46 protein-coding genes, 1 tRNA gene and 1 pseudogene are annotated in these 57671 nt (G+C 44.0%); 27 read left to right on the top strand and 21 right to left on the bottom strand.

Features of this window, described 5'->3' with window-relative positions; all coding sequences use genetic code 11:
* Window positions 1-105: 105 nt before the first annotated feature.
* From OPS28_RS14840 to nth, 8 genes are all read left to right on the top strand, one after another.
* Window positions 106-182, top strand: a tRNA-Asn gene (locus OPS28_RS14840).
* Window positions 183-422: 240 nt separating this feature from the next.
* Window positions 423-1004, top strand: coding sequence for an electron transport complex subunit RsxA (rsxA, locus tag OPS28_RS14845; RefSeq protein ID WP_265610247.1), 582 nt, complete (start codon window positions 423-425; stop codon window positions 1002-1004).
* Window positions 1004-1573 (top strand): electron transport complex subunit RsxB, encoded by a 570-nt coding sequence (rsxB, locus tag OPS28_RS14850; RefSeq protein WP_265610248.1) that lies wholly within the window; start codon window positions 1004-1006, stop codon window positions 1571-1573. The genes rsxA and rsxB overlap by 1 nt, the downstream gene beginning before the upstream one ends.
* Window positions 1574-1578: 5 nt before the next feature.
* Complete coding sequence (rsxC, locus tag OPS28_RS14855; RefSeq protein ID WP_265610249.1) at window positions 1579-3828, top strand: electron transport complex subunit RsxC; 2250 nt, start codon at window positions 1579-1581, stop codon at window positions 3826-3828.
* On the top strand, window positions 3829-4911 hold the full coding sequence (rsxD, locus tag OPS28_RS14860; protein WP_265610250.1) for an electron transport complex subunit RsxD: 1083 nt from the start codon (window positions 3829-3831) through the stop codon (window positions 4909-4911). It begins immediately after the preceding gene.
* Window positions 4912-4914: 3 nt separating this feature from the next.
* Window positions 4915-5550 (top strand): electron transport complex subunit RsxG, encoded by a 636-nt coding sequence (gene rsxG / locus OPS28_RS14865; RefSeq protein ID WP_265610317.1) that lies wholly within the window; start codon window positions 4915-4917, stop codon window positions 5548-5550.
* A gap of 5 nt (window positions 5551-5555) precedes the next feature.
* Complete coding sequence (locus tag OPS28_RS14870) at window positions 5556-6248, top strand: electron transport complex subunit E (protein ID WP_265610251.1); 693 nt, start codon at window positions 5556-5558, stop codon at window positions 6246-6248.
* Between the two features lie 18 nt (window positions 6249-6266).
* A complete protein-coding gene (gene nth / locus OPS28_RS14875) occupies window positions 6267-6899 on the top strand; it encodes an endonuclease III (RefSeq protein ID WP_265610252.1) in 633 nt (210 codons plus the stop codon).
* A 283-nt stretch (window positions 6900-7182) separates the two neighbouring features.
* Here the strand turns inward: nth and OPS28_RS14880 are convergent, their stop codons facing one another.
* The gene (locus OPS28_RS14880) at window positions 7183-10320 is read right to left on the bottom strand and encodes a PAS domain-containing protein (RefSeq protein ID WP_265610253.1); all 3138 of its coding nucleotides are present in this window, start codon (window positions 10318-10320) and stop codon (window positions 7183-7185) included.
* Window positions 10321-11576: 1256 nt separating this feature from the next.
* Between OPS28_RS14880 and OPS28_RS14885 the strand changes: the two genes are divergently transcribed.
* From OPS28_RS14885 to OPS28_RS14895, 4 genes and pseudogenes are all read left to right on the top strand, one after another.
* Entirely contained in the window at window positions 11577-12800 is a 1224-nt protein-coding gene (locus tag OPS28_RS14885; RefSeq protein WP_265610254.1) for an FG-GAP repeat protein, read from the top strand.
* A gap of 166 nt (window positions 12801-12966) precedes the next feature.
* Window positions 12967-13061: pseudogene (locus tag OPS28_RS17200) on the top strand (endonuclease III); the annotation flags it as partial.
* Between the two features lie 605 nt (window positions 13062-13666).
* Window positions 13667-14092, top strand: coding sequence for a hypothetical protein (locus tag OPS28_RS14890; protein WP_265610255.1), 426 nt, complete (start codon window positions 13667-13669; stop codon window positions 14090-14092).
* Window positions 14093-14566: 474 nt separating this feature from the next.
* Complete coding sequence (locus OPS28_RS14895) at window positions 14567-15157, top strand: hypothetical protein (protein WP_265610256.1); 591 nt, start codon at window positions 14567-14569, stop codon at window positions 15155-15157.
* A gap of 185 nt (window positions 15158-15342) precedes the next feature.
* Here the strand turns inward: OPS28_RS14895 and OPS28_RS14900 are convergent, their stop codons facing one another.
* The 3 genes from OPS28_RS14900 to OPS28_RS14910 form a co-directional block, all read right to left on the bottom strand.
* On the bottom strand, window positions 15343-16155 hold the full coding sequence (locus OPS28_RS14900; RefSeq protein ID WP_265610257.1) for an alpha/beta fold hydrolase: 813 nt from the start codon (window positions 16153-16155) through the stop codon (window positions 15343-15345).
* A gap of 111 nt (window positions 16156-16266) precedes the next feature.
* On the bottom strand, window positions 16267-17055 hold the full coding sequence (locus OPS28_RS14905) for a trypsin-like serine protease (protein ID WP_265610258.1): 789 nt from the start codon (window positions 17053-17055) through the stop codon (window positions 16267-16269).
* Window positions 17056-17143: 88 nt separating this feature from the next.
* On the bottom strand, window positions 17144-17563 hold the full coding sequence (locus OPS28_RS14910) for a GFA family protein (RefSeq protein ID WP_265610259.1): 420 nt from the start codon (window positions 17561-17563) through the stop codon (window positions 17144-17146).
* Between the two features lie 306 nt (window positions 17564-17869).
* On the opposite strand from OPS28_RS14910, the gene OPS28_RS17205 reads away from it, so the two are divergent.
* A complete protein-coding gene (locus OPS28_RS17205; protein ID WP_442864011.1) occupies window positions 17870-18100 on the top strand; it encodes a phage integrase N-terminal SAM-like domain-containing protein in 231 nt (76 codons plus the stop codon).
* A 670-nt stretch (window positions 18101-18770) separates the two neighbouring features.
* Here the strand turns inward: OPS28_RS17205 and OPS28_RS14915 are convergent.
* The 3 genes from OPS28_RS14915 to OPS28_RS14925 all read right to left on the bottom strand — a co-directional run bounded on the left by OPS28_RS14915 (window position 18771) and on the right by OPS28_RS14925 (window position 23333).
* The gene (locus OPS28_RS14915; protein WP_265610260.1) at window positions 18771-19931 is read right to left on the bottom strand and encodes an alpha/beta hydrolase family protein; all 1161 of its coding nucleotides are present in this window, start codon (window positions 19929-19931) and stop codon (window positions 18771-18773) included.
* Between the two features lie 129 nt (window positions 19932-20060).
* A complete protein-coding gene (locus OPS28_RS14920) occupies window positions 20061-21437 on the bottom strand; it encodes an amidohydrolase family protein (RefSeq protein WP_265610261.1) in 1377 nt (458 codons plus the stop codon).
* Between the two features lie 846 nt (window positions 21438-22283).
* Complete coding sequence (locus tag OPS28_RS14925) at window positions 22284-23333, bottom strand: acyltransferase family protein (RefSeq protein ID WP_265610262.1); 1050 nt, start codon at window positions 23331-23333, stop codon at window positions 22284-22286.
* Between the two features lie 792 nt (window positions 23334-24125).
* Between OPS28_RS14925 and OPS28_RS14930 the strand changes: the two genes are divergently transcribed.
* The 3 genes from OPS28_RS14930 to gloA all read left to right on the top strand — a co-directional run bounded on the left by OPS28_RS14930 (window position 24126) and on the right by gloA (window position 26755).
* The gene (locus tag OPS28_RS14930) at window positions 24126-25427 is read left to right on the top strand and encodes an amidohydrolase family protein (protein ID WP_265610263.1); all 1302 of its coding nucleotides are present in this window, start codon (window positions 24126-24128) and stop codon (window positions 25425-25427) included.
* Window positions 25428-25570: 143 nt separating this feature from the next.
* A complete protein-coding gene (locus OPS28_RS14935) occupies window positions 25571-26152 on the top strand; it encodes a DUF4136 domain-containing protein (protein WP_265610264.1) in 582 nt (193 codons plus the stop codon).
* Window positions 26153-26227: 75 nt separating this feature from the next.
* Entirely contained in the window at window positions 26228-26755 is a 528-nt protein-coding gene (gloA, locus tag OPS28_RS14940; RefSeq protein ID WP_265610265.1) for a lactoylglutathione lyase, read from the top strand.
* Window positions 26756-27060: 305 nt separating this feature from the next.
* Here gloA and OPS28_RS14945 read toward each other — a convergent pair whose 3' ends face one another.
* A complete protein-coding gene (locus OPS28_RS14945; RefSeq protein WP_265610266.1) occupies window positions 27061-28047 on the bottom strand; it encodes a zinc-dependent alcohol dehydrogenase family protein in 987 nt (328 codons plus the stop codon).
* Window positions 28048-28159: 112 nt separating this feature from the next.
* Here OPS28_RS14945 and OPS28_RS14950 point away from each other — a divergent pair, with 112 nt between their 5' ends.
* Window positions 28160-29077: a LysR family transcriptional regulator gene (locus tag OPS28_RS14950; protein ID WP_265610267.1), complete on the top strand. Its 918-nt coding sequence runs from the start codon at window positions 28160-28162 to the stop codon at window positions 29075-29077.
* Between the two features lie 100 nt (window positions 29078-29177).
* A complete protein-coding gene (glpQ, locus tag OPS28_RS14955) occupies window positions 29178-30152 on the top strand; it encodes a glycerophosphodiester phosphodiesterase (protein WP_265610268.1) in 975 nt (324 codons plus the stop codon).
* A gap of 47 nt (window positions 30153-30199) precedes the next feature.
* On the opposite strand, the gene OPS28_RS14960 is transcribed toward glpQ, so the two are convergent.
* Entirely contained in the window at window positions 30200-31036 is an 837-nt protein-coding gene (locus tag OPS28_RS14960) for a flagellar protein MotY (RefSeq protein ID WP_265610269.1), read from the bottom strand.
* Between the two features lie 214 nt (window positions 31037-31250).
* Here OPS28_RS14960 and rnt point away from each other — a divergent pair, with 214 nt between their 5' ends.
* A complete protein-coding gene (gene rnt, locus OPS28_RS14965; RefSeq protein WP_265610318.1) occupies window positions 31251-31901 on the top strand; it encodes a ribonuclease T in 651 nt (216 codons plus the stop codon).
* A 347-nt stretch (window positions 31902-32248) separates the two neighbouring features.
* Here rnt and OPS28_RS14970 read toward each other — a convergent pair whose 3' ends face one another.
* Window positions 32249-32854: a peroxiredoxin gene (locus OPS28_RS14970; protein WP_265610270.1), complete on the bottom strand. Its 606-nt coding sequence runs from the start codon at window positions 32852-32854 to the stop codon at window positions 32249-32251.
* 597 nt (window positions 32855-33451) lie between these two features.
* Between OPS28_RS14970 and OPS28_RS14975 the strand changes: the two genes are divergently transcribed.
* Window positions 33452-34063, top strand: a complete 612-nt coding sequence (locus OPS28_RS14975; protein WP_265610271.1) for a PEP-CTERM sorting domain-containing protein — start codon at window positions 33452-33454, stop codon at window positions 34061-34063.
* 17 nt (window positions 34064-34080) lie between these two features.
* On the opposite strand, the gene OPS28_RS14980 is transcribed toward OPS28_RS14975, so the two are convergent.
* Entirely contained in the window at window positions 34081-34227 is a 147-nt protein-coding gene (locus tag OPS28_RS14980) for a hypothetical protein (protein ID WP_265610272.1), read from the bottom strand.
* A 756-nt stretch (window positions 34228-34983) separates the two neighbouring features.
* Here OPS28_RS14980 and OPS28_RS14985 point away from each other — a divergent pair.
* The gene (locus OPS28_RS14985) at window positions 34984-35178 is read left to right on the top strand and encodes a (2Fe-2S)-binding protein (RefSeq protein ID WP_265610273.1); all 195 of its coding nucleotides are present in this window, start codon (window positions 34984-34986) and stop codon (window positions 35176-35178) included.
* 8 nt (window positions 35179-35186) lie between these two features.
* Here the strand turns inward: OPS28_RS14985 and OPS28_RS14990 are convergent, their stop codons facing one another.
* The 6 genes from OPS28_RS14990 to OPS28_RS15015 form a co-directional block, all read right to left on the bottom strand.
* The gene (locus tag OPS28_RS14990; RefSeq protein WP_269468716.1) at window positions 35187-37790 is read right to left on the bottom strand and encodes a TonB-dependent receptor domain-containing protein; all 2604 of its coding nucleotides are present in this window, start codon (window positions 37788-37790) and stop codon (window positions 35187-35189) included.
* Window positions 37791-38281: 491 nt separating this feature from the next.
* Window positions 38282-39349, bottom strand: coding sequence for a FecR family protein (locus OPS28_RS14995; RefSeq protein WP_265610275.1), 1068 nt, complete (start codon window positions 39347-39349; stop codon window positions 38282-38284).
* A gap of 7 nt (window positions 39350-39356) precedes the next feature.
* Window positions 39357-39911 (bottom strand): RNA polymerase sigma factor, encoded by a 555-nt coding sequence (locus tag OPS28_RS15000; RefSeq protein ID WP_265610276.1) that lies wholly within the window; start codon window positions 39909-39911, stop codon window positions 39357-39359.
* 158 nt (window positions 39912-40069) lie between these two features.
* Window positions 40070-42658, bottom strand: a complete 2589-nt coding sequence (locus OPS28_RS15005) for a TonB-dependent receptor plug domain-containing protein (protein ID WP_265610277.1) — start codon at window positions 42656-42658, stop codon at window positions 40070-40072.
* Window positions 42659-43019: 361 nt separating this feature from the next.
* Window positions 43020-44245 (bottom strand): IS3 family transposase gene (locus tag OPS28_RS15010; RefSeq protein WP_442864008.1). Its coding sequence is split into 2 segments (ribosomal slippage): window positions 43020-43858 and window positions 43858-44245, totalling 1227 coding nucleotides; the frame shifts between segments, so codons are not numbered across the junction.
* Between the two features lie 105 nt (window positions 44246-44350).
* Window positions 44351-44704: a Grx4 family monothiol glutaredoxin gene (locus tag OPS28_RS15015; protein ID WP_265610278.1), complete on the bottom strand. Its 354-nt coding sequence runs from the start codon at window positions 44702-44704 to the stop codon at window positions 44351-44353.
* Window positions 44705-45051: 347 nt separating this feature from the next.
* On the opposite strand from OPS28_RS15015, the gene OPS28_RS15020 reads away from it, so the two are divergent.
* The 4 genes from OPS28_RS15020 to OPS28_RS15035 all read left to right on the top strand — a co-directional run bounded on the left by OPS28_RS15020 (window position 45052) and on the right by OPS28_RS15035 (window position 50661).
* Entirely contained in the window at window positions 45052-45636 is a 585-nt protein-coding gene (locus tag OPS28_RS15020; protein ID WP_265610279.1) for a Fe-Mn family superoxide dismutase, read from the top strand.
* A 195-nt stretch (window positions 45637-45831) separates the two neighbouring features.
* Window positions 45832-47754 (top strand): PrkA family serine protein kinase, encoded by a 1923-nt coding sequence (locus OPS28_RS15025; protein WP_265610280.1) that lies wholly within the window; start codon window positions 45832-45834, stop codon window positions 47752-47754.
* 92 nt (window positions 47755-47846) lie between these two features.
* Window positions 47847-49139 (top strand): YeaH/YhbH family protein, encoded by a 1293-nt coding sequence (locus tag OPS28_RS15030; RefSeq protein WP_265610281.1) that lies wholly within the window; start codon window positions 47847-47849, stop codon window positions 49137-49139.
* Window positions 49120-50661, top strand: coding sequence for a SpoVR family protein (locus OPS28_RS15035; protein WP_265610282.1), 1542 nt, complete (start codon window positions 49120-49122; stop codon window positions 50659-50661). Before OPS28_RS15030 ends, OPS28_RS15035 begins: the two co-directional genes overlap by 20 nt.
* Window positions 50662-50674: 13 nt before the next feature.
* Here the strand turns inward: OPS28_RS15035 and OPS28_RS15040 are convergent, their stop codons facing one another.
* The 4 genes from OPS28_RS15040 to prmB all read right to left on the bottom strand — a co-directional run bounded on the left by OPS28_RS15040 (window position 50675) and on the right by prmB (window position 54909).
* A complete protein-coding gene (locus tag OPS28_RS15040) occupies window positions 50675-51619 on the bottom strand; it encodes a hypothetical protein (RefSeq protein WP_265610283.1) in 945 nt (314 codons plus the stop codon).
* Between the two features lie 43 nt (window positions 51620-51662).
* A complete protein-coding gene (locus OPS28_RS15045; protein ID WP_265610284.1) occupies window positions 51663-52790 on the bottom strand; it encodes an MFS transporter in 1128 nt (375 codons plus the stop codon).
* A 72-nt stretch (window positions 52791-52862) separates the two neighbouring features.
* On the bottom strand, window positions 52863-53966 hold the full coding sequence (gene aroC, locus OPS28_RS15050; protein ID WP_265610285.1) for a chorismate synthase: 1104 nt from the start codon (window positions 53964-53966) through the stop codon (window positions 52863-52865).
* 4 nt (window positions 53967-53970) lie between these two features.
* Entirely contained in the window at window positions 53971-54909 is a 939-nt protein-coding gene (gene prmB / locus OPS28_RS15055) for a 50S ribosomal protein L3 N(5)-glutamine methyltransferase (protein ID WP_265610286.1), read from the bottom strand.
* A 78-nt stretch (window positions 54910-54987) separates the two neighbouring features.
* Between prmB and smrB the strand changes: the two genes are divergently transcribed.
* Together smrB and OPS28_RS15065 are read left to right on the top strand one after the other, a co-directional pair.
* A complete protein-coding gene (smrB, locus tag OPS28_RS15060; protein WP_265610287.1) occupies window positions 54988-55605 on the top strand; it encodes an endonuclease SmrB in 618 nt (205 codons plus the stop codon).
* Between the two features lie 77 nt (window positions 55606-55682).
* Window positions 55683-57320 (top strand): acyl-CoA dehydrogenase family protein, encoded by a 1638-nt coding sequence (locus OPS28_RS15065; protein WP_265610288.1) that lies wholly within the window; start codon window positions 55683-55685, stop codon window positions 57318-57320.
* Window positions 57321-57671: the final 351 nt, after the last annotated feature.

Below are 57671 nucleotides of genomic sequence, written 5' to 3' on the forward strand. Positions count from 1 at the left end.
GGCCCCCTTAGCTCAGTTGGTTAGAGCGACGGACTGTTAATCCGCAGGTCCCCCGTTCGAGTCGGGGAGGGGGAGCCAACTTTTCATCGTTTCAAAATGGTCGATTCCCCCTTAGCTCAGTTGGTTAGAGCGACGGACTGTTAATCCGCAGGTCCCCCGTTCGAGTCGGGGAGGGGGAGCCAACCGCTCTCAACGAAATATTTCTTATTTATTATCTCAACCGCAGCCAAACAATTTTAGTAGATAACCTTACTTCTTCTAAGTTGTTAATTTTTTCATAAAAAGCGATAATGTGAAGCGATATTCTCAGCGTTTAACTTACTCCGTATTGTAGGAAGTTAAAATGTTACTATTGCATATGCGTTTTTGTTACTGCGTACCCACTGTCTAGTGGGCTTAAAGCACCAGGTTCATTTAAATACATGTCAGACTTTTTACTGCTACTTGTTGGCACAGTATTGGTTAACAATTTTGTCTTGGTTAAGTTTCTCGGCTTATGCCCTTTTATGGGGGTATCTGGAAAGCTGGAAACTGCCATAGGCATGTCGATGGCCACCACGTTTGTTTTGACATTAGCCTCGGTGAGTAGCTATCTTATTGAAACCTACTTACTTGCCCCATTGGGGATAAGCTATCTGCGTACACTTGCATTCATTCTGGTTATCGCGGTAGTAGTGCAATTCACCGAGATGGTAGTGCACAAAACCAGTCCTACTCTTTATCGTTTGTTAGGTATTTTTCTTCCGCTGATTACTACTAATTGTGCCGTACTCGGCGTTGCGCTGTTGAATTTAACTGAACAACATAATCTTATTGAAAGTCTCATTTATGGCTTCGGCGCTGCGCTTGGTTTTTCACTGGTACTCATTTTATTTGCTGCTATGCGCGAACGCTTAGCAGCTGCCGATGTCCCGGTTCCATTTAAAGGTGCCTCTATTGCTATGATTACAGCGGGACTTATGTCCATGGCTTTTATGGGGTTTAGTGGGTTGGTGAAATTCTGATGTCGGTTTATTTAGCTTTAGGCGCCATTGGCACCCTCGCACTTATTTTTGGTCTGATACTTGGCTATGCCAGTATCCGCTTTAAAGTGCAAAGTGATCCTCTGGTGCAGCAACTCGACGAGTTACTACCCCAAACCCAATGCGGACAATGCGGTTACCCGGGCTGTCGGCCCTATGCTGAAGCAATCGCAAATGGCGACGATATCAATAAATGCCCACCGGGTGGTGAAGCAACCATGAAAAAACTGGCAGATTTGATGGGCGTAGAGCCAAAACCGCTCAACGGGGACGGTGAAGAAGAAGACGTTAAAAAGGTCGCGTTCATTCGCGAAGATGAGTGCATTGGTTGCACCAAATGTATACAAGCATGCCCGGTTGATGCGATTTTAGGGGCTTCCAAACAAATGCATACAGTTATTATCGACGAATGCACTGGATGTGACCTGTGTGTGGAGCCGTGTCCGGTAGATTGCATTGATATGGTTCCGCTGAAGCCCACCACGAATTCATGGAAGTGGAATTTTAAACAATCTCCCAAAGGAGATATCCCAATTAAAATGGTGTCGTAAAGACGATGTTGCGAAGTACTGACGAAATCATCGCGGATTTAAAAGCAGGAAAATGTCACTCGTTTACGGGAGGCGTTCACCCACCAGATGAGAAATCGTTATCTAACACCACTAACATTCAGACTCTACCGCTACCAGACAAGATAATTCTGCCTTTGCGTCAACATATAGGGACGGAAGGCAGTATCTGTGTAGCTGAAGGCGAGCATGTTAAAAAAGGTCAGGCATTAACTAAAAGTAGTCATCCATATGCCGTTCCGATTCATGCTTCTACGTCGGGAATAGTAAGGGAAATTACTCGTCATGTGGTGGCGCATCCGAGTGGTTTAAGCGAAGACTGTATTATAATTGAACCAGATGGACTGGATGAGTGGGTTAAGTTAACGCCTATCCCTCATTTTCAAACACTTCCACAACAAACGGTAGTAGAAGCAATTTGTGATGCAGGTGTCGCGGGGATGGGCGGCGCGGGATTCCCAACCCATATTAAAACCGGGAACAATAAAACGATAGAATTTCTGATTATTAATGGCGCAGAGTGTGAGCCATATATCACTTCTGACGACCGATTAATGCAGGAGCACGCCTGGCAAATTCGTCAGGGCATTGATGTACTTCATCATTTAATTTCACCTACAGCCGTTGTCATCGCTATTGAAGATAACAAGCCAGACGCCATTAAAGCATTGAAAATAGCCTGTCAGGACAAACCTGAGTACTTGGTTGTGGCTGTCGAAACCAAATATCCCGCTGGCGGCGAAAAGCAGCTGATTCAGATGTTGACTCAGCGAGAGGTTCCCCGGCACGGTTTGCCTGCTGATGTGGGGGTACTCATGTTTAATGTAGGCACGTGTTTCGCCGTTGCTGGCGCTATTTATGAAGGTAAGCCTCTGGTCGAACGAGTAGTGACAGTGACAGGAAGGGCTGTTGAGCAACCAGGTAACTACTGGGCAAGATTAGGTACACCGGTAAGCCACTTACTGAATCACGCCACGTATCAGGTTAAAAAGCAATCAGCTCCCCAAATTGTGATGGGTGGACCCATGATGGGCTTCACCTTAAGCAGTATGGCCGTTCCCATTGTTAAAATATCAAACTGTCTGCTTGCACCAGCAAAAGGAGAAGCTAGTCTCAACGAACATGAAAGAGCCTGCATTCGTTGTGGCGCTTGTGCTGACGTCTGCCCTGCATCATTGTTACCCCAACAGATTTTCTGGCATGCTAAGGCGAAAGAACTCGACAAGGCGCAAGCTTACGATCTGTTTGACTGTATTGAGTGTGGCGCATGTGCTTACGTCTGTCCTAGTGAAATTCCCTTAGTCCACTACTATCGTCAAGCAAAGGCAGAGATAAGGCTTGAAAAAGAAGAAAAAAGCCGTGCAGAAAAAGCCAAAGAAAGATTCGAGGCTCGTAACGCACGATTAATTAGGGAAAAGCAGGAACGAGAAGAAAGACATCAAAAAGCTAAGGCGGCCAGAGAAGCTGCGATAGCAAATAAATCAAAAGCAGCAACAGTCGATTCAAATGACGCTAAAGACAAGGTAGCGGCCGCGTTGGCGCGCGCTAAAGCAAAAAAAGCAGCACAGCAACCTGAATCAGATGTCCCCGCCGCCCTCGATACGCAAGCAGACAAGAAGGCGCAAGTAGCCGCAGCAATTGCCCGAGCAAAGGCGAAAAAAGAAGCGGCTCAGGCAAATGATACAAATGAAATATTGCCCGAAGATGAACGCAAAGCAAAAGTCGCCGCTGCGGTAGCTAGAGCAAAAGCGAAAAAAGAAGCGGCCCAAACCAACGATACAAATGAAATAACGACCGAAGATGAGCGCAAAGCAAAGGTCGCCGCTGCGGTAGCTAGAGCAAAAGCGAAAAAAGAAGCGGCCCAGGCAAATGATACAAATGAAATATCTGCCGAAGATGAGCGTAAAGCAAAGGTCGCCGCTGCGGTAGCTAGAGCAAAGGCGAAAAAAGAAGCGGCTCAGGCAAATGATACAAATGAAATATCTGCCGAAGATGAAGGTAAAGCAAAGGTCGCCGCTGCGGTAGCCCGTGCTAAAGCTAAAAAACAACAAGCAGCGGAATCATCTTCGTCTGACGGACCTGCCGACGCGAACAACCTGATATCAAAGAATGTAGACTTTTCGAGTGCGGAAGAACAATCACACCACGACGATGAAAAGCGCAAACGGATCGCTGCGGCTGTTGCCAAAGCGAAAGCTAAGCAAGCAGCTAAGAAAGACAACAATGAGACAGAATAAATGAAGTTAACCCTGTCCAGTTCACCCCATCAACGGGTTAGACGCGATACCAGTCAGGTAATGCGTCTCGTTATACTGGCAATGATTCCTGGAATTATGGCTCAGGTAATTATTTTTGGTTTTGGTGTACTTATTCAAGCGACGATTGCAGTCATTACTGCGGTAATAACCGAAGCGGCGATCCTGCAAATTCGGGGAAGAAGCGCCAAATTTGCTCTCAACGATTTCAGTGCAGTATTAACAGCTTTACTTTTAGCGGTAAGCATCCCCCCCCTTCTGCCGTGGTGGATGACGATTTTAGGGACTTTTTTTGCTATTGCCGTTGTTAAGCAGCTTTATGGGGGCTTAGGCTTTAATCTTTTTAATCCAGCTATGGCCGGCTACGTGATGTTGCTTATTTCTTTTCCCGCTGCCATGACCCTGTGGCTGCCTCCGCAGTCACTTGCCAGTATTCAGCCAGACTTTGTCAATGTGTTAACAATAATAATGACGGGGTTTACTGAATCGGGTCATAGCATGGATCAGCTTCGCATGGCTGCAGACGGGATAACTATGGCTACCCCGCTAGATTCAGTGAAAACTGCTCTATCGCAAAACTATACGTATCCTGAAGCGCTTGATGAAGCAATCTTTACCAATAATTTAAATGCAAGTGCTGGTGCTGGTTGGGCTTGGGTCAGCTTAGCCTATTTGGTGGGAGGTCTATTTTTAGTCAAGATTAATGTTATAAATTGGCACATCCCTACCGCGATGTTGGCCGCTGCAGCTTTACTATCTGCCGTTTTTTATATTGCTGATTCAGATTCGTTCGCTTCCCCTATATTCCACTTACTTAATGGCAGTTTATTATTTGGGGCATTTTTTATCGCGACAGATCCTGTTACAGCCTCTACCACAGATAAAGGCCGACTTGTTTTTGGTGCATTTATAGGCATGTGGGTAATTGTTATTCGCACGTTCGGTGGGTATCCCGATGCGGTGGCTTTTGCCGTTATTGTAATGAATATGGCAGTCCCCCTAATTGATTATTATACGCGTCCACGTACTTATGGGCATACAGCTAAAAGAGCGAGGAAGCCGTAAATGATGTTTTCAACGCTTTACAAAAATGGCGGCATGTTGGCGTTGTTTGCCGTGATTACAACCGCCCTAATTAGTATGACGTTTGCTATTACTGAATCCCGCATTACAGAGCAACAAAAAAAACAGCTTTTAAGCGTATTAACAGAAGTAGTACCCGAACACTATTACGACAATTCTTTTTACAATGACTGCACACTGGTCCAGTCTGACATGTTGGGTTCAACAGAGGCCAAAGTGGTTTATCGTGCTCGCTTGGGTGATCAGCCTAGCGCATTAGCACTCGAAACCACCGCCCCCAATGGTTATAGTGGCAGTATTCATTTAGTCGTAGGGGTGGACACCGACCAGCATGTACTAGGGGTTAGAGTTGTTGATCATAAAGAAACGCCGGGACTCGGCGACAAAATTGAATTAGCCATTAGCAACTGGATATTGAGTTTCAACGGCAAATCGATAACTAACGAAAATCAATCGAATTGGGCTGTGAGAAAGGATGGCGGTCAATTCGATCAGTTTACTGGCGCTACCATCACTCCCCGTGCGGTTGTTGATGCAGTAAAAAACACTCTCTTATTTGTCCAAGTAAACCAACAGGCTCTGTTTGCACATGACAATGATTGTAAAGTGGAGCTCGAGTAATTTTTATGACCAGCTATCAAGACTTAACGCTTCAAGGACTATGGAAAAATAATCCGGCCTTGGTTCAGTTACTGGGCTTATGTCCTTTACTCGCCGTAACCGCAACATTTATCAATGGCTTGGGCCTTGGTATAGCAACCATGCTGGTACTGATTGGTTCAAACATTACTGTCTCGCTCATTCGCAATGTGGTAAGAAACGAAATCCGTATACCCATTTTTGTTATGATCATCGCTTCATTCGTGACCATAGTGCAGTTATTAATGAATGCGTTTACCTACGAATTGTATCTGACGTTAGGCATCTTCATTCCTCTAATCGTGACCAATTGTGCCATTATTGGTCGGGCAGAAGCCTTTGCCTCAAAAAATGCAGTAGTGCCCGCAGCCTATGATGGCCTCGTTATGGGGGCTGGTTTTACAGTGGTTCTGGTAGTACTGGGTGGGTTACGGGAAATGTTGGGTAACGGCACGCTTTTTAAAGGAGCAGATCGGCTTTTTGGCGAAGTTGCCAGTAATTGGCAACTTACTTTGTTTACAACAGAACACCCCTTCTTACTTGCTATACTGCCGCCTGGCGCGTTTTTAGGGATGGGGTTAATCATTGCATTTAAAAACGCTATCGATGCGACCTTAGAAGCCCGCAAGCCTAATTCCGAGAATATTATTACTCGAGCAAGAGTGACTACCGAATCTTAAAAAGTTGTTTCGCCTGATATGAATAATGTAAAAAGAAAAGAAATATTAACACGATTACGGGATGCTAACCCCCACCCCACTACGGAATTAAATTTCTCAACACCATTTGAACTGTTAGTCGCGGTAACCCTTTCTGCACAATCCACTGACGTAGGTGTGAACAAAGCAACAGATAAGCTTTTTCCCATAGCCAATACTCCTCAGTCTATTCTGGAGCTGGGGTTAGAAGGTTTGCGCGACTATATAAAAACTATCGGATTGTATAATTCCAAGGCACAGAACGTATATAAAATGTGTCAGATTTTGATGGATAAGCACAATGGTGAAGTACCTGAATCCAGAGAGGCTTTAGAAGCCTTACCCGGCGTAGGGCGTAAAACGGCTAACGTAGTTCTAAACACGGCGTTTGGCTGGCCGACAATAGCAGTAGACACGCACATCTTCCGCGTATCAAATCGCACTAAACTGGCCATGGGCGAAAATGTTGACCAGGTTGAACAGAAATTACTGAAAGTGGTGCCCGCGGAATTTAAAGTAGACGTACATCACTGGCTGATACTGCACGGACGTTATACCTGTGTGGCCCGCAAACCCCGCTGTGGTTCCTGCATTATTGAAGACCTGTGTGAGTTTAAGGGTAAGACTGAGTAAATGTTATGCGGCTTTGAGCGAGTTGCCGTAAATCACCCAAGAGAGTAGCGCTCGCTGCAGTTCACAAAGATATGATGCCGTCATTCCAGAAATGCGCAGCATTCTCTGGGACCCCCGCGACTGTTAGCGTAAGACTTATAAAACCACTTTTTTGAGTATACGATAACAGTCAAAGAGACCCCGTTTTTCAACGGGGTGACGATGTTTGAGTTTACAATGGGGTGACGATTTTTGAGTTTGAAAGGGGTGACGTTTCTTCAGCTTTCAAAGGGGTAACGATTTTTCAGTTTTCAAGCTTAACGGCGTCGATTCCATTCAGGATTTTTTGCAACTGGCCGAAGTCAGCGGGCTTAGCCAAGTGGTGATCAAACCCCGCGGCCTTTGACTTCTGGCGATCGCTCGATTGGTCATAGCCTGTCAGTGCGATGTAGGTTGAACAATCCGCAGCCATTTTGAGTTGCTGCGCGAGTTCGTACCCCGTCATGTCGGGTAGGCCAATATCCAGGACGAACGCGTCCCAACGTGGATCGGCCCGCACCATGGCCACGGCGCCAGCACCATCGACGGCGATTTCAGCGTCATGGCCCTGTGCCCCCAGCAGGATAGCGAGCAACTCCGCCGCATCCCGGTTGTCGTCGACCACCAGTATTTTCAACGCTGCACTCGCACGAGTGGTGACAGATGGCGTTTGTACTAACGCCTCATCAGTTGCCGCCAATGGCAACGTCATTGTGAATGTACTGCCCAGATTGAGGCCTGGGCTTGTGGCCGCAACAGTACCTCCATGCTGCTCCACGATACTGTGCACTAGAGCCAAGCCGATTCCCAGGCCGCCTTGAGAGCGGTCCGGGGTGCGCTTACCCTGCGCGAACAGTTCGAACACCATTGGCAACAGTGCTTCGTCCATACCAATGCCGTTGTCAGTGACACGCACCTGCACCTTTTCATTTTCGACCTGCATCGACAATTGAAGCCGACCGTTAGTTGGCGTGTACTTCGCAGCGTTGTTGAGCAGATTCGTCACCACCTGAACCAGCCTGTGGTGGTCGCCGATAACCAGCGCCGTATCATGGAATTGCGTGGTCAGGGTATGCCCGCGCGCAGCAATCAAGGGCTGGGCCTGCTCCACTGCAGCGTCGATCACCGAGCGTACGTCCACTGGCTCACGCGCAAATTCTACTAGCCCCCGCGTCACCCGCGAGACGTCCAGAAGGTCGTCCACGAGCTCGGTCATATGCGCGACCTGGCGCGTGATGACTCCCCCAATCTCCCGCACGTGCGTTTCATTATCCACAGGTGCCATCTCCAGCAAGCTAGCCGCTGTCCCGATGGGCGCGAGAGGGTTGCGCAGCTCGTGCGCGAGCATGGCGAGGAATTCGTCTTTGCGGCGGTCCGCCTGCTCTAGGCTCTCGACCATCCGCCGGCGCTCTGTGACATCGAGTACCGTCCCGATCATCGACAACGCTCTGGCATCCGGCACGTCGCCTTCGAACAGTACCTGCCCGCGCGCCATCGTCCACACAACCTGACCGTCGGCGTGGATCCATCTAAACTCTTCAGAATAGCCGCCCCCGGAACCGGGCTGAAGTGCATGGTCGAGGGCAGCCTCAATCCGCGGCCAGTCAACGGGATGGACGCTCTGAGACAAGACGTCCAACGTCACCACCGCATCATCAGGTGCAGCACCGACGATTTGCCTGCATCGAGGGTCCATGCGGACGTCGCCGGTTTGCACGTCCCAGACCCAGGTTCCGAATTGGGCCACATCCATGGCCAGTGCGAAGCGCTTTTCAGACACACGCAATTCGTTCTCCATACGTTTGCGATCCGTAATATCAACGGATGAGCCGATCAAACCCAAAATGTTCCCGTCTTTATCCCGCCACGGTGCCTTGCTCGATAACCAGATGGCCGGGGTCCCATCCGATAGCATAACCTCTTCCTCGATTTGCTCGCCAACACCGGAATCCATAATGCGACGGTCGGTCGCCATGATCGCGGCGCTCTGGACGCGGTCTGCGAGTACATCTTCATCCGTGCGACCCAGGAACGCCTCCGGGGGCAGTCCCAGCAGTTCCGCGACTCCGCGGTTGGCAACCATGAATCGGCCGGCACGGTCTTTGGCATAAACCACCCCGGGCACCGCATCGGTAAACATACGCAGCAGCATGTCGGCCTGGTCGCGTTCGGCTTCCATGCGTCGTCGGTCCTCGATGTCTAGCAGTACGCCTGGGAAGCGGACCGCCTTACCGTCTGGGTCAAGCTCTACTTGGCCGTTGGCTTCGACCCAGCGGAGGGTACCATCCCTGTGCCAAACCCGATATTCGCACTTGTATGCGCCACCCCGCCCCATCACCTCCTCGATCGCCGCCGCGACTCGGTCGCGATCATCGGCGTAAACGGATTCCATGACGAGTTCCAGTGGGAGGCCCGACTTACACAGCGTCTCGTCGAGTCCGAAGCTGGCGGCGAAGCGGGCGTCGGCAATAAAGCGATTGTCCGGTATCGTCCAAACCCAGGTGCCAACGATGGCGCCCGCATCCAGCGCCAGTTGCACGCGTTCGGCGGCGTCCGCTGCATCTGCAGCCATTTTCTTATGCTCAGAGATATCGCGTATAAACACGGCCAGACCCGCGTCGACCATATAGGCGCGCGCTTCAAACCAGCACAATCCCTGTTCAGCTGATACGTGGGAATAATCGTGCCGCTCCGACGTACCACTGGCACTGACGCGTCGGCACATCGAGTAGACTGAAGCCTGCTCGCCTTCCGAGAACAGGGCCCCGAACTCCTCTCCGACCATATCGCCCTCCGCCTTCAACAGGCGCGAAGCGGCATCATTGGCTTCCAGCACGCAAAAATCGGGTCCCAGCAGCAGGAATGCCTCGTCCATGTTGGCCAGCACACCGCGATGCCGGGCCTCGCTTTCGGCCAACCGCTGCTCGGTCAGCACCTGGGCGGTGATCTCCGTGCACGCGCAGAATAATCCCTCGATTTCCAAACCTTCGCCTCGCACCGGAGAATAGAAGAAGGAAAAATGAGTCTGTTCCGGATAGCCGTGCCGTTGCACCATCAGCGGGATGTCCTGCATCTGCACGGGCTCTCCTCTCAGCGCAGAAGATACTATCGGCTGGAGTTGCTCACGGATCTCGTACCAGACTTCTAAGAAATCCCGGCCAAGCGCATTCGGATGCTTGTTTCCAAGGATTTCCGCGTAGTAGTCATTATAGATAAGAGTGCGCGTGGCCCCCCATGCTACAAACATCGGTTGGTTTGACGCCAACATGATCCCCACCAACGTCTTCAGTGACGACGGCCAGACAGTCGGTGCACCTAAGGGTGTCTGTTCCCAAGCAAAGGCCCGCAACCGCGCGCCCATCGCACCGCCGCCAGCCAAAAAGTGTGGTGTTTCTATTGTCAATTGGTTCTACCCTTAATGCCAGTGTAAACGACTGCCGCGCAACTGCGCTGCAGTCCAGTGAGCGCAGCGAACGTGTTTAACCCACTTGTTAGGCGAATTAGTCATCACTCAACCACGGCTCTTTTCTACGTGGATAATTATTGAGGAATCTATTGTCACCTTTTCACCTTGTCACTTTGTCACTTTGTCACTTTGTCACTTTGTCACTATGTAGCGCTCGGTTTCTTTACATGTGATTTCTAATATACCAGATTCACCAAATTTTAGAATCTTGGCATTTGGATATGCAAGAGAATTGGCGGATGCGTAGTAATTATGGACTGCGATTCATCGTTAACAACTCATGAATTGCAGCAAGAGCAGTCAGTTGACGTGTTGGTGAAGGTGCAGCCTCTAGTTCCTCTAGTTCCTCTAGTATGTATAAGCCATTGCCACGCTAATTATCTACGCGCTTTGACATAAATGATGCTGTCATCCCAGAAATGCGCAGCATTATCTGGGACCTTTGCGACTGTTATCGTAAGGCTTAAAAAATCTACTTTTTTGAGTTTACGATATCATTTAAAGAGACCCCGTTCTTCAACAGGGTGACGATTTTTTAAGTTTGCAACGGGGTGACGATTCGTCAGTTTTGCAACGGGATGACCATTCTTCGTAGGGGCGTTTAAAAAAATAAGCCTTTACGACGTGCTGAAAAAACGAAAACCCGCCGTTGGGCAACTTGACACAGCTATATAGCACTGAATTAACGCGAACATCTCTTAATAAAGCGGAGATCGCCCCTTTTTTACCAATTTATTGCTGGGCAGTTCAGATTCATCATCAAACAATTTTTTTATGTCAGGATTATCCATATTGAACACAAGGTCTTTTATAAACATGTTTATTATAGCTCCCAAAGCGCATACCAATTCCCTTTAACTCCACCGGCCAGGTAAATAGTAGTAACGTAGATAGAATTTTCCTAACGAAGTGTATTCTAAAATCAAAAATTATGGAGTTTACAGATGCAATGTCATTCACTTCCGCTATCCGTTTCAATTTATTTTCAAATTCGAGTTAGGCTTTACGAGTGTATTTACGGTTTAACGAATCAAGGATTGGCAGGTGTCTATTTTTCTCAATAGTTCATGACTTGCCAATAACAGCCTTTATTCTACCTCTGGATTATGACACTTTATCGTTTGTTTCTTGTTAAGCTATAGCGAGTCGTAATAGCTTACTTACGTATTTTTATTAAAGGCAAGGAAGTTACAATGAATGTTAGCTTTATTTTAAAATTCTTAGCCTGTTTTTCCCTGATAGTAGCCGGCCAAAGTAATGCAGAACAACAAAAAATATTAGCTTCTGATGGTAAAGCAGGAGACCAGTTTGGTTATAGTGTCGCAATAGATCGCACACTTGCATTGATCGGTGCACACAAAGCGGATGCCATAAATATCAAAGATTCGGGGGCTGCCTATGTTTACTCTCTTGGCTCAGAGGGCTGGGAGCAGCAAGCAAAATTAGTCGCCGAACCCGCTTTTGCAAATGACACTCTGGGCGGCAATGTGGCGCTGAAAAACCGTATGGCAATGTTAGGGGTAATTAGAAGAGACGACAAAGGTGATGATGCTGGTGCAGTGTTTACCTATGAGCTTGAGGCTAATTCATGGTCGCAAAAGCAAATCTTAACTGCTTTAGATGCGAAGCCTGGCGATGCATTTGGTCAAAGTATCGCTCTCGCGCAGAAATTTCTTGTCATCGGAGCCCCCCACAGCGATTCACCAGGTAAAGACGCTGGCTCAGCTTACGTTTACACACGAGACAAAAATACATGGCAATTTCAGGACAAACTAACGGCAAAAGATGGGGCAGCTGGTGATTTGTTTGGCATCAGTGTAGCGATCGATGGTAACACTATTTTAGTGGGTGCTGATTTGAATGATGAAAAAGCGGAAAATGCCGGCGCTGTATATGTCTATGTATTTGACGGCAAGCAATGGAAGCCACAAGCAAAGCTCATGGCTGAAGATGGTGCGAACACTGATATCTTTGGCGTGAGAGTGGCATTGTTTGGCGATACAGCATTAATATCAGCCAGAAGAGACGACATTCAGGAGGTCGGTGTCGATGCTGGATCTGCCTATATTTTTGAACGAATAAATGATAAATGGAAACAAACACAAAAGTTAATTGCACCTGATGGTGAAGCTGATGACAGATTCGGTCGTGGGGTGGCTTTAAATAACGAGACGGCTGTAATAAGTGCTATGCACCATGATGCCAATGGCGCTGATACAGGTGCTTTATATGTTTTTAAAAAACAACAAGGTCAATGGCTATTTACCTCGAAAGTAGTGGCTAGTGATGGAACCACTGAAGATAGATTTGGTTGGAATGTTGCCCTTTCAGGCAAAACCGCGATAATCGCTTCTCCTTTTCGCGACGACAATGGAAATGCATCGGGCGCTGCTTATATTCAAAATTTGTCAGATTAAAATGTGTCTTACAAGGTTTACTGACTCTAGCAACCTTAGTCAGTCGCTTTTTGTACCCAACTCACAGCGCTAAGTTTACTATCAAAAGATGCCGACAAGAGTTCAAGTAGTATCGAATGTTATATTATTAGTGATATTACGCTTGAATTAGCTCAACCTATATTAAGGCTGGCCCACCATCGCGGCGGCCCCCCATAACTTTCATGTTTCTAACCGCACTAAACTGGCCATGGGCAAAATGTTGACCAAGTTGAACAGAAATGATGCCGTCATTCCAGAAATGCGAAGCAATATCTGGGACCTACTCGACTGTTATCAGGCCTAAAAGATTCACTTTTTTGAATTTACGATTTCGTCAAAGAGACCCCGTTCTTCAACGGGGTAACGATTTTTTAAGTTTGCAACGGGGTGACGATCCTTCAGTTTTCAAGCGAGCGACGATTTTTCAGTTTTCAGTTTTCAGTTTTCAGTTTTCAGTTTTCAGGAAATGATACCCCCATCCCAAAAATGCGAAGTATTATCTGGGACCTCAGCGCCTCTTATCGTGAGGCTTAGAAATCCGCTTCTTTGAGTTTACGATATCAGTCAAAGAGGCCCCGTTTTTCAACGGGGTGACGATTTTTTAATTTTGAAACGGGGTGACGATCCTTCGTAGGATAGTTAGTAAAAATAAACCTCTACCCCTGGCTTAAAAAGCGATTTGAAGACATTGTGTTGTACGTTATGCAATAGATAAATATTAAAAGTCGGCATTGATTAATCAGCGATAGAAAAATCCCCAGCGGTACGTGGCGCGCTCCAACTGGCGAGTAAATAAAGTATCTGATAATCTCACTTAAGCATCTCAGCAAAATAAAAGTTTTAAAATGATAGAGCTAAATCATAATTATGTTATTGCTGTTGCTGAACAATTATCTTTTGTAAGTGCATTTTTGGGAGGTATTTCAGCAACCATATTGGTAACCATCGTCGTATTTACTTCCCCAAATAAATCGGTGAGTGGGATGGTCGCTTCATCAGCATTAGCTGCGTGCAGTTTATTGATCGCTGTGGTCGCGTCATGGCGTCTAATCATTCTGTTACACCCTACCCTTCCCATTTCAGTTGAGCCGTCGTTAATAAAAGTTCTATGGAATGCCATGTTGATGGGATATGGTCTCGGATTTCTTAGCCTTCTTGTTAGTATTGGACTATCAGGCTGGCTTCGTTCCAGAAAAAGCGGACTCATTACCACCTGCATAGCGTTAGTAGCAGTACTCTTTTTTGTTGTCGCAACGCCATTCGGCGTATAGAAATTTGATAGTAGGTTGGAAACTAGCGAAACTCTTTCATTACATCGTTCTACTTTTTGGCCTTCGGCAAGCGGTACACCGCATCAACTCTGACAATAATTTTTTTGGTTGGAATAAAAACACAATCTTATTGCCAATAGCTCTGGCGATATGTGTATTTTTAGACCCCATAAACTATACTTAGTAGGACATAGACGGCTGCGGTATATTTGCGGCTCTCTATTGAAAAGGCGTCCTACTGCTAACTCCCTACAAATTCGTCATAATTCTTAGTTGCATACAAAATATTTGTCCGGCGAACAGAGAACCTTTTGATAATATGATTTCTTGCACTCGACTCTACCATGCTCCCCGTTAATAGAAGCGAGACTAACTATGCTAAACGAGCGAACTTTACTATACGCGTTTTTAACTCTTTTTACCGCTGTAGTTGTACCAACTTATGCGGCCCCGGTTCAAGTTAACCTGTGGGAGTTGAAGGAAGAAATTATTTTAGATGACCCCTTCGCCTCCTTCCTTAAATTATCGTCAAAAAAGCCAGTATTCGGTACAAAAAACACGCGCAGACCTGTATTCGGAAAAACATTTATCTACACGGACGACTTTGATATCGAGGGCGAAAATTGGTCCGTTAAGGGCACACTGAAGCTTTTTGGTGTGGCCGGAATTGGAAGCGAAATATTTCAAATTAAAGATCTCGTTTATACTCATAAAACATATCCACATGAAAAAACAAAGAACGTGTTCAACTTTGAAACGATAACAGTTAATTTACCAAAAGGAGGAATTGATCTGAACAGGAGCGTTGAGGGTGGAGTCGGTGAGTGGGATCCTCATCACACTAAAAAGCACAATGATTTTTTTGCCATCGATTACGATCTGGGGGTTGTTACGTACAATGGAAAAGGCGATAACCTAGCTACAAAGTTACTTGAATTTGATGTACGTTTTAAAGCTTTGCACCCTAAATCTGTATCGACCCCGGCGACACTCCCCTTACTTATTGCATCGATTGCACTGATGGTTTTGAAGGCTCGCTATAAGCAAAGCAGGGTACGGGGGTAGGGCAGGAATAATACGTGTATCAAACGCTTGAGAGATGAAATTAAGGAGTAATTAGCCTACCACTCCTTTACAGCTCAATAAAGTTTGAACCTTGGTAACACTGCTTTTCCTCAATAGTAGTGTGCGACACCCAGGTCATTGTGTCGGCGCGGTTCGCCCAGCGAACTGCGAGGACAACGCTTTTGTTATACATTTTCGATTAACGCAAAAATAGTCTTGATCGCTCTTAATGTTAGATCTGGGTCTTGAATTGGCAAATTATGACCGACTTGGTTCGTAATGATATGGACAGCCCGTGGATTTTTGGAGATTAGCTGCTGATGTAGAGACCGCCATATTTCTTTTCCTTTTGCGCTATGTCCAATCCACCAATCTGATTCGTTTAGTCGAGAGGATGTCACTATAACTGTCGGAACGGTGTAGGTTGGTTGAGGCTCAAACAATGACTTTTGCGCATAGATTGCTTGGAGCACTTGCCACTCTGGTTGAGTTTTTAACATTCCGTTAATTATCAGGTTATCAGCTACGGCCTTCTTATTGGTTAGTTCTTCTAATTTGTGTTGAAAAAGCTCATGGCTTGGGTCGAGCAACACGATGCCAACTACCTTTTGCGGAGATTCATAAGCAAACTGCCGTGCATGAAAGCCGCCAAACGAATGACCCACTAATATTATATTTTTCGTTACGTTTAGAGATTGCAATAATTTATCGAGACGCTCAAATGACAAAGCTAACGTTATATTATCAGCCTTTTCGGTTAATCCATTGCCCGCGCGGGAATAAATTATGACTCTCGAATTAAGTTCTGATGCCAAAGGTAGAAAAGAATCCCAATAGCTAGCGCCCATGCCAATACCTGATTCAAATACAAAGGTGTATTTTCCTTTTCCAACATCTCTGTATTCGACTAGAGAACCATCCAATTCAATGTGTTTGGTTTGTCCGAAAGTGGAGCAGGAAAAGGTTAAAACAAATAGGGTTAAGAATCGAAAGAACAAGAGAGGCTCCTTTGTGTATAACGCTAAATTTTGAGACGCAGATGCGAGACTATAATCGCGAAGCACCGTCCATGTGTCCCAACGAACGAAGTGAGTGGCAATAACGTTTCGTTAGCTACCCACAATGCTCATAATCCAATCGTAATAACTAGATATTCTAGTTTGATAAGCAGTTGTACCATATAAGCCACCTTTGAAATTAGAAATATCACCGGTTGCAAGTTGCCAGCTAGATAAACCAACAAGGAAAGGAATGCCATCGTGGTAAATAATAGAGGCTCCACCACTGTCCCCTGAACCCTGCATTCCTTCTAACGGAAGCGCGCTAGCCGGTAAATCGAACTTAAACGTAAGCCAGTTTCCCTCAGCACTCTCTACGATATTTTGAAATTTACGTGCTTGATGTAGTGATTTCGTATTTAAATCTTCACCCAATAATCCATTACCTGTAGCACCGTTCCCAAAAACCGTTATTACTTCACCTTTTTCGTCGGAATTAGCATACAGTGAAATCGGATGGACACCTAAAACCGGCTTCGATAGTTTTATTAAAGCAATATCGCTGCTTGATTTTAAAAGTCGCATTAGCGGAGCTAAATCCCCACTAAGCAGGTCTTTGTTAGGTCGTTTGTAATGCGGATGAAGTTTAACTTCTTCAATTCCATAGAATTCAGCGCCAATGTTTAGCTTTAAGCCGGTGTAGTCATAGAAAACGGTATGAGCCACAGTTACAACCCATTGGCTATCGATTAAAACCCCAAGTCCTTCGTGGGGCAATTCGATAACGTATTCTGGCATATTATCAACGTGATAATCATCTACTGGAATATCGTGTCTCACGACTACGGCGTTAGTTGCCACAGAACAAAAAGCGAAGATAAAAAATAACAGAAACTTCATAATACTCCGAAGGCAAAGCCGGGTGAGTCCTACGCCTGACGCTTTCGTATATAGCGGCGCCACGGCAGAGGCAGCAGGCAGTAACGAACTACAAAAACTTGTTAAGTGCTTCCAAACTGTCAGGCCCACCGCTGAGTCGAACACACTTGCGTGACTCTTGCTCCCACGGCGCAGCAGAATCAGTGTGGAGGTGGACGGCAACCCGCGATGTAACCAGTTCAGCGAGCAAACCGGCAGGTATCCAGACCATGCCGCTACCCCTCAGGCTGTTAGGAACTGGGCTTCCGCATACTGAACAAAAATCGCTTCGGAAACCACTCGGCTTACTGTAGGAACTGATATCATTTTCACCCGACACCCAACGAAAATTAGGCTCCTGCACAAAAGTAGCAGCATTAGCGGCAGCTCCTGTGGCTTTGCGACACAGCGAACAGTGACATTGATAGAGGTTGCGTACTTCCCCATCAATTTCGAATTTCACGCTTCCGCACAGACATTCACCTTGCATTGCTCACCCTTTTGCCGCTCAACATCTTAGCATTTAGTCCTCACAGTAACCCGCATCAACAGCGACTGTTCAGAACCACATTTCTTTTATCAATATGAGTAGCTTACTTCAAATGAGTGGTGATTTACCATTAGAAAATCGGTGTGTTACTTAGCAGTTTTGGTAATTACGCATTAAACAGATTTGATGCGTAGTAAAGGGTAACTAGCCCTTTTTTTGAGAAGATTCACAACATAATGAGGGTCAAGCACTATTTCTTCCAGATCTAAAAAACGTATCTTATGTGAATAATGCGCTTCATTCTTTATATTCAAAAAACGTCGTCCAAAAAACTTAAGAGAGCACGAGGTCACCACTATTCTGACTCACTTCGCTGTCGATAGGCATGTCACCTCTTCTGCACAAAACTTTGCAGTGTGCACGCTCGTTTTTATGTATAAAACATATTCGAACGAGCGAAGACGTGGCTTGCGGCTACCGTTCGGGCGAGCGCACCTTAGCGCATTTCTACCGCTCGACGTTATGACGAAGCAATGAATAACATTAGCCTGATGAATGACAAATACTGACTGGTGATTTCTTTTGTTTTATGGCTGTGGATTGCGAATAGCCGGATGGCTTAAACTGCGGAATAAAAGATATCGATTTCGCTTTTGAATTTGCTTTCGTATTCCGAGGAAAAGGCGGGGATGGCAGTGTCACTATGTTACCCAACATTCTTCACCCATCAATAAAATCTCCATTCGCAAATCAAAAAGGTTCGATATATTCATCAAAATGACCTGATAGAAGGTGGTGGCGAACCTGCCTATTTGCTGGCCCTACAAGAAAATATCTCAATCTAATTAAGGCGTTTAAATGACTGCACCTATTTCCTTCAACCAGCCCATCTCAGTGCACAGTCGAGAATTGCTCTTTCCCATCTTTATCTGCATTGGACTGTATTATTCAAAGCATCGAAAAAAGGCCGTCATAACGACATAAAGGGTGACAAAACCTGTGGCCGCACATATCTTCAGACCCCCCTCTTCAACGCAGTTACTTCTTTCTGGCACTGATATTAGAAGGGTACAACAATTACTTGGGCACTATGATCAGGCCTAGTGGACAATTACTTAGAGGGAAAGAATACCCTAACTCCCTTGATTACGTACAATTTGGCCGAATAGCCGTTGTATGTAAACGATGTAATACAAGAAATGTTTTATTAACTATCACAACGTCGTTTAAGCCAATTACTCATATAATCGAGTACTTCTATAGAAATCGTTTGTTCAATATCGTTTACTTCAGTTGGCAAGCCTGTTGTGGCCGGCTGGAACATATGATTCAGCCCAGGAAATACTTTAACAGTCGATACTTTATTTCCGTGCTCTTTTAACACATTTTCTATTCTTTGAATTTCTTCTGGGAAAGGCACATTAACGTCTTTATCGCCTGTTAAGGCTAAAACGGGGATGGTTAACTTGGATAGGTAAGCACTCGGGGGCGCACCTTTAAAATCTTGAATTAAAGATGGACTGGAGTAGTCGCGGACCAGAAATTCTATGTATTCTTCTTGCTCCTTTTGGTTTAGCCCTGCTAATACGGCTAATTTTTCCTTAGAGCTATAAAGCAAATCTCTAACTTTAGATTGTAAAATGAGAGTATCGTCTATGGTGAAAACATAATCGAATATTTTGCGTAAGGTCTCTGTTTGGGTTTTAATGAACTCGTCCGAAAACCCTTTAATTTCAGCGATCCTTTTTTCCGAAAGGATAATGTTTTCTGGGTAAGCGAGCCCCGGACCTGCCATCATGATAATCGTGTTCAAGTTATCCTTATTGACCGCCGCCATGGGTGCCACTAATCCTCCTTCACTGTGGCCAATCAGTCCAATGCACTGTTTTTTAATTTCGTTTCTGCTTAATAGATAGTTCACTGCGCCATCCGCATCTTCAATAAAGCTATCCAGGCTAGCCTCGCTGAATTCACCTTTCGACTGGCCGCACCCTCGCTTGTCGTACCGAAGCACTGTTATCCCATTTCTGGTGAGGTAGTCAGCAATAACCATAAAAAACTTATGTCCGTAAATTACTTGGTCACGGTTCCAGCATCCTGTTCCATGCAGAAGTATTGCCGCGGGGTTGCGTTTATTGCTCGTTGCAGGCAAGGTCAAGGTGCCTGCGATCATAATGTTGGGATCAGCGCTTTTAAATTGAACGGATTCCTCACTATAAGGAAAAGGTTTTACGGGAGTTTGAGGTCGATTTGATTGTTCAGAGGTGCTAGCAAACGCCATCAGCGTAAAAACACTTGTTATTACGACGACAACGATAGGAACCGGGCACTTGTTTCCTCTTAAAAACCTTGTCAGCATTATATTCATAATTGCGCTTTGTGTGGATAGCTCGGCAATGTCCCATTAAAACCGTTATTACTTCCGAATAGAAAAATGAGCACAGTGCTTTCTTTCCTCTTTTTAAAGTAGTTTTAACACTTAACCTGACGCTACCTACTACTTTTCCTTTGCCTTGTTGTTATCAATGGAATTCTCAACATAATGCTCGATTTGCATAAGCAACTGCTCACGCGCTGCCTTATCGTAGACCTTTCCTCGAACTATTACCGTGTGAATTTTTCGCGTATTACCTATCTCCTTAACAGGGTTCGATTCTAGCAATACAATGTCTGCAAATTTTCCTGCCTCGATGCTCCCCATGACATTCTCTTGCTCTAAATATTGTACCGGATAGATTGTCGCTGCTCTTAGCGCATCCAGATCGGATACCCCTGCCCTTACCAGCAACTCTAGCTCTTGATGTAATGCGCTGCCAGGAAAAATTCCCCAATAGGAACTGTCGGTACCTGCCAAAATTTTAATGCCCTGTTGATACATTTGTTTCACCACTTGAAACTTCAAGTGATTCCACCCTGGGATGTCACCTTGGGTTTTCCCGCCGAACTGTTTCCGCTCCCAGCGTTCAAGCTGTTGCCAAAATTTTCGTTCTTGAGCAGAAACGTAGTTTATACGGCTGTCACTCTGCCACTTCCTATTAAAAAGTATGGATAAGGTCGGAACTTGCCACGTGTGGTTCTGCTTTAACGTATCGATCAGACGTGAGCATTTTTGTGAATCAAATGTCGCTATATACTGGCCCACAATGCTCGTATAGTCCGAATCTTGCTCGCCTGTAGCGGTTTCCAGGGCTCGGCGAAGCCGATCTTCTTCGCTAGAGCACTCTTCTATAACTCCGGATAGATGCTCCATACTTTTCATTTTAAGTCTCGATGCCTCTGAGGCTTTCACTGAAAATGGTACATGCCCTGTTACCGGAAGGTTGGAACGATTAGCTTCCTCCATCAGTGCATAGAATGCGTTTTTTTCTACTTCATCGTAAAGTTTAATGCTGTGGACACCTCGATGAATTAGCTCTTCAACGAGATTAGTGCTTGGCTTTGACTGTTGGACCAGCTTTGTTACATCGTCAATATCATGAATGATATCGCTGGAGGCGATAATATACGGTCCTACCAGCTTATTATTGTGAATATCTGCCACCCATTGTTTCACAGTATGATGTGAATAATCGCCGTAGCCATTACACTCAAAGCAGTCGCCTTTCATATCTCGAACGCCAGTCACTCCATAAACTATGTAGAGGGGAAGCATTGAGTTTCGGGCTATGTCGTCATGTGAAAGGTGAACATGCATATCCCACAGGCCTGGAATTGCATAGAGACCGGTTCCATCAATCGCACGTTGTGAACCCTTTAATGGGGTACTACTCGTCGGCGTTATCCCTATAATTTTTTCGTCCTGGATAGCAATCGTTTGATGCTCTACTACTTGTCCCTGGACAACATCTACAATATTGGTGTTACTAATATACAAGTCTGCTGCGCCAGAAATTGATGAGTTTATTAAGCATAGTATGGCTATGAATAATTGAACCTCCGAACACTTTATTTTCATGTGATGAGTCGCTGACAAGCTTTATTCCTACATCAAATTGTAGCTCTCTTTGTACAGAACACAGCGCGAGAGAAGCAAAAATCAACCAAAACATATACTTTTAATTCATTAGCTGGTTTTTCAAAAATATGCCGAAGGGTTGCTAGCAACTAATCTTCACAGCCTATCTAGCAAAGTCGGGGCGTACATTATGGTCTCTATTGTGATTGTCTGATTTGTTTTTTCTCAATTCTTTCTTGGTGAGAGGTGCAAGCGGATTTCGCGAGCAAGAAGTTAACTCGTGTTTCAGAAAGTACTGTTGGTGACACGGTTATCTTTTTTCCCTCAAACTGTTTAGAAGGTTTCGGGCTTCTTCGCAATAACAAGAGCCCCTATTGAGTTCAGTAGTAGTTGAGCAAATCTGCCATCACCAGGTTCTGTAACTAACACAACACGAAACATAGAAAAATAAACGTTTTTAGCCTCTACTGTTGTAATCATGTACCTGGCTTAGGGCTGCGGTAGTCCTACATATTCACCGTGTATTAAACAAAGCAAGGCTTACGCTAGGCAAAATTGTCGAGAACATCAAGCTGCAATTATGCAAAGTCGCCTTACACGCGTTCAAATTCGACGTTTCATCTGGGTTATTCTTCACGGTTACTATACCCATATTACCTGCAAAGCCCGTTAAAATTCCTATATTACTGAAGAGTTGTTTGACTATAAAGATGAAACAAACTAGTCACAGCTCTCATTAATTTGGCTATTACCGATACCTATTCTTCATACCGAAGATTGCACTGTTATTCCTGGTCTGTCGTTTGATTTTGCTTCGGCGAAACGTCGAATAAAATTAGCCATTGGCCTTTCAAACATGCGATAAGAAACGAAAGCTGCGGCTATACTCAGCGTGAGCGATAGAAACAGTTTTAGCTCAATGGATATATTTTGCTCATTGACTAACGAGATTATTGGCATGTGAAGCAAGTATAAGGAGTAAGAGATTTTTCCTATAAAGTCTCCAAATTTGTTCGCTAACAATAAATTGTTGTCCGGAACTAAAAAGACAATACAAAAGAATACAGTACTCATTACCAGCAATACTTCGTAACTGAGCCACATTTTTTGCTTATCTGCTGTGCTTATTGGAGTGAACTCGGGATACATAAGCGGTATTAATAATAACGCAAATACGAACCAATGTTTTTGTAGGTAGTGGGGAACATTAAACGCTTTATAATGCATACCAAATAGAACGCCTACAAAAAAGAAAGGGAGCGACCTTAACACATTAAAAACATTGTATGGAACGCCATTTATTTCACCGTATATTCGTGGAAAATTGGCAAAAAACAGAAATAGCATCACCGCGACGATTGTCAGATAAATATAACCAGCTCTATACTTTGCAAATGACCATAAAACAATAAAAAGAAAATAAAACTGTATTTCAGGGGGGATAGTCCAGAGCACACTCTCACCATAAAGGAAAAGAAGGTGACCGAGTAATACATTAAAGTCGGGTATGTTATACAGCTGCTCGCTACCATATTGAGACAAAAAATATGAGCTAAGTACAACGATGAAATACAGCGGCAGTACCCTTGCTCCTCTCGCTAAAAAATAGCGTTTTACGTTCTCCCGACTAAAGTCTCTATCCATATATAGATAGGACATCAAAAAGCCACTTAATAAGAAAAACAGCATTACACCATATGCGCCCGATCCACCACCCAAACTACCACCCAGCCAATTAGTGATATCGCTAAAGTGGGTAAAGAAAACGATCAGCGCTGCTAATCCACGGAGGGTGTTTAACTTCCTTATTTCCATAATATTTCCATTGTTGTGCAAAGTATGAAGTTTACAATTGCGCGATGGTATCTAGAAGATCGCAAAAGAATCCCTAAGCCCTATAAGTAGTGGGAAAAGGTAATACCAATGATGAATAGCCTATTCCACCTAGCCTCTCGCTTGTAGGTAATTGAAATAACGTTTCACCCGATACTACATCAATAACCATTACTTTATCTTTACCGCTAATGGGCAAAAATCAGGTGCGACCATTTGGATGAAAAAACACACCTCTAGGTCCTATTCCCCTGCTCAACTCTATTTGACGCTATCTATTTTTATTTTTCACATCAGGCGGATCGAGTGTATTATTCTTATCTTCAAAAATCACAGCAAATGCCTCATCGCAGGTAAGTAGCATCCTATAAGAAAAAATAAAACCTTTCCATTGCTTAATTATCCCAGCACTAGTTAGATTAAACACCCTAGTTAACCCGTCCTCGTAGCTTCCTACTCACAGTTCTGTTCAGTCATTGTTTACAGTAATCGTCTCAGGTATCTTCGGCGTGGCGATTTTTGCAGGTAGGGGAAAGGACTGGTAGGCCCGACGAAACTGAACTTCCGACCTTTCTGAATTGCCCCCAAGTATTAGTTTTTAGTATTAAATGTTTCGGCGGTGGAGGTAATGCTGAACGCTACAAAGCAACAATTTTAACTCGACTATGCGGGCTTTACTTACAAAATTATTTATTCATATAATGCAGATTGATTACATGGAAGGATGGTTGACACGGTTAACCACAAAGGGAGGGCGTTAGTTACGCCAACTGTATGAATAAAAAACGTTTTATGCTGACAGCCTTTGTCATCTTATTAAGTCTTATTGTAGTTATATCTGGCTTGGGCTTTTATTATCTCCAATCCAATCTATACGTTCCGAAGTCAACCAGCGAAATTTTAACTATCAAGGGAGGACACTTCTTCGATGGTACGGATAAACCGCAAAAAAATGAATTAATAGTAATTCGTGATGCAAGAATTCAATGTATTGGAAGTCACTGTGAGGTTCCCCAAAACTCACTATTAATCGATGCCACTGGCAAGGCCATACTTCCCGGGCTGATCGATTTGCATATACATTTTTCAGCTCCTTCTTATGAAAGTGCTGATTATAGCTTCCCTAGAATGTTATTAGATCATATGAAAAACAGACCTGAAGTAAGGCAAAACTTTCATCGATTTGGTATCACTTCTGCTCGCTCAGTGGGCGACCCAACAAATGAATCTATCGCGCTACGAGATAAGTTGGAAAATAGTGAGCTGGACGGCCCAAGATTATTTACCGCGGGCCCCGTGTTTACAGCACCTGGCGGTCATCCGGCAGGAACCATATTTAAAGGAAATACATGGCTTATCGAGAACGGAAGTATACAAGTGGACGACCCTGCTGTTGCTCGTGAAGCCGTTATTTCCCTTGTTAGACAAAAGATAGACGGTGTTAAAATTGTCTACGACAATGGTTCTAAGAAAAACCCAATCCCGCGATTAAAATATGATGTTATGGAGGCGATAGCGAATGAAGCGCATAAGCATGGCTTGTGGGTAGCTGTCCATACCGGCTCAGTTAACGAAGTGAGAGATGCAGTAAGAGCTGGAGCGAATACAATTGAGCATGGCGTTAAAGGCGATCAGCATCTGGACGACGATACGCTAACAATGATGTTGAAATACGGGGTTACATATGTGCCAACTTTGCGTATTGCGCGAGTCCACTATGGCAGATTAGATTCACCTCAAATGAAAATGCATATGCTAAATACAAAGCTCGTGAGTGATTTTGGGATACCCGTTGCAGCAGGCTCTGATACGCAGGGGAATGACCTGAAATTTGGAAAATCACTTCATGAAGAGATGGAACTTCTTGTTCTTTCCGGGCTTTCCCCTACAAATGCATTGAACGCGGCAACGAGCTTTCCATCTAAGGCTTTAGGGAAGCGTGCAGAATTAGGAGGGATAAAGGAAGGGTATTTGAGTGACTTAGTCATTACGGAAGGGAAACCGTGGGAAAGTATAAATGATATTAAGCGTATCGTTTATGTAATTCAAAATGGTCGCATCGTTTTTGATGGGTGAAAACATAGATAATTATCTACGTAAATCGCCCGATAAAAGCCATGCTCTCCTCTTCGGATTGCGAATAACAAAGCCAATAAATCGATCCGAACCATGGGCTTTTCCCGTTAAAAATATAATTGGTAAAATTATTGGATATGTCTATGCGCTTACTTAAGTCTCTATTGCCTATCATCCGCTTGTTTGTAGCTACTGTGGTGGTAGGTGGACTTACTTTTGGATGTGCATCAAATACACCACACATTAACATGCAGGAAGAGCACGACTTCACTACTATTAATACCTATTACATACAGCCCCCGCTCAATTCCAGCAACGCCACTATTGAACGTCATGTGAGCTCCACAATTGACACTATTCTCAGAAGTAAAGGATTAGCCGCTGCTAATCAAGAGGAGGCCGATATAATAGTTGGCTTTTTTCCTACCTCCGCCACCAAGGAGAATGACCAGTCAATAAGCTTTGGGTTAGGTACGGGTGTCTTTGGTCGTTCGAGTGCTATATCACTCGGAAGCGTTTTCAGCGTTCCTGTAGGAGAACAAGTGTCGCTTTATCAAAATCTTCAGATTGATATAGCGCAAGATGGCACCTATATTTACAGTGCGGCGGGAAATGCAGAACTAGAGTACAAAGACAGTGTCAGTATTCAAAATAAACTGACAAACCTTGTTCATGAACTGTTGGAAGCTTATCCTGCAAAAAGCGAGGACGCTATGGAACCATAGTAAGTAAATGGGGTTGTAAATCGCATTTTAATCCCCACCGAATCTTCCTGCAGCAAATTTGAAAAAGGCTTACTTATGACTCGTCATTTTGAACAGGCAGAAGGGTTGTACGAGAAGAAAGACCCGGCCACCAACGGATTCGTATTTAACCAAACTATGTTACGCATCGCTGATCCGGTACGCTCGTTAGATTTTTACACCCGTATAATGGGAATGACATTACTGAAAAAACTCGATTTCCCCGAAATGAAATTTAGTCTTTATTTTTTAACGACCGGCGAAGACTTTTCGGAAATTAGTGAAAATGAAGATGTACGCACCACCCAAACTTTTGGTCGACCTGCCATGCTGGAACTAACCCATAACTGGGACGATACGGCACAGAACACGCAATATCATAACGGTAATAGTGAGCCTCGGGGATTTGGGCACATCGGCTTTCATGTACCAGATCTTGAAGGTGCGTGTCAGCGGTTTGAAGAGTTAGGTGTCGTATTTCAAAAACGTTTGAACGATGGAAAAATGAATAACCTGGCGTTTATTAAAGACCCAGATGGCTACTGGATCGAAATTTTTGATGCTAAGCGTATTGCCGCTGGGTAATTTTTATCAACTCAGGTTGCAATCTTCACGACCGTCCTGTACCACGCGTCAGACGGAAGTGAAGATGCCTGCTATCCATTTGATGCTATCGATATGTACTGGTGTTGACTGATGTATAAATAAACACGTCCACCGATTCGCGACCTTGCGTGAGCAGTCCAGAGAAAGAGAAATATCGCCAATCAAAATACCATTGTATAGCAGTATCCAACTTTTTTACTGGCGGACGCGGCTTTTCTAGTTTTTAGTGCTTTCCAATTTAATTCGATTTGGCGCGGCCGAACTGCTCCACTTAAATAGCAATGTTAAACACTAATGACCACCTTGCCCATCGCTTTTCCGCTGGATAACCGCGCATGCGCTTCTCCAGCCTGTTCTAAAGTAAATGATCGGTCATCCAACACTGGCGTTAAGTGGCCCGCTTCAATAATGTTGGTTAAGTGCTTTAATATTTCACCATGCTCTTTACGTTTAATGTTATGTAACATGGGGATAAGCATAAACACAACGTGTAAAGACAAGCCTTTAAAATGCGCAGTAGAGAGGTCTAATTTCACCATTGATACCGTTGATGCAACCTGCCCGTTTAAAGCTGCAGCTGCAAAAGATTTTGTCATATTTTCACCGCCTACAGAATCGAATACGATATCAAACCCCTTTCCACCAGTGTACCTGGCCACATAGTCTTCTACTTTTTCAGTTTTATAGTTGATGGCCGTAGCGCCTAACTTATCGATTAGGGCAAGTTGCTTTTCACCCCCGCCGGTAGAAAAAACTGTTCCACCAAAGTGTTTTGCTAGTTGAAGGGTTATATGCCCTACCCCACCGGAACCTCCATGTACTAAGACGCGCTTACCCTGTGAAATTCCTGCCCTCATCAATCCTTCGTAAGCGGTGATACCGACTAAGGGTATGGCGGCTGCTTCTTCCATTGAAAGGTTGGTTGGTTTCTTTCCAATTAGATTAGCATCAGCAACAATGTATTCGGCTAACGTTCCGGGTAAATCGGCCAATCCACCTGCACAACCATAGACTTCGTCTCCTACCTGGTAACCGTTGACACCTTCCCCCACTTCTTCAACAACTCCTGCAAAGTCCATCCCTAAAACTGCTGGAGCAGAAGGTGAAATTGGTAATTCAGCTCCCATCTGCCGAATCATGGTATCCACCGTATTCACACTTGTTGCTTTGATGTTGACAAGCACGTGACCCACCTTGGCGCGAGGCTTTGCGATATTCTGAGGTTCGAAGACGTCTGGGCCACCAAAATCATTCACTACCATTGCTCTCATTTCACTTTCTCCAGTCTGATGGTTCGATAGTTGTGAGCTAATGAGTATAGAAGATGCATATATCTTTGATAATTGCTATAAATAATGAATTACTTTCAATATTTTTTTTATAATGAACATCGAACATTTACGACTTTTTTTGCGTATAGCTGCACTGCACAATATAAGCCAGGCAGGTGCAGAAATGGGTTTATCACCTGCGCTTGCCAGCGCGCATATCAATAAATTAGAAGAAAATTTGGGCGTAAGACTTATCCATCGCACCACGCGAAAAGTTTCCCTGACCGAAGAGGGACAGGTTTTTTTACTTCACGCAGAAGACGTATTAGCAAGTGTTGAAGCGGCGAAGGCATCTATCGGAGCAGGGAATACTTCCCCAACAGGTACACTACGCGTTGCTGCCCCAGCTTCTTTTGGCCGTATGCACCTGTTACCCGGATTAGTGGAGTTTATGCAGCAGTATCCGAATCTAAAAGTAGATTTAAAATTGTCAGACTCAATAGTGGATTTAGTTGAAGGCGGCTTTGATGTGGCAATTCGTAATGCTGAGCTGAAAGACAGCAGTTTAATTGCCAGAAAGTTAACCCATGACAATCGAATTGTGTGTGCATCTCCTGATTATATATCGTTAAACGGTGCACCTGAAAAACCGATTGATTTAAAAAAGCATAATTGCATAACGCTTCTTAATCTGGATAACTGGGTATTTTCTAAAGGGTCCGATATTTTCAATATAAAAGTATCCGGAAGCTTTCGAACGGATAACGGTGAAGCAATTAGAGATGCATGTAGTCAAGGGTTGGGCGTAACCATAAATTCCACCTGGAGTTGCTATCAGCAGCTTGTAAGTGGGCAACTACAGCAACTTTTGAGTGATTATTCGCTAGCATCGCAAACAGCCATTTGGGCGGTATATCCAAGCTCTCGACAGTTGGCTCCGAAGGTCAGATGCTTTATTGATTTTTTCACAAAATATTTTGAGGGTACACCCTATTGGGATCGTGCGCTTGCTAATCACACAGTCAATTAAGATACACCACCACAATTGTCATAATCCCGCCGTTAGTACCGTGTAAGATTAACTAACTATTGTTAACATACGCTATTTAAGGGAGAAAGAACCAGTGCGCGTGAAAATAATAAATATAATTCTCATTGCGGTGCTAATGTCATTTAACTGTTTGGCATTTGATATAATCGCTCATCGAGGTGCGTCCGGATACCTCCCCGAGCACACCCTTGAAGCCACGACCCTCGCCCATACTCAACATCCATCTTATATCGAACAAGATGTAGTGCTAACCAAGGACGATATTCCTATCGTTTTACATGATATTTATTTAGATAACGTTACCAATGTGGCACAAAAGTTCCCTGAGCGGGCGCGAGCTGATAATCGATACTATGTTATTGATTTCACCTTAAAGGAAATCAGATCGCTTAGCGTTCACGAAAGAAAAAATGCTCACGGTAAGCAAGTTTTTCCTGATCGTTATCAGGGTTCACATGCCCACTTTACTGTTGCTACGCTTGCGGAACATCTTGAACTCATCGCTCAGCTAAATCATCAAACTCAACGCTCTATAGGTATTTACCCGGAAATAAAAGCGCCAGCATGGCACCGTCAACAGGGTAAAGATATCAGTGCCATCACTCTTAGCGTATTAAATGATTTTGGGTATCTGAACAACGCTAGCGCTATTATTTTACAGTGTTTTGACTTTAATGAAATCAAGCGAATACGCGAAGAACTAGGTTTTGAAGGGAAGCTTGTGCAACTTATTGGAGCGCAAAATTTAGCGATACTTGGCTCTGCTCAATCCATAAAAAGTCTCGCAGAAATAGCTGATGGGGTGGGTCCATCCTTCTATCAATTATTAGATAAAGACGCGTTATCCCAAGGCAATATAAAACCCCAAGACTGGATTATACAGGCAAAGCGAAATGGGCTATTGATTCATCCCTACACGCTGCGGGCCGATCAACTCCCTTCAGGAATGTCATTAGAACAAGTGACTACTATACTCTCAAAATTACAGGTCGACGGCGTATTTACCGACCATGTCCCGTTGGTGAAAGCAGCATTGGAATCTACGGCAAAATGAAATAGGTAAATGCTCGCAAAATCGCCCTTTATTTTAATCCGTTTAACTTAGGTTTTTGATAAGCGAACCACAACTCTTCTATTCAAGGCGCGAGAAGACGCATTATCGTTGGGAGCAATGTGATGTTTCTCGCCATGACCTGTGATTTCGATTCGCTCCCCGTCTACTCCTAGAGCAGTGAGGTAGTTTCGCACTTCGTTTGCACGTCGAATCGAGAGCTGCTCGTTGGTCCAGCGCCCGCCATAGCTATCCGAATAGCCATCTAGCAATACCAACTCAAGATTGCTGTCTTCTTTGAGATATTCTCCAATCATACTCAGCCGACGTTGAGAATATTTCGTTAAATCGGTGCTATTTTTCTCATAGCTTAGCACGGTATAAGCAATATCTTCGAAGCTATAAGGCAACAAGTTTGAAACACACTGTACAAACTGACGATAAGCTGGAGTGAAATTGCTGGCATTCAACGACACAGCGACTTTGTCGAATTTGTTATACCAATCTTTGTAATAAATTGTGGGCCAGTAGCCCTTTTCAAGTTCGCTTAACATGGTCCACGCGGCTTGTTCAGGCAAATCGCCCGAATACTGTTTACGCAGCTGCATATCAGAAATAACCTTTGGTGCCTGACCCGGCATCCACTTAGGAGGAACAGAATACACTGCTGCCACGTCGAATTTTTTGGGCAACAAATACATGTCCATTTCAAATTCCATGTTAAGTTGCTTAGATGCCATACTAGTGAAGAGCGCATCTCCGTAACCAGGAACGGTATGATTTAACGTACATTCAAGGCGGCTAGACGTTAGCATTAACCAACTGGAGTCTTCAACTGCCGCTGCATATTGGCGCATGGCGCTATGGCCTGCACTGCTTATTATCATAGTTAAAGCAAAAGCAAATCGAATCATGAGAAAATTTTAGTACATCGTTCTGTTCTATTAATCATATCGTCTTTATTCACAAAAGCTTTAGATAAAATCAAGCTTGCTGGATACTCGCGCGTAGAACTGCGATAATCCGCGACTGAATTTACTATCACAATATGCCCAGCATAAATTACACCAACTTTGCGTTATAAAGGAGCAAATGACTAAAATGAGTGTTAATCGCACGCCCTTGAACCAGCGATTTCGCGGATATTTTCCTGTCGTCATTGATGTGGAGACGGCTGGATTTAATGCCAGTACTGATGCTCTTTTAGAAATAGCCGCAGTAACGTTAAAAATGGATGATAAAGGTCTGTTATGCCCCGACGAGACCATACACTTTCATGTCGATCCATTCGAAGGCGCTAATATAGAGCCTGCGGCCCTGGAATTCAATGGGATAGATCCCACTAACCCGTTACGCGGAGCCGTATCAGAAACGGAAGCAATGAAAGGTATTTGCAAAGGGGTTCGCAAACAACAAAAAGCCGCAGACTGCCAACGTTCTATTATTGTTGCCCACAATGCGAGTTTTGATCAGGGTTTTGTTAATGCGGCTATAGAACGCAGTGCCATTAAGCGAACGCCGTTTCACCCTTTCGTTTCTTTCGATACCACATCTTTAGCAGGGTTGACGCTTGGGCAAACAGTGTTGGTTAAAGCCTGCCGCGCGGCCAATATCAGCTTTGATGCCAGTGAAGCTCACAGCGCGTTATATGATGCTCAAAAAACAGCAGAACTTTTTTGTTATATGATTAACCGTTATCAGGCACTTGGGGGCTGGCCGTTGCCACAAAATGAGGATGAAGAGGAAAAATGATTCAGGGTTAACTCAAAACCGCATTAATATCCCCCACTAAGGGGCAGTTTTTTTTCAGCTTTATCAGCCCAAAGCAGGTAAAGTGAAGTAGGGCTAAATCAAGTTTAACCTAAGTATTCTAAAAGTAGGAAAAGCCGGGCGTGCAGTGGGAAAAACCATTTACTCTCGGTCACATTGATTTGAACGGCCCTTTCATTACATCATCAATACGCTTTGGTTAGCGATACTTCTCTTTTTCAACGCAGATCTTATATTATTAAAAACTAATGTAAGGTGTATTCATGGATGGGATGGTAATGATAAAAAGCCTGTATCCATAGATACAGGCTTTTTCAATAAAACTTAGCTTATAGCTTATCTGCTTCTTCAGACAAAAACTTCGCTACACCTTCTGGGTTAGCACTCATACCCGCTTTACCTTCCTGCCATCCCGCAGGACATACTTCGCCATGCTCTTCGTGGAAGTTAAGGGCATCTACCATACGTAGCATTTCGTCAATGTTGCGACCTAGTGGAAGATCGTTAACCACCTGGTGACGAACCATACCTTCGGCATCAATTAAGAAGGAACCACGGAAAGCAACGCCAGCTTCTGGGTGTTCTACATCGTATGCCTGACAAACTTCGTGCTTGACGTCTGCAACCATAGTGTATTTAACTTCACCAATACCACCTTGATTGATGGGTGTTTTTCTCCACGCATTGTGAGTGAACTGAGAATCAATCGACACACCGATTACTTCGCAGCCACGCTTAGTGAATTCTTCATAACGCTTGTCAAAAGCAATAAGCTCAGATGGACAAACAAAAGTGAAGTCTAATGGGTAAAAGAAAATAACGGCTTTTTTACCTTTGATTGCTTCGCTTAGCGTAAACGAATCAACAATCTCACCATTGCCTAATACCGCTGCGGCAGTAAAGTCAGGGGCTGGACGCCCTACTAGTACGCTCATAATTCACTCCATTTAACTGTAAATGATTTGTTCAGAGTTGTTCACGAAACTGAGTTTGGCTTAATAACGGCCTGAGAACCGTCTACATTATCAGTTTCGTATGCGAATCTTTTAACTTTTAAAGACCCCGAAAGGTTACGCATTCATTATTGGTGCTGTTTTTAAAATAACAACCATTAATTGTTATTTAGCTTTCCGTTTGCTCAATATTTCGTTCAGTATTGGCTTCTAATGTCTTTAAAAGTAAATCGTTGTTAATGGGTTTGGTTAAAAGGTCACTTCATTCCGGCGTGCCATACAAGCAATTAAAGCGGGACTAAAAACGGTTGGCTCGCTTCACTTCATTCGCTATTTTTACCAACTATTTATTAGCACTTTAAATTGAGCGTTAGGCAATGAAGCGAGCGACACCAATCAACTGTAAAAATAAGCTTACACTTGATCATTCAGCTGCGTGTCAGTATTTTTTACAGCTTTTATGAGAGAAAGCGAGTAAAAAAGATAAAATTCAAAATAAACAGTGCGTTATAGTTTTGGCGCCTTTATTGCTTTATCAACTTTTCCGTGGGAATTCTTACAATTATAGAGATGTAGAAAATGAGAAAATTTGTTTTTGGCGTTGCGCTATCACTAACTTGTGGCGTTGCAAATGCTGGCTTAATTATTGATTTGGTCGGCGATAAAGATGGCTTCGGCGGCCAAGTAGCAGATGCGGTTCCAGTAGACGGAACCAGTATTGGCTCTGGCTTCAATAACCAAGACGTATCTGATCCCTTTTTTACTGATGTTTGGTTATATGAGCAATCTACAGGACCATCCCCAATTAGTTACACGCATTCATATTCTCTGGGGGGAGAAACCGCGTTAAGCGCTTTTCTTCATCTCCAAACAGCAGGCATGGGAGACGATAGAGGCCCATGGGAATTATTTTTTAACAGCAATTTGATAGGTTCATTCGGTGGCAGCGGAAGTGGGATTGGAGGTAGTGAATCAATCTTACATTCTTTCGCAGTTGATACTTCTTTTTTAACTGGAACAATAGACTCTATAAGTATCGTTTATCAAGACTCAAAGAATGAGGGATACGCTATAAACTTTTCTGAACTTAGAATTGTTACCGAGGCGGATGTCCCAGAGCCAGCTTCTATTGCTTTGCTAGGTCTTGGATTAGCAGGAATTGGCTTTTCTAGGAAAAAGAAATCTTCTTAATCGGAAAATCAAAACGTTTATAGAGCCTCGGTGTAAACTGGGGCTTTTTTATGCCTGACTCCAGCAAGCTCCCTCGAACCGTCCTCAGACTGGATACAGACATCGTGCTTTGCGGCAGCCCAATCTAACCCAATAAGAACGCTAAACTCATCTACTCGTGACATAATATTCTCCCAACAGTTAAAGTGTAGGATATGTCAGCTCAGTCTTTCGAAGAAAATATAGCGTCAATACAAATGCCCCCCCTGAGTATTTGTTTAAGACTAAGCGCACTCAGAACAGCGAAAAAAAGCGGTAAACATCTAATGTGGTTGTGTAAGACTCGTATGAACTAAGTACATATCCTAAAAACTAATTTATCGTTTATAGAATGCGAGTGACTATACCTTGTCGTCAGCAGTCCCCTCACAAGCAGGCGAACCAATTGAACTCAAGGCTCATAGCTGTCTGTTTGGCTAGGTCGAGGCTTTGCAGGACATTTGTCAGGTCAAATATGGCCACGACATATTTTTGATCATCTCAGTAGCATGAGGCTGGATATCGTCACTCCTTAAAATGCATTGCGCAAACAAGTTATCCCGTTGCGAGAACGTTCTTTGATGACCATCACTGTTACTTACCAATACATTTTACTTTGTTGAACCAGCAAAAAATTCAGAATAGAAGCAGTAGCTAATAAGGCTATACGGGCACGAGAAAACACATACCTGATGCCTATAAACATTAATAGAAAACCACCACATTGATGACCAATGTTATGTCACGCTAGCACCGGTTAATAAAACATGAAGTGAATCAAGGGCTTTCTTCTTGTACTCCATATTTCTTATAATTTCGTATAATTAGATCAGCCAATTTAGACTTGTCAATTGCGAAAATAACAATTATTATCATTTGCAGGTAATAACTGGAATCATTTAATGTACGTTTGTATGTGCTACGGCATCACAGATAAGTCCATCGCCTCAGTGGTTAAAAATGAGGGCGTGGGGAATCTTCGTGAATTACGACAACATCTCGAATTAGGTAGTCAATGCGGGAAATGCATTCAAATGGCGCAGGAAGTCATTGATTCAACGATTATTGATGACTCTCTATTTAAAGAAGTGTGTTGATAGTTCGCTTAATTAAACAGATACGATAGTTGTAGATAGTAAAAACCGCCGCTGATACCGTTCGGTGATGTAGGCGGATACAAGGCACCAACTTCTCCCTGAAAAGGATTTTCATCTGGACGACCATCCAACACATTTTTAGCTCCCAAAGCCGCGTGAAGATGGTCATTTATCTGCCAGCCTAACTCAGCATCGAGCGTGATTATAGGGCTAAGAAAAATATCCATTCCGGCCGACGCATCGAGGTGATCTTCATAAAAACTACCGTAATAATTTACGCGCCACGTCACTGCCCAGTTTTCAACTGACTGTAAAAGAGTAATATTCGCTCTATGCGCTGGTAAGTTATCTTCTAACATGCGTATGCGGGCATCTGTTAAGTTGGGCTTATAAACTATTCGGTCAGACTTGAGGCGATGGGGATAGCGGTTAACACGCTCAACTTTTGTGTCTGTCCAGTTGTAGGCTAAAATCATTTGATTATTAATTTCATCAAAATTAAATTCATAATGAAGCACTAAGTCGACACCCTGCGTGTTGGTATCGAAGTCGTTAGTAAAAAATTTCACGCTCTGGTAGCGTTCAGCTTCTGGGTAGCCCTGAATAAATAAGGTATCTATATCTGCTTGCGTCAGTGTAATCGCTGACGTTGTACTTATTCTATCGTGAAGCCGAATATTAAAGTAATCCAGCGTAACGTATAGCTGTTCATCATACATGGCCACCAAGCCTATACTGGTGTTAACCGACTCTTCCGGGGTTAATGGCGTTGCCCCCGCCTGTAACGATATAGCATTGGTTGGTGGAAGTGTAGCTTGGTCTTCAAGTCCGTTTGCAGAATACGCCGTGGTGACATTGATAACGTTACTTTGCCCCACGGTAGGCGCTTTAAATCCTGTACTTGCTGACCCCCGAATGGCGAAGAAATCGTTTATTTCCAAACGGCTACTAATTTTGCCATCAAAGGTGCTGCCAAAATCAGAGAAATTCTCAATCCGAGAGGCGATACCGAGCTCCCATACGTCCGTTATAAAAAGTTCGGTGTCGGTATACATGGCCCAGTTATGTCGGGTCCAATGTCCTGAAGAAACGGGTTGATAACCTGGAAACCCATTTGAACCAATACTGAAACCTTGACTAATGCCCGACGACGGATTAAACGCGAAAGGCCCCGCTTGCCATGATGCTTCATCGCCAGCGTGTTGGTGATAGGATTCGGATCGCCATTCTAACCCAAATGCCACATTAACGGTTTCTGCCAATTCAGTTTCAATTGACCTACTAATATCAAGATTAACTGTACGTTCAATCTGGCTAACGCCACCAGGCCGGAAAGCCGTGGGCGAATCTGGCCCGAATGAAGGGTTGACGGAATTTTCGATTCTATAGTCAATACCTGAGTAACCTACCCCAACACTCGCGTCCCATTGCCAGTTTTGGAGTGTTCCTTTGACGCCAAAAAAGGTGGAGGCATCTTTTATTGTGCCACCGAATTGAGGTGTGAAGCCCCCGGGAAACCATTCATTGAAAGCAAAGCAATTTTGTCCCAGTTTTGTGTCGTTATCAGCAATCGATTGATAATCGGCTTGTTCTAGCAGATTGCCGTCCGACAAACTTATTTGGGGGCACTGAATACCTTCATTCACACCATCCAAGTCGGCTATGAGCAAGGTGGGCGATTGGGTGATTGTGGTATCAACGAAGACCCCTTCGCGTTTTTGTGGATGTCGATAATAAAAACCACCCTGAATTTTTCGCAAGGCAGTATTGCCGAAAATGTACGCATTAGTTGTGTTATTTAACGAAAATTGGGCGTTGAATGCGGATTTAAAATCGTATTCAACGTCCAAGGCCCCCCACGTTTGCGCAGGATTAGGCACGAACTTATTACCACTTTCGAACAACGACTGGGCATCGGCCCGTTGCACGCTGCGCGATGTTGCCTGTTGTTCTCGATACTCTGCGGTGAGATTGATAAAACTACGGTCATCTATTTTAAATCCTTTATTAGCCTGTAGTTGAACCGATTGCCCATCCCCCTCATAGTATTCTCCTGCCTTTATCTTAAACGAACCGCCTTGCGCTTCATCTTTCAATACAAAGTTGATTACTCCTGCGATAGCGTCTGAGCCGTACTGAGCCGCGGCTCCATCTCGCAATACCTCAACTTGTTTCATGGCCGCACCAGGTAGCACCGATATATCTGGCCCCTGTGCACCGTCAGATAAACCACCGCCAAGGAAGGTAATGACTGCAGAACGGTGGCGGCGCTTTCCATTAATGAGCAACAATGTATGATCAGATGCCATACCTCGAAGATTGGCGGGACGAACTAAACTGGTGGCATCGTTAATGGGTTGGTCATTAACATTCAGCGAGGGGACTACCACACTAAGCATATTTAGTACGTCCCCGCTCTCTTGGGCTGCAAATCCGTTTTCACTGACAATATCAAGCGGTACCGATGAATCAGTTACAGATCTTGGGGCATTTCGCGTTCCCACTACCGCTATCCGTTCTAGTCCGTATGCACCTTCGTCGGGATTTTCACTCTCATTCGGTTCGTCAAGGTCATCTGCACGTCGTGAAGGGTTCGTCGTGACACTGAGCATACCCGATTTATCAATCGATACGGCCAAAGCCGTGCCTTCTAATAATCGCTGCAACCCTTCTTGCAAGGTAAACTCGCCATTCAATGCGTTTGTATCGACTTTCTCAGCCAGCTCAAATGGAAATAACAATGTAGTATCGGCCTGGCGGGCGAATTCAGTTAACGCGCTATCCGCTTTTTGTTTCGATATAGAGAAGTGAATTTTCGGGTTAGCATCGGCAACAACATTTAAAGAGATGCCTGCAAAGAAAAGCGTAAATAGCACTCTGCATTTATGCAAAAATGAGGCGCACGAAAGTTTCTCGTAATAAAGTCGGCTACGAGTAACAAAACATGTCTGAGAGGTTATCAAATGCCTGCGCAAATTATTCTGTAATTATTATAGTTTTGCCCATAGTTACACGAACTACATTAATATCTCAACTACTTAAGTTTATCAGAAGATGTCAGGAACTAACGATAGTGTAAGGCAAAAATTCGCTTTGCTTTAATTTATCCAGCTGATCTGAGCTCAATTACTTCATCCAGTTTCTGCGTGTGTTCAATTTGAAAGCTATTTTTTAAAGCAAACAACAAACCGTCTATATCGCCTACCTTGAAAAAGCCTGCCACACGGCGATCATTGAGTTCTTCATTCATCAGTTTAAATTGTATTGGCGTATATCTCCCTATTTCCTGAAGCACTTTGTACAAAGGTTCGCCTTTGAAAACAATCATCCCCTGTTGCCAGGCCAGATCTTCATCAATGTCGTTTTCACTCACATTATGTTTTTGCTTAACCGCACCCTGCACCATTGCTTTCTCACCAGAAAACATCAACAGGCCCTCGGTCGCTATAGGCTTTCTAGTAATAAGTGACTGCACACCACTTTGCGACTCATCGCTATCATTTTGTTTAACTAATACCCGTCCTTCTGTCACAACCAGTTCAAAGGCTTGATTTTCGACATACTGCATATTAAATGCGGTACCTACGGCGGTGACAGAATTTTTCCCAGCATTTACGGAAAAAGGGCGTTGTTTATCATGGGCCACCGTGAAATGCGCTTCGCCTCGAATTAAATCAATTAATCGCTGACTATCGGTATAGGTAACTTCAATTATGGTATCAGTATTTAAATGTACGATTGAACCATCTGACAACGTAATGTTTTTTTGTTCACCGATGGCAGTTTCAACCTTTTGCTGTAGCACAATGACTGCTTCAGGCGTCCGTTCAACCCAAGCCCAATCCATCATCATACCTACACCTAATGCCATCAAAGCAAAGCCAGCTGCAACACTCCAACGAGCCTGTTTTACCAATTTACGCAAGCGGCTGACTTGCTGAGTTTGCGCTTCTCGTAATGGGAACAAGCCTGATAATTCATTCATCACACTCATGTCATCCCATAACTGTGCGATTTGTAACAGCATCTTGCGATGACTTGAGGACAACGTTGCCCAGTGTTGTAGCTCTTTGGTCTCTGCTGGCGTCAAACCACGATCAATACGGCTGATCCACTCAGATGCCTGTTGGTGAATCGTATCTTTACTGGAAAATTGACTAATATTGTTCATGCCGTTACTACTTCGTATCGTGATTAGCGGAGATAGATGAAATTTGCTCATCCCCTTCATCATTCAATGTCGCTAAATATTGACTACAATGAAGCAAACCTTTTGCTACATGTTTTTCTACCGTGCTTTCACTTAGGCCGACCAATTCGGCGATTTCTTTTTGCTTCATTCCATAGACTTTCTTAAGCAAAAACACGCGTTTTACTTCTGGAGAAAGTGTATCTGTGGCTCGACAGAAATTAATAAATCGCTCTTTACTCTCAACATGTTTTTCAAGCGTATGCCCAACTAACTCGTGAGGAAGTGTGTCCATATCATCCATAGCCTGATGACGCGTATTGGCGGCGCTGGATACATGATTAAGGGCCAAATTTTTTACTGTTCGTAGCATGTACGTTCGCGCATAGCGAATTTCCTGCTTTAATTCAGCTTCATAACTCTTAATAAAGGCTTCTTGAACGATATCTTCTATATCGTCCATACTGACAATGGAGCTGATCGCTCCCATTAACTTCGAGCGATACTTTATATAGGTGGCGGAAAGAGTCGACTGTTTAGTCATAGTTTTATTCTTATATGTGTACTTTGATATTTACACTTTTTGCCATTCTGCCAGCTTTTCGTGCTCATTGTCACGTTTGATTCACAACTATCGAACTTTTCAAACGCTAATTACAAGCAAAATAGAGGGGCCCAATGCCCCTCTCGCTTTAACACCTATTAAAAGGTATAGATGCCTCTAACGTAGTAGAAACCACCATTAATACCGATAGGAGAAGTTACTGGATATTGAGCACCAGCGACTTCTGTATCCCACAGCGTATTTTCATCAGGATATTCGTCCAATGCATTCTTAGCACCTATCGCAATTTCAAAATTGTCAGCAAAAGCATAAGCTGCTTCCAAATCTAAGGTGATTTCAGAACTGATTTTAGGAATATCTAAAGCTGAATCTAAGTGGTCTTCATAGATGCTGCCAAAGTAATTAACTCGACCTAGGAAACGCCAGTCACCCGTCTCATGGGTAGTGGTGAAACTCCAACGTACAGCTGGCAGGTTATTTTCCAGCATTCTTACACGATAAGGCGAGATATTATCTGAAGCTTGGTCTACTTCAGTAGAGGTCCAATTGTAGGCTAGTGAGTACTTAGTCTCTCCATCCCACATATCCATACTGTAGTTAGCTACCACGTCGACACCTTCAGTAGTGGTGTCAAAGTCATTAGTGAAGAAGCTTACTTCCGTGAAACTGGATGCATCGCTCACACCTTGTGCTAACAACTGTGCGATGTCATCGTCAGTTAATTTAATTCCAGACGCGGTACTTAAGCGGTCCGTTACTTCAATATTGTAATAGTCAACTGTCATGAACAGACCATTATCAAAATCAGCAACCAAACCCACGCTCATACTGGTGGATTCTTCTGGTGTCAATTGCTCACCACCTTTTAACACTGAAATTGGATCAGTTGGAGGCAATGTCGCCCGGTCTATTAGCTCACCATCCGTACCAAAAGCAGTGGTAACATTTCTTACGTTACTTTGGCCAAGAGTCGGGGCTTTAAAGCCGGTTGAATAAGCACCACGCAGTGCAAAACTGTCAGTCATCTGCCAGCGAGCGGCTAATTTACCCTTTAACGTATCCCCAAAGTCGGAGAAGTCTTCGTAACGTGCGGCGGCAGCAAGCATAAATGATTCGGTTAAGTACATTTCAGCGTCAACATAAAAAGCGATGTTGTGACGTGAGACTTCACCCTGACTTCGCGCTGACAAGCCTGGGAAACCATTTGAGCCGATACCGAAGCCCTGACTACCTAGTGGCCCAATGGCATAAGAAGCAGGGTCACCCGCTATACTTTCATAGGTCTCATGACGATACTGGAAACCACCAGCAAGATAGATTGGCTCGTACAAACCAGCATCTATCGGCTTAGTCAAGTCGATATCAAGCGTCTGTTCACTTTGGATATACTTGCCTGGTTTAAACGACATTGGGGTATCAGGACCGAGTGACGGGTTGATGGTATTAGAGATAGCAAAATCAATCTCATTTTGACCCAAGTTAACACTTACATCATAACCAACTTCGTTTGCAAACTCGCCTTTAGTACCAAACACTAGTGACATGTCAGTTACGACACCGCCAAAGCGCGGGGTGAAACCGCCAGGTAACATCTCGTTAAAGGCAAAACAGTTTGCTCCAACAGCCGTGCTATTGTCTGCAATTAGCGCATAACTAGGACTTTGTAATACGTTGTCGCCGATTACTACATCTGGGCAGCTAATACCTTGGTCGATTCCATCAAGGTCACCTACCAGCAACAGCGCTTCGCCATCTTCGTTAGTGCCCCCATCAAACACGCCTCCTCGTGTATGCGGATTACGGAAATAAAAGCCACCTTCAACTTCACGTTCAGCATAATTACCAAACATATACGCTTCTGCGTCGTTACTTAATTCTAAACCTAAATTCGCAAAGAGCTTAATGTCGTCCTTGATTTCCGGATTGCCCCAGATTTGTGCTGGGTTAGCAACAAATGTGTTCCCCGCGGAAATCAACCCTGCAGCGTCATCTCGCTGCACACTACGTGATGTTGGATCAGAGGTCCTGTATTCGGCAGTTAGGTTCACGAAGCCCGCTTCAGTTAATGGCATACCAATATTGCCAGAAACTTGATACATTCTACCGTCACCTTCGTAAAACTCACCTGCACGAGCCTCGATAGAACCGCCCTCGGCATTATCTTTAAGGACAAAGTTTACTACCCCGGCAATCGCATCTGAACCATATTGGGCAGCGGCACCATCCCGTAGTACTTCCACTTGCTTTAATGCAGCAGCGGGTATTACCGAGATGTCAGGGCCTTGTGCACCGTCAGATAAGCCGCCGCCCAAGAACGTAATAACCGCAGAACGGTGACGACGTTTACCATTAACCAATACCAAAGTATGGTCAGAAGCCATGCCGCGTAAGTTCGCAGGACGAACTAATGTGGACGCATCATTAATAGGCTGCTCATTTACGTTAAATGATGGTACAACGGTCTGCATCATGGAGACCATGTCAGTTGAACCTTGATTTTTAAATTCTTCGTCGGAGATGACGTCTACCGGAACCGCAGAATCGCCAACTGAGCGGGGGGCAGCACGAGTACCGACAACCGCTATTTTCTCGACATCGTTATTGTCAACTGTATCGGCTGTATCTTCTTGTGCCAGAACAGGTGTCGCAGCAAACGCACTAACTGTTATTGATGCTGCCAACACTGCGCGGACATTTTTAGATAAAAGTGTCAGTGAAGTTTTCATATATGTTTCCTGGAATGAAAATTCCCCTCGCCCTGTAACCTAGGGAAACAATAGTTCAGGGGTGGGAAATTTAATTTTTATTAACCTTTCAACACTGGCTAACTATTTTTGCCAGTCAGTGTTCTTATAAACACTAACCTTATAAAAAACAAACAATTTTCGACGAAAAAAATATATTTTTTCACTCCATAGAGGATTTCAATTGTTAGACTGTCTATAACTATTTAGGCAAGACTAAATATCATTAAATTCACGGTACTTTCAGATAAATATGAGGGCGTGAGACCTTGGCAGGTTGAGTGAGTGGTCAGCGATATTTTCGCTGATAGTGAACCGTCCTAATATATGTTGACGGTTTTAACTAAGCCAGCTGACTTTCGCAGCTGGCTTTTTTATGCACCTCATTCGGGGTCTTCATTTTTAGACTAAGATGCGGCCTATATTCATTATAGATCGCAATTGATTGTCTCACCGCACGTTTCAGCTCTTCTCCAGTTCGACATTTCGTTAATAAAAACTCATGCTTCAAGATGCCATTGATACGCTCTGCAAGCGCATTCTGGTAACAGTCGTAGCCATCCGTCATTGACGGGGTGATTAAGCTAGATGAGAGCTGGTCTTGATATATTTGTGAGCAGTATTGACTGCCTCTATCAGAATGGTGAATTAACGGTTCTAGACTCATTCTTCTTTTAATCGCTTGCTTTAAAGCGCGCCCGATATCTGTGGCGGTCATGCTTGGAGAAACATCATGCCCCATGATCTTCCTACTATAAGCGTCTGTAACCAAGGAGAGATAGTGGATGCCAACATCCGTTTCTACATACGTTATATCGCTGACAAACACTTGCTCAGGGCGGCTCACAATCAAACCCTTGAGTAGGTTAGGATGCTTCTTCATCCAGTGTTTACTATCCGTGGTTTTGTGGTAATTACGAGGCTTTTTGACCAACAAGTTATGAGCGCGAAGGTAGTCAAAAAGGCTATCCCGCCCGAGTTTGACGCCGGCTGCTTCTAACTTAGGCTTCATTAAATGATACAGTTTACGAGTGCCTAACCTCGGCATAAAGCGTCGTATATCAGCCACCATACACAAGACAGGCAATAATGCCTTAGCTCTTGCCTGACAGCGACTTTCGGCCTGATAAATGGACTGCCGTGAGATACCCATCACACGACACAGTTGCGATAAGCTTATTTAAGCTTTGCTCTGGAGTTTCCTAACCCCATCTCGACAAGCTTTTTTCGCAGTTGGGTTCCTTGTGTGGTGTCGATGTAATCAATCATTTCATTGAGTACCAGATTACGAATTTTTTCATCTTCAAGCTTTCGCTCTAGCTCTTTAATGCGTTGCTCTGGAGTCGGGTTTGAGTGAGTCATTATAGTTAACCTCGGACGATACCAATCTTGACGCCCATGCTTACGAAGCCAAACTAAAACAGTGCTTCTGCCTTGTATTCCATATTTAGCTTGTGCTTGCTTGTAGGTCAACTCGCCTTTTTCTACCTGGGCGACAACGGCTAGTTTAAAAGCCTGGGTATAATCACGCTGCGTGCGCTTAGAGATTGATTTAATTGCCTTTCCCATAATAAGTCTCCAATCTGTCAACTTATTTCAGGACGGGTCATAGAAGGGAAAAAAGCCCGATAAGGAGGTCGGGCTTTTTTTATATCAAAAGAGATACGAAAAATATTATTCAGCGTCGCTATTATGTTTTTCTGCGGTCTCTTTAACCAGCGGCTGTAATTCGTTTTGTTGAAACATTTCAATAATAATGTCACAACCGCCTATCAGCTCCCCATCTACCCACAATTGCGGAAAGGTAGGCCAGTTAGCATATTTAGGTAGCTCTGCACGGATGTCAGGGTTTTGCAGTATATCAACATACGCAAACGGTTCACCACACGACATGAGCGCCTGCGATGCCTGAGCAGAAAAACCGCAGCTAGGAAGTTTTGGTGACCCTTTCATATACAACAGGATCGGATTTTCTTCGATTTGCTGTTTGATACGCTCTACAGTGGTTTGATTCTCGGTATTTTCCATCCAGTCCTCTCAATAGTTGAAAAACCGTTTTTTACGGTTCCTATTTCTCATCTCATAATTTTATCATATTAGTTAACGGCATGCCGAGCATAGTTTACTGAACCCTTCCCCGCCCCTTACCGAAGTGATCTTTCTAATTCCAAAGTACCTATGATAATCAGGGTAAAAATAAAGATTTCAATTCCCTAATGTTACACTTTGGTTAAAAATTTCAAATTTGTCATTGGGTTATGAAATAATATCCCAATATTATTATGACAACCTAGACCTTTGCTGACCTGAAATTGCGAACAGGCTTGCTATAAATCAGGCAGCAGCAAAAACTAAATACCAATAAGGAGACCCGTATGGCTTTTGAATTACCAGCATTACCCTATGAAAAAAATGCCTTAGAACCTCATATTTCTGCTGAGACTTTGGACTATCACTACGGTAAACACCATGCTACTTACGTGAGCAAATTAAACGGCTTGGTAGAAGGTACAGAAAACGAGAATAAAAGCCTTGAAGAGATAATTAAATCTTCCAGTGGTGGATTATTCAATAATGCTGCACAAGTATGGAACCATACCTTCTATTGGAACTGCCTAAGCCCAAATGGTGGCGGTGAACCTTCCGGCGAACTCGCCGATGCGATCAATGCCAAATGGGGTTCATTTGCAGATTTCCAGGCCGCGTTCAATGACAAAGCGGTTAACAACTTTGGTTCAAGCTGGACTTGGTTAGTTAAAAAATCTGACGGCTCGTTAGATATTGTTAATACCAGCAATGCTGAAACGCCAGTAAGTGACGACAGCATGACTGCCGTCATGACAGTTGATCTATGGGAACACGCCTACTACATTGATTATCGTAATGCGCGTCCGAAATACCTGGAAGGTTTTTGGGCATTAATCAACTGGGATTTTGCCAGCAAGAATTTTAGCAGCTAAGTTTTTTAGCCGCTCTTCTACAGCCCGTATCTATGCGGGCTGACAACTATTTTAGTCAGACAGAAGGTATATTTTTTATACATTTTGTGACTTTTCACGCCAAAGATATACTTAAAAATCTTTAAAATTTCACACACTTTTGCAAATACCTACTAAGCTGAAAATACGGGGGAACAGTTTTTTCCAGAGGTACGCATGGGTATTTTCGAACATTTCCAACAACGCTACGAAGAACGTAAACAAGAAGAATTTACGATCCAAGAATTTTTAGATATCTGCAAGGATGATCCAATGGCTTACGCCAACGCTGCTGAGCGTTTGTTAAAAGCAATAGGTGAGCCTGAGATGATTGACACGTCTAACGATCCCGGCCTTAGTCGCCTTTTTTCCAACCGCGTAATCGCTCGCTATCCAGCTTTCCACGAGTTTTATGGCATGGAGGACGCCATTGAGCAAATCGTCTCCTATTTACGCCACGCCGCGCAGGGCTTAGAGGAAAAAAAACAAATTCTGTATTTACTCGGGCCTGTCGGCGGCGGTAAATCATCGCTCGCTGAACGGCTTAAGGAATTAATGCAAAAAGTTCCTATTTATATGCTCAAGGGTTCGCCTGTAAATGACCACCCATTTTGTCTATTCGATGCAGATGAAGATGGGGCACTGCTCGAAAAAGAGTACGGTGTACCAAAACGTTATCTGAAAACCATAATGTCACCCTGGGTTCGAAAGCGATTACATGAGCTTAATGGTGATATCAGTCAGTTCAAGGTAGTTCGCGTTTATCCTTCGGTGTTGGATCAGGTGGGTATAGCGAAAACCGAACCTGGAGATGAGAATAACCAAGATATTTCCTCCTTAGTGGGAAAGGTCGATATTAGACGTTTAGAGCAATACGCGCAGAATGACCCTGATGCCTACAGTTATTCAGGCTCTCTTTGCAAATCTAATCAGGGGCTGATGGAATTTGTGGAAATGTTTAAAGCACCGATCAAAGTGCTACACCCCCTATTAACCGCTACCCAAGAAGGGAATTATAATCCCACTGAAGGGTTCTCGGCCCTCCCTTTCGATGGCCTAATTCTGGCCCATTCAAATGAGTCAGAATGGAAAACTTTCCGCAATAATAAAAACAATGAGGCGTTTTTAGATCGTGTTTATATTGTGAAGGTGCCCTACTGCTTGCGCGTCAGTGAAGAAATAAAAATTTATAGAAAATTGTTGGATAGCAGCGAATTATCGGGCGCGCCTTGTGCTCCTGATACGTTGCAATGTCTGGCTCAATTTACCGTTTTGTCACGACTCAAAGAGCCAGATAACTCCAGCGTGTATTCAAAAATGCGGGTCTATGACGGTGAAAGCCTCAAGGATACTGACCCAAAAGCTAAATCTTATCAGGAGTACAGAGATTACGCTGGCGTAGACGAAGGTATGGAAGGGTTGTCTACCCGGTTCGCATTCAAGATTTTATCGCGTGTATTTAACTTTGATCATCAAGAAGTTGCCGCTAACCCTGTACATCTGTTCTATGTGCTGGAAAGACAAATAGAGCGTGAACAATTCCCGCAGGATATTTCTGAACGCTACAAAGAGTTTCTCAAAGGCTACTTGATCCCCCGGTATGTGGAATTTATCGGCAAAGAAATTCAAACGGCATATTTGGAATCTTATTCTGAATACGGTCAAAACCTGTTCGATCGCTATGTGACCTACGCCGACTTCTGGATTCAGGACCAAGAATATCGCGATCCAGAAACGGGTCAGCTGTTTGACCGCGCATCGTTAAATGCTGAGTTAGAGAAAACAGAGAAGCCTGCAGGTATAAGTAACCCTAAAGATTTTCGAAATGAAATTGTGAACTTCGTCCTACGCGCCCGAGCCAACAACGCCGGTAAAAACCCTGCATGGACCAGTTACGAAAAGCTACGCACCGTTATTGAGAAAAAAATGTTTTCAAATACCGAGGATTTACTCCCGGTCATTTCATTTAATACTAAGGGTTCGACTGAAGATAAGAAGAAACACGACGATTTTGTAAACCGGATGATGGAGAAAGGCTACACCCAAAAACAAGTCAGGCTGCTCTGCGAATGGTATCTGCGAGTGCGTAAAGCCTCGTAGGGTTATGAGATATCCTCATGTGCACAAAAAGATTCTACGTAGGTCTTTTTGGCGCAGGGGTAGCAGTAAACCAATATAGTAAGTAGAGGCTTATGGCGCATTTTATTGACAGACGACTAAATAGCAAGGGTAAGAGCACGGTAAACCGCCAGCGCTTTCTTCGTCGTTACAAACAGCAAATCAAACGAGCAGTGTCGGATGCTGTTGGTAACCGTTCCGTTACCGATTTAGAGACCGGCGAAAAAATCAGTATTCCAGCCAGAGATATCACAGAGCCTGTTTTCCATACCGGGAAAGGCGGAAAGCGGTCCATTGTTCATCCGGGAAACGATCAATTTACTACCGGCGACAGAATCAACCGTCCTCCTTCTGGAGGGGCGCAAGGTGGCGGCAATGGAGAGGCCAGTGATTCAGGAGAAGGACAAGACGAATTTGTATTTTCTATTTCAAAAGATGAATATTTAGAATTACTGTTTGATGATCTTGCATTGCCCAATTTGAAGCGCACTAATTTTGATAAGGTCATCCAATATGAAACCTATCGTGCTGGCTATCAAACTGATGGCGTTCCAAGTAATCTGGATATAGTGCGATCGCTAAAAGGTTCTGTTGCCAGGCGAATTGCCTTGTCAGGCAGCGATCGTGCTAAATTACGCGAGCTGGAAGAAAAACTTCAGGCGCTAAAAGACGATAAGCACGAAAATACACTGGAAATTATGGAACTCGAAGAGGAGATTAAGCTTCTCAAAGCGAAGATTGCACGCATCCCTTTTATAGATACCTTTGATTTACGTTTTAAAAATTACGACCGTCGTCCCATTCCTACCAGCAAAGCTGTGATGTTTTGCCTGATGGATGTGTCTGGGTCGATGGATCAGGCTACTAAGGATATCGCCAAACGCTTCTATATTTTACTGTATTTGTTCTTAACCCGAACCTATGAAAATGTTGAAGTAGTCTACATCCGCCATCATACACAAGCCAAAGAAGTTGATGAGGAAGAGTTTTTCTACTCGCAGGAAACGGGCGGTACTATAGTATCAAGTGCGCTAAAATTAATGGATGAGATCATCAAAGAGCGCTATCAGAACACTGATTGGAATATCTATGCCGCTCAAGCATCCGACGGCGACAACTGGGCCGATGATTCACCGCACTGCACAGAGCTCTTACTCAAAAGTCTACTACCAGTAACACGATATTTTGCCTATATCGAAATTACCGATCGACAGCATCAAAGTTTGTGGCGCGAATACGAACATGTCGCCGCTATCGCGGATAACTTCGTTTGTCGCCACATTAAAGACGTCAGCGATATTTTTCCCGTTTTCCGTGAGCTTTTCAAAAAACGTACGGAACAACCTGATGCTGTGGGAGGCTTTTAGCATGCTACATGAGAGGAATACAGAAAAGATGTTGTCAGATGGACCTGACTGGACATTTGAATTACTTGAACGATACGAAGCAGAAATTGATCGCATCGCCAAAAATTTCAAACTAGACACCTATCCAAACCAGATAGAAGTCATTACAGCCGAACAAATGATGGACGCCTATGCGAGTATTGGCATGCCTATTAACTACGTGCACTGGTCCTATGGGAAAAAGTTTATTCAAACAGAGCAGAATTATCGACGCGGGTTCATGGGTCTGGCGTACGAAATCGTGATCAACTCCGATCCATGTATCGCTTATTTAATGGAAGAGAATACCATTACCATGCAGGCACTGGTAATGGCCCATGCGAGTTATGGCCACAATTCATTTTTTAAAGGGAACTACCTATTTGAAACTTGGACTGATGCCAGTTCAATTGTGGACTATCTGGTATTTGCAAAAAATTATATTGCTAAGTGCGAAGAAAAATACGGCTATGAAGAAGTAGAAAATATATTAGATTCATGTCACGCGTTAATGAATTATGGAGTAGACAGATATAAACGTCCTCAGAAACTATCCTTAGAAGAGGAAAAAAGCCGCCAGAAAGAGCGAGCTCGTTATTTGCAGACACAAGTCAACGAACTTTGGCGCACGTTGCCACGAGGGAAAGCAGGTAAAGCGCCGGAAAAAAGACGCTTTCCAGCAGAACCGCAAGAAAACTTATTGTACTTTATTGAGAAAAATGCGCCATTGCTGGAAAGCTGGCAAAGGGAAATAGTGAGAATTGTACGCAAAATTTCCCAGTATTTTTATCCCCAAAAACAAACTCAGGTGATGAACGAAGGGTGGGCATGTTTTTGGCACTATCACATCTTAAACCAACTTTACGACGAAGGATTAGTGACAGATCGTTTTATGATGGAGTTTTTGCATAGTCATACCAGCGTCGTGAAGCAACCGGAATATAATTCATCTTATTACTCGGGAATTAACCCATACGCGTTAGGGTTCAACATGTTCATGGATATAAAAAGGATGTGTCAGGAGCCTACAGAAGAAGATAAATACTATTTGCCCGACGTGGCCGGAAAAGACTGGTTAGACACAGTTCACTTTGCGATGAAAAATTTCAAAGATGAAAGTTTCATCAGCCAGTTTTTATCGCCTAAGCTTATTCGTGATTTTAAATTGTTTGCAGTAGATGATGATTCAGACAAGCCATACGTCAGTGTTAGTGCGATTCACGATGAAATGGGCTATCGCATCATCAAAGAAAAACTCTCGGCCCAATACAACCTAAGTAACCTTGAACCAAATATTCAAGTTTACAATGTCGATGTAAGAGGAGATCGCTCACTTACACTTCGCTATATTCCCCAACACGAGATCCCGTTGTCGGAGTCTAAAGATGAAGTGATGCGCCACTTGCACCGCCTATGGAAGTTCAATGTAAGCTTAGAGCAAGAAAATGCTGACGGTGAAGTAGAAGTCATTGCAGAATGTACACGGCCGCCATCTGCGGCGTAAAACAAAAATACCGTTATTCGTTGCAGACCAGAGCAAGATACGCGTCATTTTTCCCAAGATGCAAACGAGTTGCCCCCTCAGGGCACTGTTCGGAAATATCGAGCCAGGGTTGCCAGCGATCGGCTTCATCAACGTTTGTCATTCTCTGTGTCTCAGGCTTTCCTCGCTCTTCACCGTCACCATTTGTGGGCGCAAGCGACCATGAAAGAATAGTCGTCCCCTCCACCACCAATGCTTTTGCATCCTTCGTCCAAGCCATATACTGGTTATTACCGGGCATAGTGGCCAGTACAATTGAATGTTCTGCATCTTTGTCAAATGCCATTAAAGTCCACGGTTGTGATTTCGGCGCAGGATTTTTGGTGTAACTGAACATATCGGTACCTGGAATGGGCCACAGACTGGCCCCCACATGCTCGTCGATAACGTGTTGATGACCTGAAAGTGTCAAACTTTGCAGCGTATGAGGTTCTCCTAAGATAAATGCAAGTACAGTATCCTTTGAGGTCCATACATGATAACCCACCGGTTCTGCCTCGATTAATTTACCTACCAACTCTTTGTTTTGGGTATGCGCCCATAACCACTGCTTTCCGCCCTCATCTACTTTGATTACGGAAAAACCGTCACTCATCGGCAAAGGTGTGGGAGAGTATTCAGATGTTTTGCTTTGGGTTAGATTAGTATGTTGCTGCGGCAAAATGCGGTATTCAAATGAATCCATTTGCGCATTTTCGCCAGTACCCATTTCTTGCGTAAAGTATAATGATTGACCATCGGGTAAAAAGTGGGGCTGATTGGAATAGCCGTTATTGTCAGTGATTTTTCTGGCTTGCTCAATACGTGGCGTATCATCTTGGTAGCTTAGCGAAAACAACCATATGTTACTCGTGGAGGGCTGGGCATTCGCCAACCCACTTTGAATAAGTAGCCCTATAATTACTAACATATTTTTCATTACTTACACTTCCTAATCGCTGTATAGTTACCCTACTCTGCTTTTACAATTTATGCCATTTTTTGAACGAAAAAATACCGAATACGAAGGCACTTAGCAAAGCCATGATTGCCGAGAAGGTAAACGATTGATAGGCATTCACACCTTGCTGCCATATTTGCCCCGAAATATAATTACCTAACGCCCCACCGAACCCGAACGCCACACTGATATAAACTGCTTGTCCACGACTATGAAAGCGGGCAGGCAAATGATGATGAATAAAATGAACCGAGGCAGCATGAGTCAAACCAAAGCTAAATGCGTGTAACAATTGACTGAACATGACCACTGCGTCACTGTTACCCCACGCGCCCAATGCATACCAGCGAAGTGCGGTTAACACGCCACAAATAATAAGCAAACTTCTTACGCTATAGCGATTGAGCAAGTTTTTCGCGTAAATAAAAATAATAACTTCAGCAACCACTCCTAGTGCGATCAGCAACCCTGTTTGCTGTCCGCTATACCCCAAATCTCTTAGATAAAGCGTAAAAAAGCCATAATAAGTACCAAAACTTACTTGCAGCAAAGTCGCCGATAAAATGAAAACAACAAAGGCCGGATGTTTGATAATCTTCCAGAAATCGCCCGACTGTTCTTCTGCCGATTCTATTCTTGCTGGTTGAGCCAAAAAGAACGTACTAAACATAAGTGCGGTTAAGGTCAGCATGCTCGCATAAATGGGAATATCAGTTGTGAAATAATCCAGTGCCTTACCAACGGTGATTGTGAGCAAGATAAAACCAATACTGCCCCACAGGCGGACCGAACCATAGCTACTGCCTGCCGCTTTAACGGTTTGCATGGTAATAACTTCAAGTTGTGGTAACACCGCTGTCCAAAACATCATCATCATGCCGAACGAAAATGCGAGCCCCCAGAACGTATCTTGCCAAAATATCGTAGCAAATGAGATAACCGTGAGCACACAACCTAGCTGTAACACACGAAGCGTTTTTCCGGACTTATCGGAGATGTTGGCCCAAAGGGAAGGGCCGAGTATTCTAGCCAGAGTAATAATGGCAAAGAGTTCACCTATTTGAGCAGAAGAATAACCTCTCCCGTCAAGAAAGATACCAAGGTAAGGAACCAAAACGCCCAATTGTCCGAAGTAAAGCAAATAAGTCACGCAAAGGAGCACAAGATTAAGGGGCGAGACGCGCGGCTCGCCAGAAAGAGGTAAATTCACTATAAAAAGATCTTATGAAGTTGATTTATTACAGATATCAGGTGTAACGCTGTTTACCTGCGCATTCTGGGCTCGATGACGTAAACAGTGGTCCATTAACACCAACGCCAACATTGCTTCAGCAATTGGTACCGCGCGGATACCAACGCATGGATCATGACGTCCTTTAGTGACGATATCAATTTCTTCGCCTTGAAGGTTAATCGTTTTACCTGGTACTGAAATACTAGATGTGGGTTTTAGCGCTACGTCCACAATAACATCCTGTCCGCTTGAAATCCCCCCCAATACGCCACCTGAATGGTTTGAAGTAAAACCGTCTGGCGTTAAGGTATCGCGATGTTCACTCCCACGTTGCTCAACCACGTCGAAACCATCACCAATTGCCACACCTTTAACAGCGTTAATCCCCATCATTGCAGAGGCAATGTCAGCGTCCAATCGGTCAAAAACAGGCTCTCCCCATCCAGGTTTAACACCTGAGGCAATAACAGTGACTTTTGCGCCAATTGAATCGCCAGTTTTCTTTAAATCTCGCATGTAGGCATCTAGCTGTTCTAATTTAGCAGGTTCTGGACAGAAGAATGGATTCGATTCTTTAATTTCCGGTGCAACATTATCAATTTTGATCGGCCCGAGTTGCGAAAGGTAACCTGACACTTCAACGCCGAAATATTGCTTTAGAAACTTTTTGGCGATTGCGCCGGCGGCAACCCGTATTGCTGTTTCACGCGCTGATGAACGCCCCCCACCACGGTAATCTCGACCACCATATTTTTGTTGATAGGTATAATCTGCATGACCTGGACGAAAACGGTCGGCAATATTCGAATAATCCTGGCTGCGTTGATCGGTATTTTTAATCAATAAACCAATACTGGTCCCCGTGGTCTTACCTTCAAACACCCCAGAAAGAATTTGCACCTCATCCTCTTCTCTTCGGGCCGTGGTGTAGCGTGACGTACCCGGCTTCCTGCGATCTAAATCAACTTGTAAATCTGCTTCGGATAACTCCAGTCCCGGAGGGCACCCATCTACAACTCCACCAATAGCTATACCGTGACTTTCGCCAAATGTGGTAACGGTAAAAAGTTTCCCAAAGCTGTTTCCTGCCATTAATTTATTGTTCCTTTTGTTGCCAGTATGTGACGAGTGATTGTTTTGCTATCGCGAAAATTCCATGCCCGCCGTTTTCAAAAGAAAGCCACTCAACATTTAGTTCGGGGAAGCGCTGTGCCATATGCACTTCACTATTGCCGACTTCAATAAATAGCCAGCCATTGTCGCGCAAATATTCTGGCGCTTGTTTAAGCATGGTTTCAACCAAATCTAAGCCATCGTCTCCCGCAGCCAATGCCAATTCAGGTTCATGCTGGAATTCATCGGGTAAATCGCCCATATCTTCTGCGTCTACATAAGGAGGATTAGATACTATCAGATCGTAACGTTGACCTTGCAAATTGGTAAATAGATCAGAGTGAATAGGATACACTCGGTGAGATAGTTGATGCTCCTGAATATTGATGTCAGCCACTTCCAGTGCATCTGGACTGATGTCCACCGCATCTACGTGGGCGTCTTCAAATGCGTACGCCAAAGCAATGGCAATACAGCCACCACCTGTGCACATATCCAAAACAGATTGGGGAGAATCGGTCAGAAATGGCGCAAAGCGATTTTTGATAAGCTCAGCAAAGGGCGAGCGAGGAATTAATACTCGTTCATCCACATAAAAAGGCATACCGCAAAACCAGGCTTCGTTGGTAATGTAAGGCAGAGGCATTCTGGTTTGAACGCGTTTTAATACTAATTCAGCAATTTTCTCTTTTTCGCTACGCGTGAGCGAAGAATTGAAAACGTTTTGTTGGGTCTGTTCCAGTATTGAATAAGGTAAGTGCAATGCCTGCAGCACTAAACTGACGGCTTCATCCCAAGCATTATCAGTGCCATGGCCAAAATACAATTGCGCATCATTAAAGCGGCTACTGGCCCACCTTACCATATCCATCACGGTACTCAGGTCATTGATTGCTTCTTCTAAATAAAATTTATCGGTCATAGCGACTTAGGTACATGGATAATTGCAAAGCTGATATCATACCCAAAGTTAAACGCTACGCCCATGCTTAATTCATCTATGAAAGAACTTCGACAGCTTAAAAAACAACTGGCCAAGCAACGTTTGCAGGCAAACGAGACAGGAAAAAGCGTCGAACAGGATGATGAACTTTCTTTTCAGGAAATCGTGAAAGGCGTAAAGCCCCTTGTTCAGGACAAAATTGTCCCCAGCAAGAAGACAAAAAAGAAAACATTAGCCAGCAAATTACACAATCAGTCTGCTGATTTTTCTGACAGCAGTCGTCGCCAAATTGCAGCCATGTTTTGCTTTTCCGATATGTACCAGGCCCAGCTTCCTCATGAAGGGCCAATGCGATACTGCCGTTCAGATGTGTCTACTCATGTACTGAAGCAGCTTCGACGCGGAGACTTTCCACCTGAAATGGTTTTAGACTTACATGGACTCACTAAGGAAGCGGCTAAACAAGAGTTAGCGGCACTTATTTACACCGCTAGAAAAGAGCTAATCGACTGCGTAAGTGTAATGCATGGTAAAGGCTCAGGTATTTTAAAAAATGCATTGCCTCATTACCTTGTTCAGCATCCTCATATAAAAGCGTTTCATCAGGCCACAAAAGAATATGGCGGGCAATCTGCCATACTCGTGTTAATCGATATCGACACCCCCAAACGCTAATTTACCTGACATTTATCTGAACAAACAGTACAGTAGTTTGTTATTGACGCGACGATAAAAAGGGCGGGACAACTACCATGCGAGATACCCATGAGGTATTTAACCAACCTACAGCTTTGGAAGATTATAATGCCTATACAGCTGACAACGTTTTGCAGTATTGGGTGAGTCAATATGGTGGTAGCTGGGGGGATGAACATTTGAGCTCTTTCGGGCAACAGATAGGCAATGAGCTTTTATCTGCGGGCTTTCTAGCAAATAAATATCTTCCTGAATTTCAATCCCATGATAGGTTTGGTCATCGAATAGATGAAATCACTTACCACCCTTCCTATCACCAGCTTATGCGACACGCCATTAGTCAAGGCCATTGTAGCTTGCCGTGGACCGATCCCCAAGCAGGAGCCCATGTCGTCCGTGGAGCGATGGCTTTTCTCCATACCCACGCAGATCCAGGCTCTGGTTGCCCCCTGACTATGACGTTTGCCAGTATACCTGCCATTTCGGTTCAGCCGAACGTTGCTGAAAAGTGGTTGCCAAAAATTCTTTCCCGCCATTACGACGGTACTAATAAACCCTGGTCTGAGAAACAAGGCTTAACCATCGGTATGGCGATGACAGAGAAACAAGGCGGTTCGGATGTTCGCGCCAATACCACTAAAGCTACACCGCTAAACGAAGCTGGCAGCGGAGAAATGTATAGTTTAGTCGGGCACAAATGGTTTTGCTCGGCGCCTATGTGCGATGCGTTCTTAGTACTGGCACAGGCTGAAAAAGGACTGTCGTGTTTTTTAGTTCCCCGCTGGCGCGAGGACGGCAGTAAGAATCCCATACATATCCAGCGCCTAAAAAATAAAGTAGGAAATCAATCGAACGCTAGCTCTGAAATTGAATTTCTTGATGCCCATGGCTGGATGTTAGGTGAAGAAGGTAAAGGAATAACCACTATCATTCAAATGGTCGCTCTAACGCGTTACGACTGTATGTTAGGCTCTAGTGCATTGATGGCACAGGCTACCAAGGAAGCCATTTGGCATACGCGGGAGCGGAAGGTGTTCGGTAAATATCTTCATCAGCAACCTTTGATGTTAAACGTATTAGCTGATTTAGCGCTTGAAGCTGAAGCTGCAACAGCTATCGCTTTTCGGATATCGCACGCATTAGATAACATTAATACCCCCAGAGAGGCCGCCTTAATTCGCAGCGCTACCGCAATCGGAAAATACTGGATCTGCAAACGCGCTATTCAACACACCTATGAGGCGATGGAGTGTATTGGCGGCGTAGGGTTTGTAAATGAAAATGTTACCGCCAGGCTTTACCGAGAAGCTCCCGTTAATGCTATTTGGGAAGGTTCAGGGAATGTTCAATGTCTCGACCTGTTGCGTGTAGTAAACCGAGAACCAGAAGCATTCGACGCACTCATAAAAGAGTTAGAGCGTGGGCAGGGCCACTATGCATTATTCGATCAAAAGCTTATTAAACTCAAATCAGCTTTAACGGATACAGCTTCACTTGAGCTACAGGCGAGAAGACATATGGAATCCATTGCCCTATTGTGGCAAGCCGCTACGTTAATCTGTGATGGCGAACCTATGATTGCCGAAGCATTTGTGAAGTCAAGGTTAGGTGGAGGTGGGTTCCATCAATACGGTACGCTAGGTGCTGATATTGATTTAGCTGGAATTGTAGAGCGATTTATGCCGAAAGTTTAATTACGCATGAGATGCTTTACGAAATAAAATGTATCCACACAACGTATATTTTGAAATAGATAACCTTGCATTACTTGTTGCTCAAAATGAACTATTTCAAACGCGTAGTTAAAGGAAACAATCATGGCGATTGTTTCCTGGCTAGAAATATCACTTGAATGTTTACGCTAGGCTGGAAAATTCATTGGCTTGGTAAATGTCTATCTTCAGGTTTTTGCTATTCTTCCTGGTAAAGTTCACTACAAATTGCTTCGCAAACAAAAAAAGTATCAAAATAACTAAATTTTCACTAGACAATGCAATTCATACATCATAAACTGCGCGGGCTTTAGATATTAAAGCACTTTCTAC

Origin of the sequence: Alteromonas sp. ASW11-130 (assembly GCF_026183735.1) — a bacterium.
In the GTDB taxonomy this organism is placed as follows: Bacteria; Pseudomonadota; Gammaproteobacteria; order Enterobacterales; family Alteromonadaceae; genus Alteromonas.

Excerpts from the sequence above, each read along its gene's own strand:
- aroC (WP_265610285.1), bottom strand. The coding sequence starts at position 53,966 with ATGGCAGGAAACAGCTTTGGGAAACTTTTTACCGTTACCACATTTGGC.
- rsxB (WP_265610248.1), top strand. The coding sequence starts at position 1,004 with ATGTCGGTTTATTTAGCTTTAGGCGCCATTGGCACCCTCGCACTTATT.
- OPS28_RS14990 (WP_269468716.1), bottom strand. The coding sequence starts at position 37,790 with ATGCTCAGTGTCACGACGAACCCTTCACGACGTGCAGATGACCTTGAC.
- OPS28_RS14980 (WP_265610272.1), bottom strand. The coding sequence starts at position 34,227 with ATGTCACGAGTAGATGAGTTTAGCGTTCTTATTGGGTTAGATTGGGCT.
- OPS28_RS14985 (WP_265610273.1), top strand. The coding sequence starts at position 34,984 with ATGTACGTTTGTATGTGCTACGGCATCACAGATAAGTCCATCGCCTCA.
- OPS28_RS14995 (WP_265610275.1), bottom strand. The coding sequence starts at position 39,349 with ATGAACAATATTAGTCAATTTTCCAGTAAAGATACGATTCACCAACAG.
- OPS28_RS14890 (WP_265610255.1), top strand. The coding sequence starts at position 13,667 with ATGATAGAGCTAAATCATAATTATGTTATTGCTGTTGCTGAACAATTA.
- OPS28_RS15025 (WP_265610280.1), top strand. The coding sequence starts at position 45,832 with ATGGGTATTTTCGAACATTTCCAACAACGCTACGAAGAACGTAAACAA.
- OPS28_RS15015 (WP_265610278.1), bottom strand. The coding sequence starts at position 44,704 with ATGGAAAATACCGAGAATCAAACCACTGTAGAGCGTATCAAACAGCAA.
- OPS28_RS14935 (WP_265610264.1), top strand. The coding sequence starts at position 25,571 with ATGCGCTTACTTAAGTCTCTATTGCCTATCATCCGCTTGTTTGTAGCT.
- OPS28_RS14910 (WP_265610259.1), bottom strand. The coding sequence starts at position 17,563 with ATGCAAGGTGAATGTCTGTGCGGAAGCGTGAAATTCGAAATTGATGGG.
- OPS28_RS15000 (WP_265610276.1), bottom strand. The coding sequence starts at position 39,911 with ATGACTAAACAGTCGACTCTTTCCGCCACCTATATAAAGTATCGCTCG.
- OPS28_RS15065 (WP_265610288.1), top strand. The coding sequence starts at position 55,683 with ATGCGAGATACCCATGAGGTATTTAACCAACCTACAGCTTTGGAAGAT.
- rsxA (WP_265610247.1), top strand. The coding sequence starts at position 423 with ATGTCAGACTTTTTACTGCTACTTGTTGGCACAGTATTGGTTAACAAT.
- OPS28_RS15035 (WP_265610282.1), top strand. The coding sequence starts at position 49,120 with ATGCTGTGGGAGGCTTTTAGCATGCTACATGAGAGGAATACAGAAAAG.
- smrB (WP_265610287.1), top strand. The coding sequence starts at position 54,988 with ATGAAAGAACTTCGACAGCTTAAAAAACAACTGGCCAAGCAACGTTTG.
- rsxD (WP_265610250.1), top strand. The coding sequence starts at position 3,829 with ATGAAGTTAACCCTGTCCAGTTCACCCCATCAACGGGTTAGACGCGAT.
- prmB (WP_265610286.1), bottom strand. The coding sequence starts at position 54,909 with ATGACCGATAAATTTTATTTAGAAGAAGCAATCAATGACCTGAGTACC.
- OPS28_RS14885 (WP_265610254.1), top strand. The coding sequence starts at position 11,577 with ATGAATGTTAGCTTTATTTTAAAATTCTTAGCCTGTTTTTCCCTGATA.
- OPS28_RS14905 (WP_265610258.1), bottom strand. The coding sequence starts at position 17,055 with ATGAAGTTTCTGTTATTTTTTATCTTCGCTTTTTGTTCTGTGGCAACT.
- OPS28_RS14970 (WP_265610270.1), bottom strand. The coding sequence starts at position 32,854 with ATGAGCGTACTAGTAGGGCGTCCAGCCCCTGACTTTACTGCCGCAGCG.
- OPS28_RS14925 (WP_265610262.1), bottom strand. The coding sequence starts at position 23,333 with ATGGAAATAAGGAAGTTAAACACCCTCCGTGGATTAGCAGCGCTGATC.
- rsxC (WP_265610249.1), top strand. The coding sequence starts at position 1,579 with ATGTTGCGAAGTACTGACGAAATCATCGCGGATTTAAAAGCAGGAAAA.
- OPS28_RS14930 (WP_265610263.1), top strand. The coding sequence starts at position 24,126 with ATGAATAAAAAACGTTTTATGCTGACAGCCTTTGTCATCTTATTAAGT.
- OPS28_RS15040 (WP_265610283.1), bottom strand. The coding sequence starts at position 51,619 with ATGAAAAATATGTTAGTAATTATAGGGCTACTTATTCAAAGTGGGTTG.
- OPS28_RS14960 (WP_265610269.1), bottom strand. The coding sequence starts at position 31,036 with ATGATAATAAGCAGTGCAGGCCATAGCGCCATGCGCCAATATGCAGCG.
- nth (WP_265610252.1), top strand. The coding sequence starts at position 6,267 with ATGAATAATGTAAAAAGAAAAGAAATATTAACACGATTACGGGATGCT.
- OPS28_RS14945 (WP_265610266.1), bottom strand. The coding sequence starts at position 28,047 with ATGAGAGCAATGGTAGTGAATGATTTTGGTGGCCCAGACGTCTTCGAA.
- OPS28_RS14870 (WP_265610251.1), top strand. The coding sequence starts at position 5,556 with ATGACCAGCTATCAAGACTTAACGCTTCAAGGACTATGGAAAAATAAT.
- OPS28_RS15030 (WP_265610281.1), top strand. The coding sequence starts at position 47,847 with ATGGCGCATTTTATTGACAGACGACTAAATAGCAAGGGTAAGAGCACG.
- OPS28_RS14975 (WP_265610271.1), top strand. The coding sequence starts at position 33,452 with ATGAGAAAATTTGTTTTTGGCGTTGCGCTATCACTAACTTGTGGCGTT.
- rsxG (WP_265610317.1), top strand. The coding sequence starts at position 4,915 with ATGTTTTCAACGCTTTACAAAAATGGCGGCATGTTGGCGTTGTTTGCC.
- gloA (WP_265610265.1), top strand. The coding sequence starts at position 26,228 with ATGACTCGTCATTTTGAACAGGCAGAAGGGTTGTACGAGAAGAAAGAC.
- OPS28_RS15005 (WP_265610277.1), bottom strand. The coding sequence starts at position 42,658 with ATGAAAACTTCACTGACACTTTTATCTAAAAATGTCCGCGCAGTGTTG.
- OPS28_RS14915 (WP_265610260.1), bottom strand. The coding sequence starts at position 19,931 with ATGAATATAATGCTGACAAGGTTTTTAAGAGGAAACAAGTGCCCGGTT.
- OPS28_RS14950 (WP_265610267.1), top strand. The coding sequence starts at position 28,160 with ATGAACATCGAACATTTACGACTTTTTTTGCGTATAGCTGCACTGCAC.
- OPS28_RS15020 (WP_265610279.1), top strand. The coding sequence starts at position 45,052 with ATGGCTTTTGAATTACCAGCATTACCCTATGAAAAAAATGCCTTAGAA.
- rnt (WP_265610318.1), top strand. The coding sequence starts at position 31,251 with ATGAGTGTTAATCGCACGCCCTTGAACCAGCGATTTCGCGGATATTTT.